At 67.5% G+C, this 57671-nt stretch carries 45 protein-coding genes (2 of these 45 cut by a window edge); 26 read left to right on the top strand and 19 right to left on the bottom strand.

Going from position 1 to position 57671, the window contains the following annotated elements:
* Window positions 1-197, bottom strand: the beginning of a protein-coding gene (locus tag ACFWFP_RS18965; protein WP_379296668.1) for a histone deacetylase. It extends 448 nt beyond the left edge of the window; 197 of the gene's 645 nt are visible here — the first part of the coding sequence; it begins with the start codon at window positions 195-197; the stop codon falls past the left edge of the window.
* A gap of 102 nt (window positions 198-299) precedes the next feature.
* Here ACFWFP_RS18965 and ACFWFP_RS18970 point away from each other — a divergent pair, with 102 nt between their 5' ends.
* Window positions 300-911, top strand: a complete 612-nt coding sequence (locus ACFWFP_RS18970) for a DUF6636 domain-containing protein (protein ID WP_379296670.1) — start codon at window positions 300-302, stop codon at window positions 909-911.
* Between the two features lie 46 nt (window positions 912-957).
* Here the strand turns inward: ACFWFP_RS18970 and ACFWFP_RS18975 are convergent, their stop codons facing one another.
* From ACFWFP_RS18975 to ACFWFP_RS19025, 11 genes are all read right to left on the bottom strand, one after another.
* Window positions 958-3213, bottom strand: a complete 2256-nt coding sequence (locus ACFWFP_RS18975; protein ID WP_379296672.1) for a heavy metal translocating P-type ATPase — start codon at window positions 3211-3213, stop codon at window positions 958-960.
* Between the two features lie 61 nt (window positions 3214-3274).
* On the bottom strand, window positions 3275-4213 hold the full coding sequence (locus ACFWFP_RS18980) for a hypothetical protein (protein ID WP_379296674.1): 939 nt from the start codon (window positions 4211-4213) through the stop codon (window positions 3275-3277).
* A 74-nt stretch (window positions 4214-4287) separates the two neighbouring features.
* Window positions 4288-5703: an MFS transporter gene (locus tag ACFWFP_RS18985; protein ID WP_379296676.1), complete on the bottom strand. Its 1416-nt coding sequence runs from the start codon at window positions 5701-5703 to the stop codon at window positions 4288-4290.
* 123 nt (window positions 5704-5826) lie between these two features.
* Window positions 5827-6453 carry a sterol desaturase family protein gene (locus tag ACFWFP_RS18990; RefSeq protein ID WP_379296830.1) on the bottom strand — a complete coding sequence of 209 codons (627 nt, stop codon included), beginning with the start codon at window positions 6451-6453 and terminating at the stop codon, window positions 5827-5829.
* A 125-nt stretch (window positions 6454-6578) separates the two neighbouring features.
* Window positions 6579-7316, bottom strand: coding sequence for a FadR/GntR family transcriptional regulator (locus tag ACFWFP_RS18995; protein WP_379296678.1), 738 nt, complete (start codon window positions 7314-7316; stop codon window positions 6579-6581).
* Window positions 7317-7402: 86 nt separating this feature from the next.
* A complete protein-coding gene (locus ACFWFP_RS19000; RefSeq protein ID WP_379296680.1) occupies window positions 7403-8044 on the bottom strand; it encodes a hypothetical protein in 642 nt (213 codons plus the stop codon).
* Window positions 8041-9732 carry an ABC transporter family substrate-binding protein gene (locus ACFWFP_RS19005; RefSeq protein ID WP_379296682.1) on the bottom strand — a complete coding sequence of 564 codons (1692 nt, stop codon included), beginning with the start codon at window positions 9730-9732 and terminating at the stop codon, window positions 8041-8043. The genes ACFWFP_RS19000 and ACFWFP_RS19005 overlap by 4 nt, the downstream gene beginning before the upstream one ends.
* A complete protein-coding gene (locus ACFWFP_RS19010; RefSeq protein WP_379296684.1) occupies window positions 9729-11423 on the bottom strand; it encodes an ABC transporter family substrate-binding protein in 1695 nt (564 codons plus the stop codon). Before ACFWFP_RS19010 ends, ACFWFP_RS19005 begins: the two co-directional genes overlap by 4 nt.
* Before the next feature lie 31 nt (window positions 11424-11454).
* A complete protein-coding gene (locus tag ACFWFP_RS19015) occupies window positions 11455-13299 on the bottom strand; it encodes an ABC transporter ATP-binding protein (RefSeq protein WP_379296686.1) in 1845 nt (614 codons plus the stop codon).
* The gene (locus tag ACFWFP_RS19020) at window positions 13296-14264 is read right to left on the bottom strand and encodes an ABC transporter permease subunit (RefSeq protein ID WP_379296688.1); all 969 of its coding nucleotides are present in this window, start codon (window positions 14262-14264) and stop codon (window positions 13296-13298) included. The genes ACFWFP_RS19015 and ACFWFP_RS19020 overlap by 4 nt, the downstream gene beginning before the upstream one ends.
* On the bottom strand, window positions 14261-15238 hold the full coding sequence (locus tag ACFWFP_RS19025; protein WP_379296690.1) for an ABC transporter permease: 978 nt from the start codon (window positions 15236-15238) through the stop codon (window positions 14261-14263). Before ACFWFP_RS19025 ends, ACFWFP_RS19020 begins: the two co-directional genes overlap by 4 nt.
* Window positions 15239-15324: 86 nt before the next feature.
* Between ACFWFP_RS19025 and ACFWFP_RS19030 the strand changes: the two genes are divergently transcribed.
* Window positions 15325-16152, top strand: a complete 828-nt coding sequence (locus tag ACFWFP_RS19030) for an HAD family hydrolase (RefSeq protein WP_379296692.1) — start codon at window positions 15325-15327, stop codon at window positions 16150-16152.
* Between the two features lie 74 nt (window positions 16153-16226).
* Here the strand turns inward: ACFWFP_RS19030 and ACFWFP_RS19035 are convergent, their stop codons facing one another.
* Window positions 16227-18689: an N-acetylmuramoyl-L-alanine amidase gene (locus ACFWFP_RS19035; protein ID WP_379296694.1), complete on the bottom strand. Its 2463-nt coding sequence runs from the start codon at window positions 18687-18689 to the stop codon at window positions 16227-16229.
* Window positions 18690-18906: 217 nt separating this feature from the next.
* Between ACFWFP_RS19035 and ACFWFP_RS19040 the strand changes: the two genes are divergently transcribed.
* The gene (locus ACFWFP_RS19040) at window positions 18907-20379 is read left to right on the top strand and encodes a SpoIID/LytB domain-containing protein (RefSeq protein ID WP_379296696.1); all 1473 of its coding nucleotides are present in this window, start codon (window positions 18907-18909) and stop codon (window positions 20377-20379) included.
* Window positions 20380-20398: 19 nt separating this feature from the next.
* Here ACFWFP_RS19040 and ACFWFP_RS19045 read toward each other — a convergent pair whose 3' ends face one another.
* Window positions 20399-20899 (bottom strand): MarR family winged helix-turn-helix transcriptional regulator, encoded by a 501-nt coding sequence (locus tag ACFWFP_RS19045; RefSeq protein WP_379296698.1) that lies wholly within the window; start codon window positions 20897-20899, stop codon window positions 20399-20401.
* A 102-nt stretch (window positions 20900-21001) separates the two neighbouring features.
* On the opposite strand from ACFWFP_RS19045, the gene ACFWFP_RS19050 reads away from it, so the two are divergent.
* Entirely contained in the window at window positions 21002-22018 is a 1017-nt protein-coding gene (locus ACFWFP_RS19050) for an EamA family transporter (protein WP_379296700.1), read from the top strand.
* A gap of 12 nt (window positions 22019-22030) precedes the next feature.
* On the opposite strand, the gene ACFWFP_RS19055 is transcribed toward ACFWFP_RS19050, so the two are convergent.
* Window positions 22031-22657 carry a TetR/AcrR family transcriptional regulator gene (locus tag ACFWFP_RS19055; protein WP_379296702.1) on the bottom strand — a complete coding sequence of 209 codons (627 nt, stop codon included), beginning with the start codon at window positions 22655-22657 and terminating at the stop codon, window positions 22031-22033.
* Between the two features lie 105 nt (window positions 22658-22762).
* On the opposite strand from ACFWFP_RS19055, the gene ACFWFP_RS19060 reads away from it, so the two are divergent.
* From ACFWFP_RS19060 to ACFWFP_RS19160, 21 genes are all read left to right on the top strand, one after another.
* Complete coding sequence (locus ACFWFP_RS19060) at window positions 22763-23473, top strand: SDR family NAD(P)-dependent oxidoreductase (protein WP_379296704.1); 711 nt, start codon at window positions 22763-22765, stop codon at window positions 23471-23473.
* 55 nt (window positions 23474-23528) lie between these two features.
* Window positions 23529-24287 carry a MerR family transcriptional regulator gene (locus ACFWFP_RS19065; RefSeq protein WP_379296706.1) on the top strand — a complete coding sequence of 253 codons (759 nt, stop codon included), beginning with the start codon at window positions 23529-23531 and terminating at the stop codon, window positions 24285-24287.
* A gap of 31 nt (window positions 24288-24318) precedes the next feature.
* Entirely contained in the window at window positions 24319-24810 is a 492-nt protein-coding gene (locus ACFWFP_RS19070; protein WP_379296708.1) for a hypothetical protein, read from the top strand.
* A gap of 79 nt (window positions 24811-24889) precedes the next feature.
* Entirely contained in the window at window positions 24890-25435 is a 546-nt protein-coding gene (locus ACFWFP_RS19075) for a hypothetical protein (RefSeq protein WP_379296710.1), read from the top strand.
* Window positions 25436-25525: 90 nt separating this feature from the next.
* Window positions 25526-26191, top strand: a complete 666-nt coding sequence (locus ACFWFP_RS19080) for a hypothetical protein (protein ID WP_379296712.1) — start codon at window positions 25526-25528, stop codon at window positions 26189-26191.
* Between the two features lie 83 nt (window positions 26192-26274).
* Window positions 26275-26922 carry a hypothetical protein gene (locus ACFWFP_RS19085; RefSeq protein ID WP_379296713.1) on the top strand — a complete coding sequence of 216 codons (648 nt, stop codon included), beginning with the start codon at window positions 26275-26277 and terminating at the stop codon, window positions 26920-26922.
* A gap of 108 nt (window positions 26923-27030) precedes the next feature.
* Complete coding sequence (gene glf, locus ACFWFP_RS19090; RefSeq protein ID WP_379296715.1) at window positions 27031-28269, top strand: UDP-galactopyranose mutase; 1239 nt, start codon at window positions 27031-27033, stop codon at window positions 28267-28269.
* Window positions 28266-30191 (top strand): glycosyltransferase, encoded by a 1926-nt coding sequence (locus tag ACFWFP_RS19095; RefSeq protein WP_379296717.1) that lies wholly within the window; start codon window positions 28266-28268, stop codon window positions 30189-30191. Before glf ends, ACFWFP_RS19095 begins: the two co-directional genes overlap by 4 nt.
* A gap of 98 nt (window positions 30192-30289) precedes the next feature.
* On the top strand, window positions 30290-30778 hold the full coding sequence (locus tag ACFWFP_RS19100; protein WP_101468312.1) for a phosphatase PAP2 family protein: 489 nt from the start codon (window positions 30290-30292) through the stop codon (window positions 30776-30778).
* 26 nt (window positions 30779-30804) lie between these two features.
* Window positions 30805-31737: a decaprenyl-phosphate phosphoribosyltransferase gene (locus tag ACFWFP_RS19105; protein ID WP_101464940.1), complete on the top strand. Its 933-nt coding sequence runs from the start codon at window positions 30805-30807 to the stop codon at window positions 31735-31737.
* Window positions 31738-31741: 4 nt separating this feature from the next.
* On the top strand, window positions 31742-33637 hold the full coding sequence (gene zomB / locus ACFWFP_RS19110) for a flagellar motor control protein ZomB (protein ID WP_379296832.1): 1896 nt from the start codon (window positions 31742-31744) through the stop codon (window positions 33635-33637).
* A gap of 187 nt (window positions 33638-33824) precedes the next feature.
* Window positions 33825-34895, top strand: a complete 1071-nt coding sequence (locus ACFWFP_RS19115; RefSeq protein WP_379296719.1) for an alpha/beta hydrolase — start codon at window positions 33825-33827, stop codon at window positions 34893-34895.
* 301 nt (window positions 34896-35196) lie between these two features.
* On the top strand, window positions 35197-36258 hold the full coding sequence (locus ACFWFP_RS19120) for an alpha/beta hydrolase (RefSeq protein ID WP_379296721.1): 1062 nt from the start codon (window positions 35197-35199) through the stop codon (window positions 36256-36258).
* A gap of 245 nt (window positions 36259-36503) precedes the next feature.
* The gene (locus ACFWFP_RS19125) at window positions 36504-37508 is read left to right on the top strand and encodes an alpha/beta hydrolase (protein ID WP_378989495.1); all 1005 of its coding nucleotides are present in this window, start codon (window positions 36504-36506) and stop codon (window positions 37506-37508) included.
* Window positions 37509-37711: 203 nt separating this feature from the next.
* Complete coding sequence (locus ACFWFP_RS19130) at window positions 37712-39505, top strand: alpha/beta hydrolase-fold protein (protein ID WP_379296723.1); 1794 nt, start codon at window positions 37712-37714, stop codon at window positions 39503-39505.
* Between the two features lie 113 nt (window positions 39506-39618).
* Window positions 39619-40122 (top strand): DUF732 domain-containing protein, encoded by a 504-nt coding sequence (locus tag ACFWFP_RS19135; RefSeq protein ID WP_379296725.1) that lies wholly within the window; start codon window positions 39619-39621, stop codon window positions 40120-40122.
* A complete protein-coding gene (locus ACFWFP_RS19140) occupies window positions 40116-41108 on the top strand; it encodes a cutinase family protein (protein ID WP_379296834.1) in 993 nt (330 codons plus the stop codon). Before ACFWFP_RS19135 ends, ACFWFP_RS19140 begins: the two co-directional genes overlap by 7 nt.
* A 140-nt stretch (window positions 41109-41248) precedes the next feature.
* Window positions 41249-42268: an LLM class F420-dependent oxidoreductase gene (locus tag ACFWFP_RS19145; RefSeq protein ID WP_379296727.1), complete on the top strand. Its 1020-nt coding sequence runs from the start codon at window positions 41249-41251 to the stop codon at window positions 42266-42268.
* 181 nt (window positions 42269-42449) lie between these two features.
* Complete coding sequence (gene fadD32, locus ACFWFP_RS19150; RefSeq protein ID WP_379296729.1) at window positions 42450-44360, top strand: long-chain-fatty-acid--AMP ligase FadD32; 1911 nt, start codon at window positions 42450-42452, stop codon at window positions 44358-44360.
* A gap of 187 nt (window positions 44361-44547) precedes the next feature.
* Complete coding sequence (gene pks13, locus ACFWFP_RS19155; RefSeq protein ID WP_379296731.1) at window positions 44548-49716, top strand: polyketide synthase Pks13; 5169 nt, start codon at window positions 44548-44550, stop codon at window positions 49714-49716.
* 4 nt (window positions 49717-49720) lie between these two features.
* Entirely contained in the window at window positions 49721-51265 is a 1545-nt protein-coding gene (locus ACFWFP_RS19160) for an acyl-CoA carboxylase subunit beta (protein ID WP_379296733.1), read from the top strand.
* Between the two features lie 189 nt (window positions 51266-51454).
* Here the strand turns inward: ACFWFP_RS19160 and ACFWFP_RS19165 are convergent, their stop codons facing one another.
* On the bottom strand, window positions 51455-51976 hold the full coding sequence (locus ACFWFP_RS19165) for a hypothetical protein (RefSeq protein WP_379296735.1): 522 nt from the start codon (window positions 51974-51976) through the stop codon (window positions 51455-51457).
* Between the two features lie 170 nt (window positions 51977-52146).
* Entirely contained in the window at window positions 52147-52644 is a 498-nt protein-coding gene (locus ACFWFP_RS19170) for a peptidylprolyl isomerase (RefSeq protein WP_378661228.1), read from the bottom strand.
* Between the two features lie 78 nt (window positions 52645-52722).
* Here ACFWFP_RS19170 and ACFWFP_RS19175 point away from each other — a divergent pair, with 78 nt between their 5' ends.
* On the top strand, window positions 52723-56055 hold the full coding sequence (locus ACFWFP_RS19175; protein WP_379296737.1) for an arabinosyltransferase domain-containing protein: 3333 nt from the start codon (window positions 52723-52725) through the stop codon (window positions 56053-56055).
* Window positions 56056-56129: 74 nt separating this feature from the next.
* On the opposite strand, the gene ACFWFP_RS19180 is transcribed toward ACFWFP_RS19175, so the two are convergent.
* Both ACFWFP_RS19180 and ACFWFP_RS19185 read right to left on the bottom strand, forming a co-directional pair.
* The gene (locus tag ACFWFP_RS19180) at window positions 56130-56291 is read right to left on the bottom strand and encodes a hypothetical protein (protein WP_156677619.1); all 162 of its coding nucleotides are present in this window, start codon (window positions 56289-56291) and stop codon (window positions 56130-56132) included.
* A gap of 162 nt (window positions 56292-56453) precedes the next feature.
* A protein-coding gene (locus tag ACFWFP_RS19185) for an arabinosyltransferase domain-containing protein (RefSeq protein WP_379296739.1) crosses the window boundary here: on the bottom strand, window positions 56454-57671 show its end. 2175 nt of this gene lie beyond the right edge of the window; only the last 1218 of its 3393 coding nucleotides appear in the window; its start codon lies off the right edge, out of view; it ends in the stop codon at window positions 56454-56456.

Raw genomic sequence — 57671 nt, forward strand, 5'->3', positions numbered from 1 at the left:
ACCGGGCTCTGCCAGGCGAAATACAGGCTCCCCGGCAGGGTGAGCGCGGCGACGGCGGCCGGTGCGGACCGGTCACGGAACCCCGGATAGGTGTGGTCGGTGCCGGGCGGGGTGCCGCCCTCGCGGTAGTAGGCGAACCGCCGCGCGAGCATGTTGGACCCGTACGCGGCGTACCAGACGCGCTGAGCTGTCGTCACGGGCTCACCTCGGGTGGGTCACGGTTCATGAGCGAAGGAAACGAATCCGCTCCTGCTGTCGATTCTTCCTTCGAATGGGGTCGGACATCGAGGGGAGAGATCATGAGATCAGTAATCGCGGTGGCCGCGCTGGCGGTGCTCGCCGGTGGGCTCGCCGCGTGCGACGGTGCGTCCACGCAATCGCGCGTGCCGGTGACCACCCAGCCCGCGGATCAGGGCAACGCTTCGACCGTCGCGCCTGCCTCCAACGAGCCACCCACCGCGCCCGGCGCCGGCCCGAGTCCGGCCGACCTGCCCACCCGTGACGACGCCACCGTCGACGCCCGCGACTACCAGCAGCGCAACAACTTCTACTTCCAGTCGCCCACCGGCAACATCCTGTGCGGCTTCGTCGAAGAGGGCACCCTCGGCGTCGGCTGCCAGCTGGCCGATACACACGTGATCCCGCCCGAACTTCCCACCTGCGACAACTCCCCGGCCCGCAAAGTCGCCGCCCACATCTACGGCGGCACAGCGGAATTCCTGTGCACCAACCAGGGCTTCTTCGTCGGCGAGCCGGTGGACGGCACCAACAAGGGCGGCGGAAAGACCCTGAACTACGGCGACACCATCATCGTCCGCGGCGCCGCCTGCACCTCCACCCAACAGGGCGTCCGCTGCGACGCCGACGGTCACGGCTTCTTCATCTCGGCAGACCGGCAGTACCTGTTCTGACAAGGCGAGGTCCGTAGATCTACGGACCTCGCCTCTGGCCGCCGGTCTACCGCGCGGTCGACTCGAACCGGCGCAGCCGCAGGCTGTTGCTCACCACGAAGACCGAGCTGAACGCCATCGCGGCGCCTGCCAGCATCGGGTTGAGCAGGCCCGCCATGGCCAGGGGGATGGCGGCCACGTTGTAGGCGAAGGCCCAGAACAGGTTGCCCTTGATCGTGGCCAGGGTGCGCCGCGAGAGCCGGATCGCGTCGGCGGCGGCGCGGAGGTCGCCGCGGACGAGGGTGAGGTCGCTGGCCTCGATGGCGACGTCGGTGCCGGTGCCCATCGACAGGCCGAGGTCGGCCTGGGCCAGGGCGGCGGCGTCGTTGACGCCGTCACCGACCATGGCGACGACCTTGCCCTCGGCCTGTAGCCGCTTGACGGTGTTGACCTTGTCCTGCGGCAGCACCTCGGCGATGACCTCGTCGATGCCGACTTCGTCGCCGATGGTGCGGGCCGCGCGGGCATTGTCACCGGTGAGCAGGATCGGCGTCAGCCCGAGCTCACGGAACTGGGCGATGGCCTGCGCCGAGCTCGGCTTCACCGCGTCGGCGACCACCAGCACGCCGCGCGCCTTGCCGTCCCAGCCGATCGCGACCGCGGTCCTGCCTGCCGTTTCCGCTTCCGCCAGTGCGGTTTCCAGCGTCTCGTCGAGCGGCTGTGACCAGTCGGCCAGCAGTCGCGCCCGGCCGACGATCACCGCGTGCCCGTCGACCACGCCCTGCACACCGAGGCCTTCGAGATTGGCGAAGCCCTCCACCGCCGGCAACGTGCCGAACTCGTCCCGTGCGCCCTTGGCGATCGCCTGTGCGATCGGGTGCTCCGACGAATCCTCCAGCGCACCAGCGATTTCCAGGACCTTGCTCCCCAGTTCACCCTCGGCGGGGATCACGTCGAGCAGCGTCATCTTGCCGGTGGTGACGGTGCCGGTCTTGTCCAGCACAATGGTGTCGACCTCGCGGGTCGATTCGAGCACCTCGGGTCCCTTGATCAGGATGCCCAGTTGCGCGCCGCGTCCGGTGCCGACCATCAGCGCGGTCGGGGTGGCCAGGCCGAGGGCGCAGGGGCAGGCGATGATCAGCACCGCCACGCCGGCCGTGAAGGCCGCGGCGATGGAACCGCCGGTGCCGAGCCAGAATCCGAGGGTGGCGACGGCGAGCGCGATGACGATCGGCACGAAGATGCCGGAGATCCTGTCGGCCAGCCGCTGAGCCTGCGCCTTGCCGGTCTGCGCGTCCTCGACGAGCTGTGCCATCTGGGCGAGCTGGGTGTCGGCGCCGATCCTGGTGGCGCGTACGACGAGTCGTCCGCCGACGTTCACGGTGGCACCGGTGACGCCATCGTCGACGCCGACCTCCACCGGCACCGACTCGCCGGTGAGCATGGACGCGTCGACCGCCGATGTGCCCTCGGTGATCACACCGTCGGTGGCGATCTTCTCGCCCGGCCGCACGATGAACTCGTCACCGACGACCAACTGCTCCACCGGAATGCGCGTCTCGACGCCGCCGCGAAGAATCGCGACATCCTTCGCGCCGAGCTCGAGCAGGGCCCTCAGCGCAGCGCCCGCCCGGCGCTTGGACCGTGCCTCGAAATACCTTCCGGCCAGGATGAACGTGGTCACGCCCGCCGCGGCTTCGAGGTAGATGCTGCCGGTGCCGTCCATCCGCGCGATGGTGAGCTCGAACGGGTGCTTCATTCCCGGCGTGCCCGCCGTGCCCCAGAACAGCGCGTACAGCGACCAGCCGAAGGCGGCGAGCGTGCCCATCGACACCAGGGTGTCCATGGTGGCGGTGCCGTGCTTCAGGTTGGTCCACGCGGCGGTGTGGAAGGGCAGCGCGCCCCAGATCACGACCGGTGCGGCCAGTGTGAGCGAGAGCCACTGCCAGTTGGTGAACTGCAGCGCCGGGATCATCGCCATCGCGATCACCGGCACGGCGAGCAGTGCCGACACGATCAGCCGGGTGCGCAGCGAGGCCGTCGGGTCCGCTTCGGCGGCCGGCGATTCGCCGGTCTCGGGCTTCTTCGGCGCGGGGAGCGCCGCGGTGTAGCCGGCCTGCTCGACGGTGGCGATCAGCGCCTCGGGGGAGACGTCACCGGTGAAGTCGACGCGCGCCTTCTCGGTCGCGTAGTTGACCGTGGCGGTGACCCCGTCGAGCTTGTTGAGCTTCTTCTCGATCCGGTTCGCGCAGGAAGCGCAGGTCATGCCACCGATCACCAGTTCTACCTGGCCGGTGCCCGGTGGGTGTGTCACGGCGGTCATGGGGTGCTCCTTCGTTCCTGATGCAATTCTTGCTGAGCGATCACGGGTGAACCAGGTGGGGTCAGTGGCCGTGGCCGGGGGTGCCGTGGTCGGCGGGCGCGCTGGTCGGGGCGGGGTTGCTCGCACCGGTGGCGTTCGGGGTGGCGACTCGCACCGTGAACTCGGCGGTGCGCACCACGCCCTGGTGCTGGAAGTCGAGGAACAGGCGATAGTCGCCGGCGCTCGGTGCGTTCACGATGAAGTCGATGCCGGGTCCGGCGGGGGTGACTCCGTCGCCGGGCCTGCCCTCGGGATGAACGTGCAGGTAGGCGAGGTCGGCGGCGCGCAGGGCTACCAGGTGACCGTAGGCCCCGAGGTAGGGCTGCAGGTCGGTGACCGGGGTGCCGTTGCGGCTGACCGACAGCGTCACCTTCGACGCGGTGCCGGGGGCGACCGTGCCGTTCAGCGCGACCGTGTACTCACCGACCTGCGCGGTGGCGGCGGGGGCGGGCAGTGCCTGCACGTCGTAGTTGCCCGCGACCCGCAGATCGGCGCCGAGCGTCAGGTTCGACCCGCCCTCGGGGGTGAAGTCGGCGTAGACGCGGTAGTCGCCGCCCCGGCTGAGGTTCAGCGGGACTGTCCAGGTTCCGGCCGGATCAAGGACCGGGTGGACGTGCTGGAAGCCCGCCATGTCGCGCCGGACCACGATCAGGTGCAGGTCTTTGTCGTGGCTGTTCACGTACTTCGTGACCGGTGCGCCGTTCGCGTCGAGGATGCGAAAACTTGTCGGCGACTGCGGTGCGGTGGTGGTGTTCGGCTTGTCCAAGGCGAGCGTGTAGCCCTGGTCGGTGGCGAGCAGCCCGCCGGGTAGATCGGCGGACGGTGCCGCCGCGGTCGAGTGCTCGCCGTGCCCGGCCGGTTCGGAGGGTTGCGGGCCGATCAGGGCGCCCGCGGCCAGAGCGATCCCGAAGACCGCCGCGAGGCCGAGGGTGAATCCGGCGAATTTGCCTGGTGCGTTCATCGGGATGCTCCGTTCCGGTTCAGTCTGCGAGGTGGCGGCTGTCGGTAATTACCATACCCCCCTAGGGTACTTTGTCAAACAGTCGCGTCGACCCTGTCCGCGACCGGGGTCCGCATGGTCGCGGCGGTGATGCCCGCGCCCGCCAGTGCCAGCACGCCTGCCCCCAGGAAGGCCGCGGAGTAGCCATCGGTCAGCGCCGAGACGTCACCGAGCTCGCTCGTGCCGAACGCGGCGGCCACCGCCGTCATCGCGGCCAAACCGAGCGCGGAACCCACCTGGTAACTGACGTTGACGATGCCCGAGGCCAGCCCGCCTTCCTCGGGTCGGGCCGCCGAGATGGCGGTGCCGAGCGAGGGAATGAAGGCCAGCGACATACCCCCGGCGGCTATCAGGGAGGCCGGCAGCACGTCGATCCAGAAGTTGCCGGTCGGCCGCACCAGCGACATGACCCCGAGGCCGAGACCCAGCACGATCAGACCGGTGACGATCATCGGCTTCGCGCCGAATCGCCGCATCGCCCTCGGGGCGAGCACCACCATGCCGAGCATGATCAGCGTGGTCATCGGCAGCAGCGCCGCACCCGAGGGGAACGCGCTGTACCCGAGCACCTGTTGCAGGTACAGGTTGAGGAAGAACCACATCGGCACCCACGCGGCGGCCAGCGCGAACTGGGCGAAGTTGGCGGCGGCCAGGTTCGGTGCGCGGAAGATGTTCAGCCGCATGAGTGGTTCGCTACGCCGGGACTGGATGGCGACGAAGCCCGCCAGCAGCGCGGCGGCCAGTGCCAGCACACTCCAGGTCTCACCCGAAGCCCAACCGACCTCCGGCGCCTGCACGATCGCGTACACCGCGGCGGCCAAGCCGGCTGTCACAGTGACAGATCCGGCGATATCGATGGATCCCTTCCGCGCCGGAGCGGCGGGCATCAGTAGCGGCACGGCGATCAGCGCGAGCACCGCGATCGGAACATTGATGTAGAAAACCCAAGGCCAGCTGATGTATTCGGTGATCACGCCACCCAGAAACACGCCCGCGGTACCACCGGCGGGCGCGGCCGCGCCGTACACGGCGAGCGCCTTGGTGAGCTCCTGCGGCGATCCGCCGAACAGCATCATCAGCAACGTGAGTGCCGAGGGCGCGATCAGCGCCGCACCACCACCTTGGATCGCCCGACCGGCCAGCTCGGCACCGACAGTGCCTGCCGCGCCGGCGATGACGGAGCCGGCACCGAGTACCACCCAGCCCGCGGCGAATACCCGGCGAGCGCCGAGCAGATCGGAGAGCCTGCCGCCGAGCAGCAGTAGACCGCCGAAGGCGACCACATAGGCGTTGAACACCCACGTCAGATTGCCCGGCGTGAATCCGAGCTCGGCCTGCATCTTCGGCAGCGCGATCCCGATGATCGAGGTGTCCATGATGACCATGAACTGCGCGGCGGCGATCACCGCCAGCGCCCACCACTTCCGGGTGGATTGCGATTGCGTAGTCACGACTTTCGTCCTTTCGAGCGGAGTGATCTCGTGCTCGGTACCATACCCCCCTAGGGTATTAAGGTGCAAGCAAAAACCCGGCTCGCGTGATGATGCGAGCCGGGTTTGAGTGCTGCTTCGGATCTAGGCGGCGTGGAGGTTTCGCGCCGTGGGAGAGGTCGGTGTCGTGGCCGGGTCGGGGGCGGTGCCGAGGAGGCGGTCGGCGGTGCCGGAGGTGGTCACGGTGAACCAGTAGTGCTCGTTCTTGTAGTGGTGGTGGCGGTGGTTGCGCCAAATCGCGCGGTACAGGGCATGTTTCGGCTTGTAGTCGGTGTGGATCAGGTAGTGCGTCCACTCGTAGAGCAGGCCCAGGGTGGTGATGGTCAGCAAGTAGGTGAGGCCGAGGCCGGTGCGGGGGAAGGCCAGTAGGGCGATCGCGACCAGGGCGACGATCGTCACTAGCAGCGACTTCGGCGGGATGAAGATCAGCGGGATGTCGCGCGGGTCGACGTGGTGCTCGCGGTGTTTGCGGGCCAGCTCGCTGTCGAGGGTCAGCGGGCCGAGGTGCCGTGGACGCCAGTGCAGCACGGTGACGTGGATGATCCACTCGACGAGCGGGAACGCGGCCAGAATCACCACGGGAACAAGGGCGTCGGTGAGGTGCCAGTCGCCGATGACGATGCGGGTACTCGCGGCGACCACGAAGACCGCGGCGATCATCCAGGGCGACGGATGCCGGAGGAATTCGCGAGCCGCCTCGCTCAGGGGCATGCTGCGCCGGATCGCCCGCGGCGAGCCGCGGTCGGGGGTTCGGTGGGGTTCGGTCGCACGGGTTTCTTCGGAGTCGCGCGACGTCGTTGTCGGACGGTGATCGGTCATGTCATTCCTCGGGTGGATCATGCCCCGTCGAGGGCATGGATCAGGGCGGTGGTCGCCGGCTCGAGCAGTGCTCGGGCGGTGTCGGCGGCCCGTTCCGGCTCGCCCGCGGCGATCGCGGCGGCCAGGTCTCGATAGGCGACGCCATTGCCCACCTCAGCGGACATGATCGGCGCCAGCGCGGCCAGGGCGGGTTCGTAGGCGGCGCGCAGCATGGAATACATCAGCCGGAAGGCGATCGAGTCGGCGAGGTCGAGGATGTGGTCCCAGAATTCGAGGGCGATCCGCTGCTGGGTGAGCGGATCCGATTCGGCGACAAGGGAATCGACGGATTTGCCCAACAGTGCCAATTCGCTCTCGACGCGCGGCTCGGCCGCACCGCGCGATCGAACCCGCGCCGCGGCGAGCTCGGCGATCTTCGGCCCGTTGTGCATCCGCGCCTCCAGAATGCTGCGCGCGACCGCGGGATCGATGGAATCCCCTCGAAGCAGCAGTCGCGGCAGCACTTCCAGCCCGGCGCTGCGCCGATAGTCGAGCACAGTCGTCGCCTCACCTTGCCGAACGGCGACCAGCCCCGCCGCGGCCAACCGCTGCAACGCCTCGCGCACCGCGGGCCGCGACACCCCCAGCGCCTCGGCCAACTGCCGCTCGCTCGGCAGCGTGCTGCCGGCTGCCAACTCTCCGCCCAGCACCTCGGCGGCGATCTGCTCGAACACATCACCGGAAACCGAGCGCTTCACCACGGGAGTCCATGCCATACCCCCGATACTGCGCCTTCAGAGGTAAGAGGTCAAGTGGTCAGACCAGTCCGGTCAAAGGAGAGCAGCCATGACTGCCTGGTGACCTAGCTGGGGTCGGAGCCCCGAATGGCGGAAAGCCACGTGAAGGTGGCGGCGGCGACCGTGGTGGTGGCGACGAACGCGCCGAGCCCGCCGTTCATGACATACACCCACAGCAGGCCGACCAGGGGAGCGCCGACCGCCTGCTGAACGTCGAGGATCAGGCGGCGGGCGATCCCGAACGCGGGTGGATCTGTGGCGCGGGACGGATTGTCGACGAGCTTGCCCGACGGCTCGGTGGTGCGAACACGACCAGAGGGAGAGAAACGGGTGTCGCCCGCAAGGATGGATCGGCCGGTCAGCTCCAGGTCGGTCGGGGTGAGTGTCGACAGCGCCGGTTCATAGAAGACCGGCTGCCACACCATCCGATCACCACTGCTCAGCTCCAGCCACGACCGGCTGACCAGCCGATACTGCTGCCGAACCCGCCTACCGCGCACGGTCCCTGTGGCAACCAGCCCGGTCGGGAAAACCCCGAAGGCAAGTCCGCCCTGATACGCGGTGTAGGCGAGTACGGCGAGCGCGACCACGGCGAGCCCACTCAGCTGATCGATATCGGCGAACGGCACCCACGCGGCGATCACCGCGAGGGTGCCGCCCGTGACGAGCAGCGGATAGGTGAGTGCGCGCGCCGGTCCCGAACTCACTTCAGGAAGCCGACCTTGGTGTAGTCGGCCGAGGCGAGGCCGAACGCGCCGAAGTTCGCCAGATTCGCGCGGGTCGCCACGGCTCCCGCGGACTGCACCAGCGGCAGCGAGAATCCCTCTTCGAAGATCATTCGGTCGGCCTTGTTGGCCAATTCGATCGCCTTCTGTGGATCGAGTTCCGCGATGGTCTCCTCGATGAGCGCGTTGAGCTCAGGGGAACCGATGCTGCCGTAGTTGCTCAGCTTGTTCGCCGGATCGTAGGCGTAGATCTGGGGCAGCGCACCGAGCGGGAAAATGCTCTTCTGCCACGCGAATTGGGCGATATCGAAGTTGCCGGGATCGATGATGTCGGTGAAAAAGGCTGTACCCGGATAGGTTTCGATAAGCACCTTCACCCCGATCTCCGCCAGGTTCTGCTGGGTGATCGTGGCGACCTGGACCTGTACATCGTTCTGGGCCATCACATCGCGGATCACCAGCTGACGGCCGTCCTTCTCGCGGACGTCGCCGTTGAGTTTCCAGCCCAGCTCGTCGAGCATGCGGGCGGCCGCGGCCGGGTCGAAGGACACCGACTCGGCGTTGTCCTGGAAACCCGTCTGGCCGACCAGGTACAGGTGGTTGTTCAGCGGCTTCGGGTCGGTGACCAGACCGTTCTGAATAGCGGTGGCGATCGCCTGCCGATTGATGCCCTTGGAGATCGCGATGCGCAGTTTCGGATCCGCGAGCAGGGCACCGGGCGCGCCGTTGAAAGTCGTGTGCATGAACCGATTTGCCGGGGCCCGGCGCACCTGGATGCCGGGTGTATTCGTCGCGGTCTTGATCTCGTCGATGGTGCTCAACGGATCGACGGCGTCGAGTTCGTTGTTCTGCAGCGCGCTGAGCTGGGCAGCGCTGTCGAGGATGCTGTAGGTGACAGTGGTGAGTTTGGGAGTCTCACCCCACCATCTCGGGTTGCGGCTGAGCACGATCCGCTGCTGGGCGCGGTCGATAGAGGTGACCATGAACGGTCCCGACGACAGCGGCATCTCGTTGCGATAGAAGTCGTCGAAGGTTTGCGGTGTGGCAGTGCTCTGCTGGGGATAGAGGGGATTGAACAGCCCCTTCCACTCCGCGTAGTGCTCGGCGAAGGTCACGATCGCCTGCCTGTCGTCGACGCCGCGCTCGACCTTCTCGACGCTGCTGTAGGCCTGGGTCGCCGAGACCTTGAAAGCCGGGTCACGACCGCTCAGCGCACCGACCTGGGACCGCAGGTCGTTCCAGGTGATCGGAGAGCCGTCGGACCACACCGCTTTCGGGTTGATCGTGTATTCGATCGTTTGCGGGTTGGTGTTCGTGAGCTCGATAGAGGTGAAGTAATTGGTATCGGTGGTGAGATTTCCGGCGGCGTCGGCGGTGATCGCTCCCGGAATGGTCCAGCCGGTCAGCTCGCTCACATAGCCGTCCGAATCGACATGGCTGCTGTTGAATATCGCGGGGAATCCGGGAATGGCCAGCCGAAGATTGCCGCCGTCCTGCACGGCATCGCGTGGCTGCGGATTGATGTCATTGACCGAGCCGATCGTGCTCGAACCCGATTGCACGTCCGAACCGGATCCACAACCGCCGAGCACCAACGTCAAGGCGAAAACAGGCACCGCGACGCGGAGACCGGCCCGGCGTAAACGCCTGGCGTGAGTTTCAGTGGTCATTTCGTGAATCCGATCTTTGTGTAGTCGTATGTTGCCAATCCAGGGGAGCCGATGTTGGCGAGGGTGGTGCGGGCGCCGAAGCTGCCGTCGGACTGCATCAGGGGGAGGGAGTGGCCTTCTTCGAATACCTCGCGGTCGACCTGGTTCGCGAGGTCGATGGACTTCTGGGGGTCCAGTTCGGTGAGGGTTTGTTCGATGAGGGCGTTGAGTTCGGGGGAGCCGATGCGGCCGTAGTTGGACTGGAGGTCGGTGGGGTCGTAGTAGTAGATCTGGCGGATGCTGCTCAGCGGGAAGGGGTCGCCCTCGTAGACGTACTGGGCGGCGTCGAAGTCGCCGGGCTGGATGACGTCGGTGAAAAGACCGGCGGCGGGCTTGGTGTCGATGTCGAGTTGCACGCCGATGGCAGCCAGGTTCTGCTGGATGATCTGGGCGATCTGGACCCAGGTCGGGTCGTTGTACATGACGTCACGGATCACCAGTTTGCGGCCGCCCTTCTCGCGCACCTCACCGTTGAGCTTCCAGCCCAGGTCGTCGAGTTGCTGGGCCGCGGCAGCGGGGTCGAAACCGAGACTGTTGTCCTGGTAGCCCTTTTGGCCCTGGAGGAAAATGTGGTTGTTCAGCGGTTTCGGGTCCTCGACCAGCCCGTTCTGCATGGCGTTGACGATCCCCTGGCGATCTATGGCCTTCGAGATGGCCACGCGCACGCCCTCTTCGGCCAGGATCGAGCCGGGTGCGCCGTTGAAAGTGATGTGGCGCCAGCGATTACCGGGCGCACGGCGCACCACGAGTCCCTCGGTGCCGCGCACCGTCTTCACGTCGTCGAGGGTGGTCAGGCGAATGAGGTCGAGTTCGTTGTTCTGCAACGCCTGGACCCACGATGTCGCGTCGAGCACGCTGTAGGTGATGGTGTCGAGAACGGGCTTGTCGCCCCACCATCTGGGGTTGCGGCCCAGGGTGATTCGGCCCTGGCCGCGGTCGGTGGCGCTGACGACGAACGGGCCCGCGGTGAGAGTGATCGCCTCGGCGAGACCGGTGTTGAAGGCCTCGGGCGTGCTGGTCACCGACTTCGGATAGAGGGCGGAGTTACCGGAGAACTGGCCGCGCCAGTCGGCGTAGGGCTTGCTGAAGGTGAGGACGGCCTGCTGGTCGTCGGCACCTCGCTCCACCCTGTCGACGAATTCGAAACCGTTGGTGATCGCGATCAGATAGCTCTTGTCGCGTCCGCTCAGCGCGTGTGCCTGGGCGGCCAGATCCTCCCAGGTGATCGGCGACCCGTCCGACCAGACCGCTTGCGGGTTGATCGAATACGTCACCTGCATCGGATCGGTGCCGGTCAGCTGGATATCGGTGAAGAAATCGGTGTCGATGCTGAGCTGACCCGCCGCGTCGATCTCGAAGGACCGCGGCAGCATCGCGCGCACGATGTAACCGATCTCGCCGTTGTTGCCGTCATTGGACAGGATGTTCCAGTTGGCGGGATAGTCGGTGGTCGCCAAGCGCAGATTGCCGCCCTCGCGCAGCTCGTCGACGCTCTTGGGATTGATGTCGCTGGTCGACCCGATCGCATCACTCAACCCGGTCGCCGACTCGTCGCCGCCCGCACAGCCCGCCACGATCATCCCGGCCGCCACCACCACGGCAGCACATCGCAGTCGGGCCCTGCGGCCTGCTCGCATTCGACGGGTTCTCATGACGCCTCCTCTTTCGGCTGGACCGACGTTCTCAGCCGCTGACGACGGGTTCCGGTACGGCCGCGATGAGCGAGCGCGTGTATTCGTGCTGAGGATCGGCGAAGATCTGCTCGGCCGGACCGGATTCGACGATCTTGCCCTGCAGCATCACCGCGATGTCGTGGGCGAGGTTGCGCACCACCGACAGGTCGTGGGAGACGAACAGGTAGGACAATCCGTGCTCGGCCTGTAGGTCGCGCAGCAGGTTGAGGACGCCGGCCTGGATCGACACGTCCAGCGACGAGACGGGTTCGTCGAGGACCAGCAACTGGGTGTCGAGGGCCAGTGCGCGGGCGATGCTGATGCGCTGCTTCTGGCCGCCGGAGAAGTCCGAGGGGTAGCGATCGGCGTGCTCGGGACGTAATCCGACCTGCCGCAACAACTCCGGCACCCGCCGGTTCACCTCGTCGCGAGACCGGCCGTCGATGCGCAGTGGCTCGGCGAGGACGTCGAAGATCGGCAGACGCGGGTCGAGGGAGGAGCTGGGGTCCTGGAAGACGATCTGCATCTTGCGGCGGATCTCGCGGGTGCGGGCCTTGGTGAGGGTGGCGACGTCGTTGCCGAGCACCTCGATGCTGCCCGACTGCGGGGGCGCCAGGTCCATGATCTGCGACAGGGTGGTCGACTTGCCCGAACCGGATTCGCCGACCAGCGCGAGGGTGCGGCCCGCGCGCACGGCGAAACTGATGCCGTCGACCGCGCGGACCTCGCCGGTGCGGCGGCGCAGCAGCACACCGGAGGTGAGGGGGAAGGTTTTCACCAGGTCGGTCACGCGCAGGACGATGTCGTCGTCGGTGCGGTCGGGGTACGCCGGGGCCGGGATCTCCTTGCGGTAGGACTCGAAGAGCTGGTGCGTGCCGACCTCGGCGGTGCGGATGCAGGCGACCGAGTGACCGGGGCTCACCTTCTCCAGCGGCGGTTCGGCGGCGGTGCAGTCGCCGATCGAGACCGGGCACCGTGGCGCGAACGAGCAACCCGGCGGCAGGGCGTGCATGGCGGGTGGGGCGCCGAGGATCGGGATCAGCGGCGTGCGTGGCGGGCCGTCCATGCGCGGGATGGAGCCGAGCAGTCCGACGGTGTAGGGCATACGCGGCGCGGTGAAAAGCTCGGTGACCGGCGCGGTTTCGACGATCTTGCCCGCATACATCACGGCCACACGGTCGGCGACGGTGGCCGCGATGCCCATGTCGTGGGTGATCATGATGACGCCCGCGCCGGTGATATCGCGCGCCTCGCGCAGCAACGCGAGGATCTGGGCCTGCACCGTCACGTCGAGCGCGGTGGTCGGTTCGTCGCAGATGATCAGTGCGGGATCGTTGGCGATGGCCATCGCGATCACCACGCGCTGGCGCATACCACCGGAGAATTCGTGCGGGAACGCCCTGGAACGGGCCCTGGCATCGGCGATGCCGACGAGTTCGAGCAGTTCGATGGCCCGCTCGCCCGCTTCCTTGCGGCTCATCTCGCCGTGCGCGAGCAGGGCTTCCGCGATCTGGTCACCGATCCGGTACACCGGCGTCAGCGCGGAGAGCGGATCCTGGAAGACCATGCTGATCGAGGAACCGCGCAGCTTCGACATCTGCTTGTCGCCGAGGCCGAGCAGTTCGCGACCGCGCAGGCGCACCGATCCCTGCACCCGGGCCTGGTCGGGCAGCAGACCGATCACCGCGAGCGAGGACACCGATTTTCCCGAACCGGACTCGCCGACGATGGCGAGCACCTCGCCGTCGGCGACGGTGTAGTTCACCCCGCGCACCGCCTCGACGCGGCCTTCCTCGCCGGGGAACGAGACCCGCAGATCGGTGACCTCGAGCAGGGGTGCGGTCGACGCGGTCATCGCTTCTCGGCTTTCCTCAACTCCACCTGCGCCTGATCCTTGTGCTCGGCGACCTCCTTGCGTGACTTGCGCGCCCCGCGGGCGCCGGGGTCGAACGCGTCACGCAGGCCGTCGCCGACCAGGTTGGCGGACAACACGATCGTGATCAGCAGGCCACCGGCGAACAGGAACAGCCACGGGTAGGTGAGCGCCGATTTGGTGCCCGCCGCGATCAGCGAACCCAGCGACACATCCGGTGGCTGCACGCCGAAACCGAGGAAGCTCAAACCGGTTTCGGCGCTGATCGCCGCACCGACGGCCAGCGTGGTGTCGATGATCAGGATCGAGGCGATGTTCGGGATGATGTGACTGAGGATCACGGTGCGGGTCGGCGCGCCCATATACCGCGCGGCGCGCACGAATTCACGGTCGCGCAAGCTCAGGGTGAGGCCCCGGATGATGCGAGCGGCGATCATCCAGCCGAAGACGCTCAGCAGCACGATCAGGATCACGATCGATCCGGAGCCCTTGGTGCGCGGCGCGAACAGCGCGATGATGATGAAACTGGGGACCACCAGCAGCAGATCGACGAACCACATGATCGCGCGGTCGGTCCAGCCGCCGAGCAGCCCGGCCACCGCGCCCGCTGTCGCGGCGATCACGCTGGAAAAGATCGCCACGCAGAAGCCGATGATCAGCGACTTCTGTAGCCCGCGCATGGTCTGGGCGAGGACGTCCTGACCGATCTGGGTGGTGCCGAACGGGTGCTCGAGGCTCGGCGGTTTCAGCAGCGCCTTGTAGTCCATCTGCTGGTAGTCCCACGGCAGCAGCGGTGGCAGCACGAAACTGGCCACGAACATCAGCACCAGGATCACCGCGCCGACCACGGCGGGCTTGTTGCGCAGAAAACGTCGCCAGACCAGTTTGCGGCGACCGGCCGCGGCGACCTCGGGCGCGCCGACGGCGATGAGTTCGGTTTCGGTCATGAGATACGCACCCTCGGGTCGAGCAGGGCCAGGACGACGTCGGAGAGCAACCCCGACACCAGCACCACCAGGCCGGCGAACGCCGTCACCGTCACCACCACATAGAGGTCCTGGGAATTGATCGAATCGATCAGCCATTCGCCGACACCGTGCCAGCCGAAGATCTTTTCGACGAAGGTGGCGCCGGTGATCAAGGCGCCCAGACTGTAGGCGAACAACGTCGCCATCGGGATCAGCGCGGTGCGCAGGCCGTGTTTGTAGAGCGCGTGATTGCGGGTCAGGCCCTTGGCTCTCGCTGTTCGGATGAAATCGCTGCCGAGCACATCGAGCATGGCGTTGCGCTGGTAGCGGCTGTATCCGGCCATGGCGACGAGCGCCAGCGCCAAGGTGGGCAGCACCAAATGCTGTGCGCGGTCGAGCATCTGGTTCCAGAACCCGTTGACCTGCGTGGCGGAGGTCTCGCCGGTGTACAGGAAGATCTGCGTCCCGGTCATCGTATTGATCTGCAGTGCACCGTATTTCAGCAGCGTCGCCAGCAAGAAGATCGGTGTCGAGATGATCAGCAGCGACAGCACCGTCGAGAAGTAGTCGCTGAACTTGTACTGCCGGATCGCGCCCGCCGCACCGATCAGCACGCCGAGCACGGTGCCGATGACCGAACCGAGGATCAGCAGCCGCAGACTCACCGCCACCCGCCTGCCCAGTTCCTCGCTCACCGGCTGCCCGGCCAGGGTGGTCCCGAAATCCCCTTGCACGACGCCGCCCAGCCAGGTGAGATAGCGCTGTGGGATCGGCTCGTCGAGATGCAACTGGTCGGCCTTCGCGTCGATCACCGACTGCGGCGGGCGCGGGTTGCGCTGCTCGAGACTCTCGAGCGGGTTGAACGTGAGTGACGCGAGGCTGAAAGTCAGAAATGATGCCAGCAGAAGGAGCACAACGTAGTTGAGTGTGCGCCGCAACAAGAAGCCGGTCATCAGTCCCCTCTGGATCGGGTGATCAGGCCCTGATCATAGGGACAGTCCGGCGTCCCCGTGTGGCGACGTGCGGCAGGATAGATGGGATGACGCACCTGCACCCGAAACCGCTGCTGGTGGCCAGCGATGTCGACGGCACCCTGATCGACGACTCCGACAAGATCTCGGCACGCACCAAGGCGGCCGTCGGGGCCCTCGTCGCCGACGGTGCCACCTTCGTGCTCGCCACCGGCCGCCCGCCGCGCTGGATCGACCCGGTCGTCAGCGAACTCGGGTACGCACCGCTGGCGATCTGCGGAAACGGTGCGGTCATCTACGACAGCGCGACCGATCGGGTGCTGTCGAGCCACACCCTCGATGTCGAGACCCTGAGCTGGCTGGCCGACATCGCCGAGCGCGCGTTGCCCGGTTGCGGCCTGGCCACCGAGCGGGTCGGGGCCAGCGCGCACGACGCCGTGACCCCGCAGTTCGTCAGCTCGCCGACCTACGAACACGCCTGGCTCAACCCCGACGACACCGTCGTCTCGCACGCCGAGGTGATCGACTCACCCGCGATCAAAATGCTCATCCGGCTCAGTTCGGCCCGCAGTTCCGACATGCGCGCGGCGCTGGCTCCGCTGATCGGCGACCGCGCCGAGATCACCTACTCCACCGAGAGCGGACTGATCGAGCTGGCGGTGCCGCGGGTGACGAAGGCGTCCGGGCTGGCCGAGGTCGCACGCCGGATCGGCGCCGAACATTCGTCGATCGTGGCCTTCGGCGACATGCCCAACGATGTACCGATGCTGGCGATGGCCGGGCACGGCGTCGCGATGGGCAACGCCCATCCGGAGGCTCGGGCGGCCGCCGACGAGGTGACCGGCAGCAATATCGACCACGGTGTGGCGATGGTCTTGGAACGTTGGTGGTACTAGCTCCAGCGCTCCAATAAACGGCCGGTGCCCCTCGTGCGGAGGGTGCACCGGCCGTTCTTCGCCGTGACCGGGGGTTAGCCGATCGGGGCGGGTTCGGGGGCCGGCGGGTCTGCCGGGACCTGTTCGGCGGGGGCCTGGTGCGCGGGTGCCGGTTCGGCAGGCGGGGCCTGCGGTTCGGCGGGGGGCTGCGGGTCGGTCGGGGCCGGCGCCGGAATCGCCAATCCGAGGGTCGGGGCGGTGGGGCCCTGACCCGGCTTCGGCTGACCGTTCATTTCCTGCTTGTAGGTCTCGTCGTAGGTCTTCCAGAACGTCGTGACGATGCCCGTGAGTTCGTTGAGCACCAGCGAACCGTGCTGGAAATCGGTGCGAAGACCGTTCGGGACGAGGTAGGAACTCGCGGTCGGCAGGCCGAGTACGCCCGAATCGGCGCCCAGGCTCAGATACCGGTCGAGAATCGCGCCGACCACCTCGAACACCTGGCCGCCCTCGCCCGAATAGACGAAACCGTTGGCGAACTTCGCGTACTGGCGGCCCTGCGCGCCCGAGATCAGGTCCGACTGCGGTGCCCCGAGCGGACCGTCGACCCCACCCTTGGCGACCCAGTGCTTGGCGATCGCGTTGTCGGCGGACAGGCCGAGGAACTTGTCCACCATCGCGCCCAGTTCGGCCATATTGCCCTGCGGCGCACGGGCTTGCTGGCTCGGCGGACGATTCACCGTCGGCGGCGAGGTGTAGGTGCCGGAATTGCCCGCCGCGATCCCGCGAATGCGATCCATCAGGTCGTAGGCGGCGTCGCCGGGGCAGTCGGTGTTGCCGACGTCGCGATGCGCGAACACCACCGGCAGGTCGACGGCTTCGTCGTACGCGTACGGCGTGAACTCGGTGCCCTCGGAGTACATCGTGGTCATACCCTTGGGATTGATCCCGGCGAGCTTGGCCCGCCAGCCGATGAACTTGCCGATCGCGTTGATCGACTCGTTGCTCGGTTCCTCGGTCTCGTAGTTGCCCATCAGCGCCACACCCACGGTGTTCTCGTTGAAACCGCCCGCGTGCGCGCCCTGGACCGCGCGGTCGAGGCCACCGTAGCGACCCTCGAAGATCTGGCCGTACTGGTCGACCAACGCGTTGTAGCCGACGTCGCACCAACCCAGCGTCTCGGCGTGATAGGCGTAGATCGCGCGGACGATGCCCGCGGACTCGGAGCGGCTGTAGTCGTTGCGACCGGCCGTGTGGTGCACGGTGATGCCGCCGACGCCGTCGTCGTAGGTGGGTTCCTGGCAGCGGATCGACTCGTCGGCACCCCACTGCGCGCGGGTGATGACCTTCGGTCCGCCACCGGGCAGCGCCGCGGCGACGTCGTTGAGCGCGGCATCGATCGCGGCCCGCCCCGGATTGATCAGGACGGCCTTGAGCGCGGCCTCGGTGAGGTGGGCCGGGTCGTGGTCCGGGCCCGCGGTGGGCTTGCGGGTGACCAGCATCTGCACCGCGGTGGTCTCGCCGACGTAGATCGGTTCGGTGCCGGTGGGCGCGTCGGCCGGGGTCTGATCGGTGGCCCTGGTGTCGACCGGATCGGCGTTGTACCAGGGGCCCCAGTTGCCGTCGAGCTGGCGAGCCCGCAGCTTGGTGGTGGTGTTCGCCATGTCGCGGGCGGTGACGGCGACCATGCTGAACGGCGTGTCCTGGGTGAGCTCCTTGACCTGCGCGCCCACCTGGTCGATGACGTCCGCGCCGACCGCGCCCGGTGCGAGGGCCGGGGTGTCGGGGGTGGTGCCGGGTTCGAGGTTTTCCGGGTCGGCGATGAATGCGGCTCCGCCGGAACGGCTCTGGGAGACGGGGGCGCCGGTCGCGGGTGCGGCCGGAGGCTGGGGGGCGGGCACCGGTGCGGCTGACGTCGGCGTAGCGCCGACGGGAGCGCCCGGAGCTGGTTGCGCTGGTACCGGAGCAGCCTGCGCTTGGTCCGGAGCGGGCGCGGCCGGAGCCGCGGGGGCCTGGGTAGCTGCTCCTTCCGGCGCCGGAGCTGCCGGAGCGGGCGCGCCCGGGACCGGGGTTTGGGCTCGGGGTGTCGCGGCCGGAGGAGCCGGCGGCGCGGTCGGGACCGATGTGCTCGGGACCGGCGGGCGCGCGGGCGGCGTCGCGGCACCGGGCGCCGCGGCACCCGGTGTGGCCTGCTGCGTCGGGGTCGGCTGCGGCTTCGTCGGCAGCTGCGGCAGCGGGATCTCGGTGGGCAGCGCCACGCCCGGGGGCATCGGCAATCCCGGGGGGATCGGGATCGAGCTCGGCAGCTGCAACATGCGCAGGTCCGAGAGGTGCAGGTCGGGCAGATCGAGGCCGGTCAGGTCACGCAGCGGGACCGTGATCTCGGGAACCGCGGCCAGCGCGACCTCGGCCAGCTGCGTCGGCACGGCCGCGACCTGGGAATCGTTCGCGCTGCGGTAATCGGTCGAGTCGCTGAGGGCGAACGCGCCGATCGGTGCGGCGACAACAAGGGTCGTGACGACCGGGAGCACGTAGGAACGTTTCGGCTTTCGGTATCGCACGTGCGACTCCTATCAGGGTCGAGCTCGTGTTTTTCCGCGCATGTGATGCTTGCTTCCTCTAACCTCACGCATCACACTAGTTAACATACGTCACACATCTCAACCTCTACTCGAGACTTATGTGATTGCTCGAATGTAGCCCTCGGATCCCGCCAGGCGACGACGACATGCCGACGCGAGCTCCGCCGGTCGAACCGCGAAACCGTGGGAGCGCAGTATGAGAGCGGACACCAAGATCACCCGCAGTACCGGCCGTGGCACCCGTCGCCGGGCCGTGCCGATGATCCGAACCGTCCCGCTGCCGGTGCTGGTCAGCACGACTGTGCTGGCGATGACCGGGGCGATCGGCCTGTGGCAGATCCTGCCGGGACAGATCACGCCGACCGTCGGCGCCGGACACGGTCGCGGCATGAGCCAGGTCGGGGCCTTCGACAACGCGCGGGCGGGCTGGACGGCCGAGGAGATTCTCGGCCACTACTACCCCGGGGCTGATCTCGGGCAAATCGGCCCGACAACGATCGGTGTCCGCCTCCAGGCGCAAGACGACGCCACCCTCGACACCTTCGCCGCCGCCGGCGCGCAGGTCGCCGGTCGCACGATCGGACCCGGCGACGCGGCCCATCTCACGCCGTTGCCCGACGGCGGGGCGAACGTGGTGGTGACCGCGGGCTGCGACGGTGAAGTGTTGTGGCAGGACGCGACCGACGATCCGTTCGTGTATCCGGTCGGCGCCGGTGCGGGCAGACCCGCCGACGAACATCTGACCCTCTGCGGCGGCACCGCCTATCGCGGCGCACTCGGAGTGGCGCTCGAAGGCGAGTCCTTCCGCACCGTCAACCAGGTGGACCTCGACGATTACCTCGCCGGTGTCCTGCCCGCGGAGATGCAGGCCAACTGGGCAGACCAGGGCGCTTTCGAAGCCTTACGCGCACAAGCGATCGCGGCCCGCTCCTACGCGCTCGCCGAGAGTCGTTACGCCTACGCGCAGACCTGCGACACCACCGACTGCCAGGCCTATCCCGGGACGGTGAAGGAGGATTCGCGCACCACCGACGCCGTCGCCGCCACCACGGGCACGGTGTTGCTGCGTGACGGGCAGATCCTGCGCTCGGAATACTCGGCCGCCCCGGACGGCGGTAGGCCCGCCGACATCCAGACCTTCGAAGTCGGACCGGCGCCCGACGAACTCGTCGAGTCCGTCCCCGCCCCGGCGGTTCCCGAGACACCGGCACAGCCGGATCTGACCATCGAGGCACTGGCGGGTGAGTCGGTGATCGACACCGAGTATCGGCGGATCGGCGGTGCGGGCAGCGCGGTGGGTGAGCCGATCGGTCCGGAAATGCTGCTGCCGCAACGGGCAGGCACGTATCGGCTGTACACGAATGGCGTGATCGTCGCGACGGAGACGCTCGGCGCGCAGGTCGTCGACTTCTCCACGCTGCTCCAGCTCGTTCCGGACGCGGGTGATCAGTTGCCCTCGACCGCATCGGGTAGGCCCAGGCTGAAGATGCCGGAAGGCAGTGTCCCCCAGATCGTTTCACCCGGTGATCCGCAGGGTGTGCAGTTCCCTTCGGTTGCCGAGGTGAGGGGCGAGCCGGTACACGGTCCGGTGAATCCCGCTGCTCCCGGCGCTCTGCACGGCGGATCGCAGGGCTCAGCCGGCGCACCCGGGGTTCACGACGGGGAGTAGGCGCTCGGCCTGCGCCGGTTCAGTCGAGCGTGGTGTCGTCCAGCGCGACGGCCAGGGTCCGCAACAGGTCGGCGAGCTGCTCGCGGTCCGCGGCGCCGAGGGCGGCGAGCAGGCGCTGCTCGTTGGCCACGTGCAGCGGCAGTAGCCGGTCGACGAGTTCGCGGCCCTCGGCGGTGAGCTGCACGAAGACCGAGCGGCGATCGTCGGGGGAGGGGACGCGCCGGACCAGGTTCTTCGCGGCCAGGCGGTCGATGCGATTGGTGATGGCCCCCGAGGTGACCATGGCGGCGCGGTTGAGCGCGCCCGCGGTGAGCCCGGTCTCGCCGCCGGAGCGGCGCAGCGTGGCCAGCACGTCGAACTCCCAGAATTCCAGGCCGTGACCGGCGAAGAAGCGTTTCAGATCCTGTTCGAGAACGCGCGAGAGCCGGGTGATCCGGCCGACGATCGCCATCGGTGACACGTCGACATCCGGGCGTTCGATGTTCCAGTGCTCGGTGATCAGGTCGACCGCGTCGCGCATCCCTTTTCCTCTCGATTGAAACTCTTAACGTTCATCTACTTGACGCAGAGATACCTTGCCGAGTAGATATTTCAATGTTGAGATTATCAATCAGGAGTGAACATGACGACCGCAACCCGCCCCACCGGTTACGCGGGCACCCTCGCGCTCACGGCTCTCACCCCGATCGTGTGGGGCTCCACCTACGCGGTGACCACCGAATTCCTGCCCCCGGACCGGCCGCTGTTCACCGCGCTCCTGCGCGCGCTCCCCGCCGGATTGATCTTGCTGGCGCTCACCAGGGTGCTGCCGCACGGCAGGTGGCTGGGCCGGGCCGCGGTACTGGGCGTGCTCAATATCGGCGCGTTCTTCCCGCTGCTGTTCCTGGCCGCGTACCGGCTGCCGGGCGGTGTCGCCGGGGTGCTCGGCGCGGTGGCGCCGATGTTCGCGCTCGGACTCGCCGCGGTGCTGCTGGCCGAAGCGCCGACGCGGCGCAAGGTGATCGCGGGCGTCGTCGGGGTGCTCGGCGTCTCGCTGGTCGTGCTGCGCGGCACCGTCGAACTCGATCTCCTCGGCGTGGTCGCCGGGCTCGCCGGTGCGGCCTCGATGGGCGCGGGAACCGTGCTCACCAAGAAGTGGGGGCGTCCCGACGGTGTCGGCCCACTGGCGATGACCGGTTGGCAGCTCACCGCGGGCGGGCTGTTCATCGTGCCGCTGGCCCTGCTGATCGAAGGCGCGCCGCCCGCGCTCGACGCGGAGGCCGTCGGCGGCTACCTGTACCTGGGCGTCATCGGCACCGCGCTGGCCTACTGGCTGTGGGTTCGCGGAATCTCGCGGGTACCGGCGACTTCGGTGTCGTTCCTCGGACTGCTGAGTCCGGTATCGGCCGCGGTCATCGGCTGGATCGCATTGGGTCAGGCGCTGACCGCTCTGCAGATCGTCGGCCTCGGTATCGCGCTCGCGGCCACCGTCGTCGGGCAGCTGCCGTCCAAGCCCGTAGCCGGCCCCGTCGGAGATGTTGCGGGAGAACAGGTGTCGCCTGTCGGTGCGGTGCCCGATCCGGCCGAACGGCGCAGCGACGCCGAGCCGACCGTGAACTCGGGTGCGCCGGAGTTGGTTTCGGTGCCGGTACGAGTTTGAGCGCTGTTTCGGTCAGCCGCGCATCGCCTGCATCAACTGGTCCTCGGTGAGGGCCGGAACCGGCAAGGGGTGCGCGGCTTTCGCGCGTAGGCCGTCGAAGATGAGGGCGAGATTGCGCCGCCAGAGGTCGGGGGCGACGGTGCTGGTGGCGGCGAGAACGCTGATGTGGGACCAGGTGATGAAGGCGATGTCCTCGAGGGTCCAGTCCGGGCGAAGGGCGCCGGCCTCCTGGGCGCGCACGATGATGCGGCGCATGAGGCTGTGGCCGTATTCGCGTGCGCGCTCGACGGCGGCGCTGGGGGGATTTCGCAGGGCGAGGTCGCCGAGAATGCGGTCGGACGCCTGGAGTTCGCAGATCTTCTCGACCAGAAAGACGAACGACTCCCACGGGTCGGTGAGTTCGAGTGCCTGTTCGGCGACCCGGCCGCCCGCTTCCAGCCGGTCGGCGACCGCGGCGGCGATCAGTGCGTCGCGGGTGGGGAAGCGGTTGTAGAGGGTGCCGATCGCGACGCCGGCGTGGGCGGCGATGTCTTTGAGCGGAGCGTCGAGGCCGCGTTCCTCGAAGATCTCGCGGGCTGCCGTCACCAGCGCGACGCGGTTGCGCTCGGCGTCGCTGCGCAACGGCTTGTCCTCGGGCATCCGCTGATCCTACAAATCCGGTCGCCGAAATATCTTGAGCATGGGTTCAACTTAGTGCTACGTTCGCCCGGTAACTTGAACCAACACTCAACTTAGGAGTATCTGATGAGTACACTCGCGATCTTCGGCTACGGACCAGGACTCGGCGCCGGGACGGCACGGCACTTCGGCCGCAACGGTTTTCGGATCGCGGTGATCGGACGCGACCCGGTCGAACGCGCCGCGGCCCTGCGCGCGGAGGGGATCGACGCCGAAGCGTTCATCGCCGACGTCACCGATTCCGCGCAGGTGCTCGACGTGATCGACCGGGTCGAGGCGAAGCTGGGACCGATCGACGTCGCGCTGCATTCGGCGGCCGCCGATATGTCGGTGCGCAGCGCCACGACCATCGACGTCGACCTGCCGTCCCTCGCGCTGCCGATCGCGCTCAAGGTGCACTCGCCGATCCTTCTCACCCGCGCCCTGCTGCCCGCGATGATCGCCCGCGGCAGCGGCACACTGCTGTTCACCTCCGGCGCCTCCGAGGAGTATTTGCAGCCCTACCTGGCAAATGTCGGCGTCGCGCTGGGGGCGCAGCGCGCCTACGTGCGGCAGCTGGCACGCGAAGTGGAAGGTACCGGCGTCTACGTCGGGCTGTTCGCCATCGGCTCGCTCATCGAGAACAGCGCGGTCCAGTCGGTGATCGACGCCGACCCCGGCCTCATACCCGCCGGGCTGGTGCTGCCGCGGATCGGCAATGCCGAGCTCGGCGCGCGGTTGTGGCAGATGTACACCGAGCGCGACACGGTGGAGGTCGAGGTCGGCTTCGCCTCTTGACCTTGACGTAGCGTCAACTTGCAAAGTGGAGGTACCGACGAGAAAGGAGCAGGTCATGGTGGGTGAATGGTCCATTCAGGACCTCGCGAAGGCCGCGGGAACCACCAGTCGTACGTTGCGGCACTACGGGCAGCTCGGGCTGCTGGAGCCGAGCCGGATCGGGGCCAACGGCTATCGCTACTACGACCAGACCTCTCTTGTTCGGCTGCAGCGAATTCTGCTGCTGCGCGAACTCGGCCTCGGCCTCCGGGTGATCGCCGAGGTCCTCGCCGGGGAACAGGACACCGCCGGTGCGCTGCGCACACATCTGGAACTGCTGCGACAGCTTCAGGATCGGGTGGCGCGGCAGATCGAATCGGTGTCGACCACTTTGCACAAGACGGAAAGAGGTGAACCACTCATGGCCGCAGAGGTTTTCGATGGTTTCGACCACACGCAGTACAAGGAAGAAGTCACCGAACGCTGGGGCAGACAAGCGTACGAGAGCGGTGATCGCTGGTGGCGTTCGCTGACCGACGCCGGGAAGAAGGGCTTCCTGCAGACCCAGCTCGACATCGCCGCCGATTTCGGAAAGGCCTTCACCGCAGGACTTCCCGTGGAAGGCGACGTCGTCCAGGCGATCGTCACCCGGCATCGCGACTGGCTCGGCGTCGGCACGCAGGGCAAGCCGGTATCGAACGAATACCTGCTCGGCCTCGGCGAGATGTACGTCGCCGATCCTCGCTTCCGGCGCAACTACGACGTGCACGGCGAAGGCGTGGCCGAGTACATCCTCGAAGCCTTCCGGGCTTACGCCGCGGCTCATCCCGCCTGAGCGGTCGGCGGACGCACGATCGGGTAGTGAGGTGAGGATCGCTCACACAGTGCTCGATCGGGCGTTGCGCCGTATAACTGACGGCGACGTCGACGAATTAGCGGGGGCAGTGGTGGAACAGGTGCGGCCGGAGCGGCCTTCGCGTGCGGTGACCGCGCTGATCGCGGGCTGGCTCGGGGTGCTGGTCGGCGCGGCGGGAATCTTCGTCGGCACGGCGACCGCCGTCCTGCGGGCCTTCGGGCGCGAGATCGACCTCGACTACGTGGGCGCGGGGATCGTCGGCGGGCTCGGGGTGGTGTACCTGCTCGGGGCGGTGCTGCTGTTGCGCAGGCGGATGCTCGGCAGGCGAGTGCTGCTCACCATGGCGGCGGTGATGGCGGGGGCGACGTTGCTGGTCATCGTGCTCAACGGGGCCAGTCACGGCTGGCGGTTCGGGCCGCTGGACGCGTGGCTGGCGCTCAATGTGGTGATCCTCGCGCTCAGCTTGAGTGAGCCGACGCGGCGCTGGACCATCACGCGTTAGGCCGAAGCGGTGGCGGCCGGCTCGACGCGCGTGGTTGTCGAACTCGGTACGCCGCGGCTGATGGCGCTACGGTCGGGGGATGGTCGTGCTGGAGACGAAGTCGAAGAGCGGTGAGGTGGCGGCGATCGTCGCCGTGTGCCTCGCGGGGGTCGCCGCCGCGGCGAATCTGGTGGGCGCGGTGGTTCTCGTGCGGTCGTTCCTGAGTGATCCCGGCGAACTCGACGACTCGCTCACGCTGTTCGCCACGATCGGCGCACTGGTGTCGATGTTCGCGTTCGCTTACGGCGGCCTGCTGCTGGCGCGCAGGGACGACGCCGGGCGCTGGGTGATCGTGGTCGCCGCCGGGGCGCAGCTCGCCCTCGGGGTACTCGGCCTGCTCGCCACGGTCGTGAACTACGACTCCGAGTACGGAATCCACTGGTTCGCCGACGAACCCGTTGTCCGCTCGATGCTGATCGGCTTCGGCGGGATACCCGGCGCGGTGACGGCGATCGTGAATCACAGCTGGGCGGCGGCACTTTCGAGCACGGTGCTCGGTGGGCTCGTGCTGTCGGCCGCGGCGCTGCCGTGGACCGCGGCCTACACCCTCGCTCGCCCGGACGATGTTGTCGGACCGAACGTATAGTTTCAGCAGGTCAGCATTGCGGCGGAGGGTGCTGCGAGGCCGGGAACGAGATAGCGGCTACAGGTACAGCTCGGCAGGAGGGGGAACACCATGGGGTATCCGTACGGTCCACAGCAGGGCCAAGACCCGTACGCGGGGCAGGGGTACGCGCAACCCGGCTACGGGCCCGACCCGTACGGCGGTCAACCGGGTTATGCGCAGCCGTATGGCGCACCCGTCCAAAACGGTTATGGCGCACCGGTTTACGGTGCCGCTCCCTATCCGTACGCGCCTGGCTACGGTGAGCCGCGAGCGGGTGGCGGCACGGCGATCACCGCCGCGGTGATCTCGCTGCTGCTGTCACTGCTCGGACTGGCCGGCATCGGTATCGCCGCGGCGTTCCTGTTCAGCGAGGACACCGGGGGCGCCACGGGGGACGAGGTTCGATCCGCGGCGACTGTCAGCCTGCTGATCGGGGCCGCGGTGGGCCTGCTGTGGTTGCTCGGCGCGATTCTGCTGTTCCGCCGCAAGACCGCGGGCCGGGTGATCCTCATCCTGCTGTCCGGGGCCGGCTTGGTGTTCTGCGTGCTCTCGACCGCCATCCCCCTGCTGGCCGGCAACGGCGCCGCAGGGGAGGAGGCGACGTTCGTGCTGCTCGGCGGCGCTGTGAGCGGCGCGGTGCCGCTACTGATCTTCCTGCTGACTGTCGCCCCGTCCACCGGCCGCTGGATCCGGGCCGGGCGGCAGGGCGGTTATCAGCAATACCCGCAGTACTGACGGTCAGCGCGATATTTCGGCAGCAGCGGCAATGCTGACGCACGGAACGGCAGGTGTCAGAACCGCCGTCACGAGAGGATTCGATGGGGTACCCGCACGGCCCACAGCAGGGCTACGACCCTTACGCCGGGCAGCCTCGACCCGGCGCCATGCCATACGGCAGCCAGCCCGGCTACGGTGCGCAGCCGTACGCGGGGCCTGAATACAGCGTCGGCGCACAGGCTTCCGGCGCCGCTCCCTACCCGGGCTATGCGACGTCAGGACCCGGCGGGCCGCGCGCGAATGGCGGCACCGCGATCACCGCCGCCGTGATCGCGTTGCTGGTGTCGCTGGGTGGGCTGACCATCATGGGGATCGCCGCGGCGGTCATTCTCTTCAGCGAACCGAGCAGCGCGTCCGAAGACGAGTTCCGGTCGACGCTGACGATCGTCATCGTGATCGGAGCGCTGCCCGCGCTGCTGTTGCTGATCGGCGCGTATCTGCTGTTCCGGCGCAAGACCGCGGGGCGGGTGATCCTCATCCTCGTTTCCTCGCTCACCCTGCTCTACATCGTGTTCAACGCCGTCACCAGTCCGATGGATGTCGAAGGTCAGGAAATAGCCTTCGCGCTGCTCGGCGTGGTCATCATCGGCTCCGTACCTTTGGTAATCCTGCTCCTGGCCGCCGCCCCATCCACGGGTCGCTGGATCCGGGCCGGGCGGCCGGGTGGACACCCGCCGCACGGGTACTGACGGTGGCCTCGGGGGCCGGTCTCTCCGCAGGGATGGATCAGCCCTGGTCAAGGCGTGGTCGGAGACTCCGCCGGGACAAACTGTGGTCTTCCGATACGCTGGGCACCCGTGACCGCCGCATCGTCCTCGGGTAACTCCGTCAACGCAGATTCCAATGCCCCGGCAAACCAGTACGACCTGATCGTGGTCGGCTCCGGTTTCTTCGGGCTGACCGTCGCCGAGCGTGCAGCGAACGTGCTGGGCAAGCGGGTATTGGTGATCGACCGCCGCTACCACCTGGGTGGCAACGCCTACTCGGAACCCGAACCGGAAACCGGTATCGAGATCCACAAGTACGGCGCGCACCTGTTCCACACGTCGAACAAGAAGGTCTGGGACTACGTCACCCAGTTCACCGAGTTCACCGGGTACCAGCACCGGGTGTTCGGGCTGCACAAGGGCCAGGCGTACCCGCTGCCGATGGGCCTCGGCATGATCTCGCAGTTCTTCGGCCGCTACTTCACCCCCGAAGAGGCTCGCAAACTGATCGCCGAGCAGGCCGCCGAGGTCGAATCCGCCGATGCGCAGAACCTCGAGGAGAAGGCGATCTCGCTGATCGGCCGCCCGCTCTACGAGGCGTTCATCCGCGATTACACCGCCAAGCAGTGGCAGACCGACCCGAAGGAACTGCCCGCGGGCAATATCACCCGCCTGCCCGTGCGCTACACCTTCGACAACCGCTACTTCAACGACACCTACGAGGGTCTGCCCAAGCAGGGCTACACGAAGTGGCTGGAGAACATGGCCGCCTCCGACCTCATCGAGGTCAGGGTGAACACCGACTGGTTCGACGTGCGGGACGAGATCGTCGCCGCCAACCCGGACGCCCCGGTCGTCTACACCGGCCCGCTGGACCACTACTTCGACTACGCCGAGGGCGAATTGGGCTGGCGCACCATCGACTTCGAGACCGAAGTCCTCGAGACCGGCGACTACCAGGGCACCAGCGTCATGAACTACAACGACGCCGACGTACCGTTCACCCGCATCATCGAGCCGCGCCACTTCCACCCCGAGCGCGACTACCCGACCGACAAGACGGTCATCATGCGTGAGTTCTCCCGCTTCGCGCAGACCGGCGACGAGCCGTACTACCCGATCAACACCCCCGAGGACCGCGCCAAGCTGCTGGCCTACCGCGAGCGGGCCAAGCAGGAGACCGCCGAGAAGAAGGTGCTGTTCGGCGGCCGGCTGGGCACCTACCAGTACCTGGACATGCACATGGCGATCGGTTCGGCGCTGAGCATGTTCGAGAACGTGCTGCGTCCGCACCTGGAATCCGGTGCGCAGCTGGTGGACGAGGCATGACCAAAGCCATGCTCGAAGACGTGACCACCGAAACTCGCGCCATCTCGCTGCTGCAGCGGGTCATCCTGCCGCGGCCGGGCGAGCCCCTCGACGTGCGGACCCTCTACCTGGAGGAGTCCACCACCAACGCCCGTCGCGCGCACGCCACCAGCCGCACCGCGCTGTCGATCGGCGCGGAGTCGGAGGTGTCGTTCTGCACCTACTTCAACGCGCTGCCCGCCAGCTACTGGCGTCGCTGGAGCGTGCTGAAGTCGGTGGTCCTTCGCCTGGAACTGGCCGGGCACGGCCGCGCCGACGTCTACCGGTCCAAGGCCGACGGTTCGCGTATTCACGTGCAGGGCAAGGAGTTCGCCGTCGCGCAGGGCGCGGACTCGGTGGTCGTGGAGTTCGAAACCGATCTCGGCCCGTTCGAAGACGGTGGCTGGATCTGGTTCGACATCACCACCGACACGGCCGTCACGCTGCTGTCCGGCGGTTGGTACGCACCGCAGGAAGCGCCCGGTACGGGCTCCATCGCGGTCGGTATGCCGACGTTCAACCGACCCACCGACGCGGTGAAAACCCTTGGTGCCCTTGGCTCCGACCCCCTCGTGCTGGAGAAGATCGCCGCGGTGATCATCCCCGACCAGGGCACCCGCAAGGTGGTCGACGAGCCCGGATTCGCCGAAGCCGCAAGCGTTCTCGGCGATCGTCTCGCCATCCACGACCAGCCCAACCTCGGTGGTTCCGGCGGCTACAGCCGGGTCATGTACGAGGCGCTGAAGTCGACCGATGCCGAATTCATCGCCTACATGGACGACGACATCGAGATCGAGCCCGACTCGATCTTGCGCGCACTGGCCTTCTCGCGGTTCGCGAAGTCGCCGCTGCTGACCGGCGGGCAGATGCTCAACCTGCAGGAACGTTCACACCTGCACGTGATGGGCGAGGTCATCGACCGCGGCATCTTCATGTGGGGTGCGGCGCCCAACGTCGAATACGACCACGATTTCTCGAAGTACCCGCTCAAGGATCGCGACAATTCCAAGCTGCTGCACCGGCGCATCGACGTCGACTTCAACGGCTGGTGGACGTGCCTGATCCCGCGTCAGGTCGCCGAGGAGATCGGCCAGCCGCTGCCGCTGTTCCTGAAGTGGGACGACGCCGAATACGGCCTGCGCGCCCGCGACGCCGGCTACCCGACGGTGACCCTGCCCGGCGCGGCGGTCTGGCACATGGCCTGGTCCGACAAGGACGACGCCATCGACTGGCAGGCCTACTTCCACCTGCGCAACCGCCTCGTCGTCGCCTCGATGTACCTGCCCGGCGACGGCAAGCCGATGATCGTCAACACGATCAAGGCCACGCTGAAACACCTTCTCTGCCTCGAGTATTCAACGGTCGCCATCCAGAACGAGGCGATTCGCGACTTCCTGGCCGGTCCGGAGGGTCTGTTCGACCTGCTCCCGACCGCGCTGGGCAAGATCCACGGCATGCGCAAGCAGTTCCCGGACGCGGTCGTCGTGCCCTCGTCCACCGAACTCCCGCTGGCCAACCGCCACGGCGTCGGCGCGGTCGGCGAACCGGGCAACCCCATCGCGAAGGTCGCGCGCCTGGCCAAGGGCGTGGTGCACAACTTCCGCAAGGCCGATCCGGCCGCGTACGAGACGCCGCAGCTCAACGTGCCCACCCTGGACGCGCGCTGGTACCTGCTCTCGCAGGTCGACGGTGTCACCGTGACCACCGCTGACGGCCGTGGCGTCGTCTACCGCAAGCGCGACCCGCGCCAGGCCCGCGACCTGCTCAAGGAAGCCATGCGCCTGCGCAAGGAACTCACCGCCCGCTTCCCGGAGATGCAGCAGCGTTACCGGGCCGCGCACGCCGAGCTCACCAGCACGGCGGCGTGGGAGAAGACCTTCGGCCTGAACGGAACCGCGAAGTGACCGACACCGAACTGCCCGAGCTCGAGCTGGCCGAGGAAGGCTGCTGCGGCGGCTGCGATTGCAGCGGCGACTACGTAGAGGTCCCGGTCGAGGTCGCGATCCTCAACGCCGTGCAGGGCACCATCGGCAGCAACCCGGCCGTCGTCTCCGCCGCGCGCGGCATGTCGCACTTCGGTGAGCACGCGCTCGGCTGGGTCGGTATCGCCGCCGCGGGCTGGCTGGTCGACAAGCCGCGCCGCCGCCAGTGGGCCGGTGTCGCGGTGGGGGCGGTGGGCGCGCACGCCGCGTCCATCGTGATCAAGCGGATCGTCCGGCGTCCGCGCCCCAACGATCCGTCGGTGCAGGTCAACGTGTCGACGCCGAGCAAGTTGAGCTTCCCGTCCTCGCACGCCACGTCCACCACGGCCGCGGCGGTGTTGCTCGGACGGCTGACCGGGCTACCCTTGCCAGCGGTGATCGTCCCACCGATGCTGCTGTCCCGAGTTGTGCTCGGGGTGCATTACCCTTCCGACGTGATCGCCGGTTCCGCTTTGGGGGCCGCGTCGGCTGCCGCCGTGCTAGCCGCCGAAAAGAGACTCCGACAGTGACCGCAACTGAAAGAACTTTGGCCCAGATGAGCGAAGAACCGTCCGCCGCCGTCCTTGACGAGGGTGCTGTGAAGGGCCCGCCGAAGACGCTGCTCGGCGGTGTCATCAAGGCCATGCGCCCACGTCAGTGGGTCAAGAACGTCCTGGTGCTCGCCGCGCCGCTCGCCGTCGGACCGGAAGCGGTCGGCGACGCGGGCGTGCTGGTGCATGTCGCGATCGCGTTCATCGTGTTCTGCATGGCGGCCTCCGGCATCTACCTGGTCAACGATTCGCTCGACGTCGACGCCGACCGGGCGCACCCGACCAAGCGGTTCCGGCCGATCGCGGCGGGCGTCGTTCCTGTCAACCTGGCTTACGCGCTGGCGGCGGTGCTGCTGATCGGTTCGATCGCCGGCTCGTTCCTGGCTTCGTGGCACCTGGCCGTGGTGATGGCGATCTACATCGGCATCCAGCTGGCGTACTGCCTCGGGCTCAAGCACCAGGCCGTGCTCGATATCTGCATCGTGTCCTCGGGATTCCTGCTGCGCGCCGTGGCCGGTGGCGCGGCGGCCGGCATCGCGCTGTCGCAGTGGTTCCTGCTGATCATGGCGTTCGGCTCGCTGTTCATGGCCGCGGGCAAGCGTTACGCCGAACTGGCGATCGCGCTCGACACCGGCGCCAAGATCCGCAAGTCGCTCGAGTACTACACCCCGACCTATCTGCGCTTCATCTGGACGCTCGCGGCCACCGCGGTCGTGGTCTTCTACGGCCTCTGGGCTTTCCAGCAGGACTCGGCTCGAGACACCCAGTGGTACTCGATCTCGATGATCCCGTTTACCATCGCAATCCTGCGTTACGCGGTCGACGTCGATGGTGGCGAGGCCGGTGAACCCGAAGAGATCGCGTTGGGGGACCGCATCCTGCAGTTCCTCGCTATTGCCTGGATCGGAGCGGTAGGTGTCGCTGTCTATCTCACCTGACGAGATGTTGGTAGCGGAGCAGGATTCAACCGAATACGAGCCTCTACGCGACGAGGAGTCCGCGCGTAGAGACCTGCGTAGGTCGGTTCTGTCCCGCGCCACCTTCGTCGGTGGGATCGTGCTCACCGCCGTGCTGTTCACGGTGGGTGCGTGGCAGCGGCGCTGGATCGCCGATGACGGTCTGATCGTGCTGCGCACGATCCGCAACCTGCTCGCGGGCAACGGCCCGGTCTTCAATGCCGACGAGCGGGTCGAGGCGAACACCAGCACCGCGTGGACCTACGTGGTCTGGTTCTTCTCCTGGCTCACCCAGGCCCGCCTCGAGTACGTGGTGCTCGGGGTGGCGCTGGTGGTCTCGGTGCTCGCGGTGGTGTTCGCGATGCTCGGCACCGCGCGGCTGTGGGGTGGAACCAGCGGTCGGCTGCTGATTCCGGCCGGTGTGCTGGTCTACATCGCGCTGCCGCCCGCGCGTGACTACGCGACCTCCGGGCTGGAGAGCGGCCTGGTGATCTGCTGGGTCGGGCTGCTGTGGTGGCTGATGATCCGCTGGAGTCAGGCCGCCGTCGTCCGGGTGCCGAGCCTGTTGGGCCTGGTGTTCCTGGCCGGGCTGGCGCCGCTGGTTCGTCCCGAGGCCACGCTGATCGGCGTGCTCGCGCTCGGGATGATCTTCCTGGCGCCGATGCCCGAGTTCCGGTTCGGGCCGACCGCGCTGCGTGCGCTGGTCGTGTTCGTCGCCGGGATCGTGCCGGTGGGGTACCAGATCTGGCGGATGGGCTACTACGGCCTGCCTTACCCGAACACCGCGGTCGCCAAGGACGCCGGCGGTGCCAAATGGGGTCAGGGCCTCACCTACCTGTGGGACATGGTCGGCCCGTACTACCTGTGGATTCCGCTGCTCGTGCTGCTGATCGCCGGTGTGGTCGCGGGGATCGCGCGTGGCTTCGCGCTGCCGCGGTTCTCGGTGGCGGGTCTGCGTGCGTGGCTGCGTTCGCCGAGCGCGGTCGTGGTGATGGTGCTCGGCAGCGGTCTGCTGCTCACCGTGTACGCGGTGCGCGTCGGCGGTGACTTCATGCACGGGCGGATGCTGCTCACCCAGCTGTTCCTGCTGCTGTTGCCGGTGGCCGTTGTGCCGATCCCGCTGCGATGGCGCACGAGCGACTGGTCGGTCGTCGTGCTGTTGGCCGCGCTGCTCGGCACGGCGGGCTGGTCGATGTTCGCGGCGAGCACGACCGCCATCACGACCGGCACCAAGATCCGCTCCTCCGGCATCGTCGACGAGCGCATCTACTACGTCCTCAACACCGGCCGCGACCACCCGATCCTGGCCGAGGACTACCTCGACTACCCGCGCATGCGGGCCATGGTCAACGACATCGCCGCCAATCCCAACGGCGGCCTGCTGCTGAACTCGCCCTCGTACACGTTCTGGTACCTCGACCCGCCTCCGCAGCCGATCCCCGAGGGCGGCGCCGGGCACACGGTCTACTTCCTGAACCTGGGCATGACGAGCATGAACGTGCCCCTCGATGTGCGCGTGATCGACCCGATGGGCCTGGCGTACCCGCTGGCCGCACACTCGGACCGGCTCGCCGACGGCCGCATCGGCCACGACAAGAGCCTCTACCCGGACTGGGTGGTGGTCGACTCGGGGATGGTCGACATCCACCCGTGGATGCCCTGGTACATGGACGAGGAATGGGTCACCCAGGCCCGCACGGCCATGTCGTGCCCGCAGACCCAGGCGCTGATGATCTCCACCCGCGATCCGATGACGTTCGACCGTTTCAAGCACAACCTGCGCAATGCGCTGACGTTCTCGAAGTACCGCATCGACCGGGTGCCGAAGTACGAAATCCAGCGGTGTGGACTCGTGGACCCCTTCCCGGAACCGCCCCGCTGAAACCCTCCGGCCAGGGTTTTCACAGTGGCGTTCGCCGCTAAATCACTTTTCGGTAACGCCAGGCTATCGATGTAGCGATATGGTCTCTGAAGAACGGCCCGTCGGCGCACTGGTGTGCCGGTAACTAGTCGGCGGTCATTGCAACCGCGGTTCCGCGCGAATCGCATGAGGAAAGGCCCATAACAGAATGCGTGGCGGACGTCTCAGAGCCCGGGGAGCCGGCTGGCTCAAACGATCGGTGCTTCTCTCCCTGGCTGTCGTGTTGCCGATCGGTGCCGCGGTGGCAGGCCCGACCGGTACCGCGTCGGCGGCCTTCGACCCCACGGGTTTCGACTTCTGGGTCGACTCGGAGATGGGCCCGATCAAGTCGCGTATCTTCCGCGCGGCCGATGGCAACACCAATCGGGTCGTGTACGCGCTCGACGGTATGCGGGCGGGCGACGACCTCAGCGGCTGGGAAAAAGACACCAATGTCGCCCGCGCGCTGATGAACGCCAACATCAACGTCGTGATGCCGGTCGGCGGCCAGTCCAGCTTCTACGCCGACTGGAACGCGCCGAGCAGCTTCTTCGGCCTCGACGCCGGTTCGGGTGGTAGCTCCACCGGTTCGGCGGCGACCGGTTCGGCGATGACCGGTTCGTCGGTCGCGCCCACCCAGGTGGCAGGCAAGAAGAACACCTACAAGTGGGAAACCTTCCTCACGAGCCACCTGCGCAACGCGCTGTCGGCGCGCTTGGGTTTCAACCCCAACAACAACGGCGTGTTCGGTCTGTCGATGGGCGGCTCCGCCGCGCTGACGCTGGCCGCCTACCACCCCGATCAGTTCAGCTTCGCGGGCTCGTTCTCCGGGTACCTGAACATCTCGGCGCCCGGTATGCGGGAAGCCATGCGCGTGGCGATGGTCTCGGCCGGCGCCTTCAACATCGACGCGATGGCGCCGCCGTGGGGCCAGCAGTGGTTCCACATGGACCCGTTCGTCTTCGCCCCGCGCCTGGTCGGCAACGGCACCCGCATCTGGGTCTCCGCGGCCAGCGGTATCCCCGGCGCCGGTGACGTGTCCAACCCGATGGAAATCGTCCAGGGCGTCCCGCTGGAGCTGCTCGCGATGGTGAACAGCCGCGCGTTCCAGGTCCGGATGGCCACCCTCGGCGGCGGCAACGCCCACTTCGACTTCCCGATCACCGGCGTGCACAACTGGCGCAACTGGGAGACCGAAGTCAACCGCATGATCCCGGATCTGTCCGCGAACATCGGCTAGTCACTCCAGCTCGACCCGAAAACCGTCCGGTGCCTCGTCAGCGCCGGGCGGTTTTCCTCGTTTTCGTCACGATCCGAGCCACAGGCGGTGACGAATCATGTGCGACAGATCACCGGGAGTTGTGCTCTGGGTCACTTTCCAGCAACATGTAGACCATTCGTCACCGATTTATTCACAGTGAGCATGCGTCGAGGTTGAATCGTCCGTTTTGCCCTGGATTGGTTTCTCTCGACGTCCGATGTGGCATCCGACTGCGTAGCTCGGAATTTGCGCGTTCGGTCTGCGAGAAAGGTCTAGTCGAATGCGAACACTGCGCCGCGAGCGTAGGCCCGTGAAGACCGCCGCCCCTGGCTCGTGGGCTCGGCGATGGGCCGCGGGCGTATCCATGGCTCTGCTCGTTCCGATCGCGACGGCCGTCACCGGAGGAATCTCCCCCGCCTCGGCCGGCTTCAACGGCAATGCCTTCGATTTCTGGGTCGACTCCGGGATGGGCCCGATCAAGTCGCGCGTGCTGCGCGCCGCCGACGGCAACACCCACCGCGTCGTCTATGTCCTCGACGGCATGCGCGCACCGGAGAATCTCAACGGCTGGGAGATCGAAACCGATATCCCCAACGCACTCGCCGCGGCGAATATCAATGTGGTGATGCCCGTCGGCGGTATGTCGAGCTTCTACGCCGACTGGAACGCGCCCAGCGATTTCTTCGGCATTGCCGGAAACGGCGCGCCGACCTCGGGCTCCGGCGCGGGCAACGCGCTGTCCGGCGGACCGGGCAAGAGCTACCGCTACCAGTGGGAGTCGTTCCTCACCGGCGAACTGCGCAACGCTCTCGCCGACCGCCTCGGTTTCAACCGCTTCCGCAACGGCGTGTTCGGCCTGTCGATGGGTGGCTCGGCCGCGCTGACGCTGGCCGCCTACCACCCGGACCAGTTCTCCTTCGCCGGCGCGTATTCGGGGTACCTGAACATCTCGGCCCCCGGCATGCGCGAGGCCATCCGGCTCGCGATGCTCGACGCGGGCGGCTACAACGTGGACTCCATGGCACCGCCGTGGGGCCCACAGTGGCTGCGGATGGATCCGTTCGTGTTCGCCCCCAACTTGGTGGGCAACAACACCCGGCTGTGGATAGCGGCGGGATCGGGCTTGCCGACCAGTACCGACGGCCCGAACATGGGCACCGTCAACGGGATGGCGCTGGAAGCCCTGGCGCTGGCCAACACTCGGGCTTTCGAAGTCAGGATGGCGACGCTCGGCGCCCGTAACGTCACCTACTCTTTCCCGGCCTTCGGCATCCATGCCTGGAACAACTGGAATGACGAAGCACTGCGAATGATTCCGGATTTGTCCGCCAACATCGGGTGAACATCACTAACCGGCACCGCGAAATACGCGGTGCCGGTTGTCTGTCCGGACCACCGGAAATCCAGCCGCGCCTGCCACGAATGTCCCTGCCCTTGCGGTTGATTCGCGGGTCGAATATCCTCCAGCGAGCGTAAGTGTGACCAGATCGTTGTTTCATCCGTCTGATCGACCGTGCTGTCGGGGCCGCGTCGAGGACGGCAGACGAGCCTGGCATGCCATAACAGCAGAAAGAGAGCGGAATTCACATGCGTTTCGGCAAGGCCGTCGCGCCGGCATCTCGTGGTTGGCGTAATCGAATTCTAGCTGTCGGCGCTGCAGCCCTTGTGCTGCCGATCGCCGCGGGAGCGGCCCCGACCGCGCTTGCCGCACCGTCGGTGTCGGCACCCGTGCTGCGCGCACCGGCCGGTGGCTACGAAGAACTCATGGTGCCCTCGAAGATGGGCCCGGTGAAGGTCCAGGTGCAGTGGGCGCGCAACGGCGGCAACGCCGCGCTCTACCTGCTCGACGGTCTTCGCGCCCGTGACGACCGCAACGCCTGGTCGTTCGAGACCAACGCGATGCAGCAGTTCAGCAACGACAACGTCACCCTGGTGATGCCGGTCGGTGGCCAGTCCAGCTGGTACGCCGACTGGACCGCGGCCAGCAACACCAACGGCCAGAAGACCACCTACAAGTGGGAGACCTTCCTGACCGAAGAGCTCCCCGCCTTCCTCGAGGGCTACGGCGTGTCCCGCTCGAACAACGCGGTGCTCGGCCTGTCGATGTCGGGTCCGGCCGCGCTGCGTCTCGCCGCGCTGAACCGCGATCAGTTCAAGCACGCGTCCTCGCTCTCGGGCCCGCTGAACTGGGGCGCCCCCGGCATGCGTGAGGCCATCCGCGTGATGATGCTCGACGCGGGCCGGTTCAACGTCGACGCCATGGCCGCGCCGTGGAGCTCGGCGTGGCTGCGGATGGACCCGATGGTGTTCGCCCCCGAGCTGCGCGGCCTGCCGCTGTTCATCTCCTCGGCCAACGGCCTGCCCGCCCAGCACGACAAGCCGGCCGGTCTCGGCGGTGCCTACAACACCGCCAACGCGATGGGCATCGAGGCCATCTCGTTCGTGAGCACGCTCGCGTTCCAGCGTCGCCTCAACACCCTCGGCATCAACGCCGTCTACGACGTCGGCGCCGCCGGTACTCACTCGTGGAAGTACTGGGAAGACGAGCTGTGGAAGGCGCGTCCGCACATCCTGAATGCGCTGGGCGCCTAGTAGTTTCCGCTCAGCAACACCTCGAAGACCGGCTCACCCCCAGGGTGGGCCGGTCTTTTTGCTGTGCCTACGGCTCGCGTGTCCTCCCCAGTTATCGCTCATTACTGCGGTACAACCGACGGTGATGCTGTGTCCCAATTCCGGGATGAGGAGGATCGCGTGTGATGAAACATCGTGTCTCGGTTCATAGTGTTTCAGCGCCGATGCGGCGAATCCTCGGCATCGCGGCCTTGGCGGCGGCGCTGCTCGCGCCTACTGTCACCGTGCCCGCGCAGGCGCAGCCCGCGGTGTCGGCGGTGCAGCGGGTGGACTGGCTCTCGGATCGGCGGGTGGCGCTGTGGGTGTACTCGGCCGCGATGAAGACCCCGATCCAGGTGCAGATGCTGTTGGCGCGGGACTGGAATGCGCGTCCCGACGCGAAGTTCCCGATGATGCTCATGCTCGACGGCCTGCGCGCGCAGGACGACGAGAACGGCTGGACCAAGGATGCCGACGCCGAGGGCTTCTACGCCGACAAGAACGTCAACGTGGTGCTGCCGGTGGGTGGTCAGTCGAGCTGGTACTCCGACTGGCTCGCGCCCGACAACGGCTTCACCTACAAATGGGAGACCTTCCTGACCAAGGAACTCCCGCCGATCCTGGAACGTGATTGGCGAACCACGAATGTGCGTGGCGTACAGGGACTTTCGATGGGCGGAACGGCGGCGATGAACCTCGCTGGCCGCAATCCGGGGCTGATGAAATACGTGGCCTCGTACTCGGGCCTGCTCACCACGACCACACTCGGGATGCCGCAGGCGATCACCTTCGCCAACAAGGACGCGGGCGGTTTCGACGCGGGCGCGATGTGGGGCCCGCCCGGCGGCCCCGAGTGGGAGGCGCACGACCCGTACCTGCTGGCCGACAAGCTCGAGGGCGTGAGCATGTACGTCTCCAGCGGCAGCGGCCTGGCCGGCTCGCACGATCAGCTCGGCGAGGTGCCGTTGATGAGCGAGAACTGGGCGGGCACCGGCCTGGAGATCCTCTCGCGCCTGTCGACCCAGAATTTCGTCGCCAAGCTGGAGAAGCTGGCGATCCCGGTGCAGGCGAACTACCGGCCCGCGGGCACGCATACCTGGCCCTACTGGGATTTCGAGATGCGCCAGTCGTGGTCGCAGGCCGCCGCGGCGCTCGGAACCGATCCCGGCGGTGCCACCTGCACGCTGGGCGGGGCGATCGCCGGGGTCGCGCAGGCGGCGAACTGGCTGGGCAACTGCCTCACCGCCGAATACCCGGCGGGCACCGGAATGGTGCAGGACTTCCCGAACGGCCGGGTGTTCCATTCCGCCGCGGCGGGCACGCACGCGGTGGCCGGGCGGATCGGCGGCACCTATGCCGGTATCGGTGGCGCGTCCTCACCGCTCGGCATGCCCACCGGCGACGAGCACGGCCTGCCCGACGGGCGTGGGCGCATGCAGACCTTCGAAGGCGGCTCGATCTACTGGACCCCGCAGACCGGCGCGCAGGTGATGCGCGGCGCGTTCCTCGAGGAGTGGGGCAAGCAGGGTTTCGAAGGTGGTCCGGCCGGTTATCCGGTGGCCGCCGAGGCGCGTACACCCAGCCGTGACGGCTCGGTACAGGCCTTCGAACACGGTCCGATGTTCTACAGCCCGGCCACCGGCGCACACCGGGTACAGGGCTTCATCCTGGACAAGTACAGCCAGCTCGGCTTCGAGAACAGCCCGCTCGGTTTCCCGGTCGCCGGGGAGGCGCCGCTGAAGGATCTCGGCCGCTACAGCCGGTTCGAGGGCGGCAACATCTATTGGAGCCCGCTCTCGGGCGCCTGGTCGGTGCGCAACGGCGCGCTCGCCGAGGCCTGGGGCGCGCAGGGGTTCGAGAACGGCAGGCTCGGGTACCCGGTGAGCGACGAGTTCACAGTTCCCGGCGGAATCCAGCAGAACTTTCAGACCGGGTTCATCGTGGTGCGGGACGGCAAATCCGAGGTTCACGGGGTGTGATCTCGGGCTGAGAACTCTCTGAGCTTCGCCGAGCGGTGCCCGGCGGGGCCGACTGTCCGGCTAGCCTGGTCTGCGACCGCTTCCCTGACGAACGATCGAGGAAAGACATCTTCATGCATCGGATCCCTGGCACGGTAGCCGGAACGGTCGCGGCCCTGGCTGCCGTCGCCCTGTTGTCCGCCTGCGGCGGCAACGACTCGACCGCGTCGCAGACGCCCACCCTGTCCACCAGCGCGGCCGCGAAGTCGACGACGACGCCGCCCGTGGTCATCGAACCGCCGGCCGAGGCCCCGTCGAGCACCGCGCCGGAGCCCAGTGCGCCCGCCGAGGAGCCGACACCGCTCCCGCAGACCAGCGCCGCCGCGCCCGCCACCGGCAAGGACAAGGCGTTCCTCGACGAGCTGGCGAAGAACGGGATCACCCCGGGCGACCAGACGACCGCGCTGACCACCGCGACCTACATCTGCTCCACCAAGGGCACCGGTGCCAGTGACGCCGACGTCGCCACCTTCGTCGCCGCGATGGCGGGCACCGACCCGGCCTTCGACGCGTCGAAGATGGACGTCAACAAGGCAGCACAGATCTACATCGCTGCCGCGAACTCCACCTACTGCTAGTGACGCCCCGACCGACGCGACGCTCCCGCGGGTTCTGGCCCGCGGGGTGCTTCACCGTGCTGGCGCTGCTCGTGCTGGCGATCATCGTCATCGTGCTGCTCTGGTACCTGCTCGCGGGCCGGTTGAAGGAGCCGGGGCCGACGCCGCCCGGACCGCCGCCGCCGACGTCCCAGTCGGCCGATTGCCCCGATGTGATGCTGCTCTCGATTCCCGGCACCTGGGAGTCGTCGAGCGCCGACGATCCGTACAACCCGCAAGCGAACCCGATCTCGTTGATGCTCAGCGTCTCCGGGCCGCTGCGCGCGCAGTTCCCGGACAACCGGCTCGAGGTGTACACGGTTCCGTACGTGGCCCAGTTCTCGAACCCGATCGCGTTCCCGCCCGACGGCCAGGCTTCCTACAACAACAGCCGCACCGAAGGCACCGCGCGCGCTACCGACGTGCTGGCCCAGCGCCACCGGGAATGCCCATTGACGAACTTCGTCATCTCGGGCTTCTCCCAGGGTGCGGTGATCGCCGGTGACGTGGCCGCTCAGATCGGCGCGGGCAACGGCCCGATCCCGGAGGCCAACGTGCTCGGCGTGACAGTGATCGCCGACGGTCGCCGCACCGCGACCGGTCCCGGGCAGCCCACCGAGATCGGGGACCCGCCGCCCGCAGGCGAGGGCGCCGAGGTGGCGCTCAAGGGCGTCAACGTGCCCGGCATCAGCATGACCGGTCCGCGGCCCGGCGGTTTCGGCACGCTGGCGCCGAAGGTGAACTCGATCTGCGCGCCCGGCGACATGATCTGCGACGCGCCGCGCCAGGCGCTCAATCCGGCCAACGCGCTGGGCAGTCTCGCGGCGCTGATTCGCTCGGCGGGCAATCCGGTGCACGCGCTGTACGCCTCGAACACGGTGGACGGCAACGGCACCACGGCCACGCAATGGACGGTGAATTGGGCGGCCGGGCTCATCGAGAACGCGCCACATCCGCCCCATTCCTGACGGAGTTGTCACAGTCACAGTGGGGGCGTGATTGCCATGGATCATGCCTCGCTGTGACATCCGCACGCCGGATCGCTCACACGCTGTAAAGTGCGCTGGGAATTGCGCCCGAGTACACACCAGCCAGGAGCGAAGAGTTCATGACCGAAGCTGCCGCACCCGTCGGTGAGTTGACCGCGCTGGGTACGCCGCTGCGTCCGTTCCGCTTCGGAGCGGCCGGAGAGGGCAACAAGCAGGAAGGTGGCGCGCGCAAGTTCGTTCAGACGGCGCAGGAAGCCGAAGAGATGGGTTACGACACCTTCTTCGTTCCTGATCACCTGGGCGATCAGGTCGGCCCGATCGCCGCGCTGGGCGCACTCACCCAAGCCACCTCCAAGATCCGCCTCGGCACCTCGGTGCTGGCCAACGGTTTACGCCATCCGGTCGTGGTCGCCAAGGAATTGGCCACCCTCGACGTCCTGTCCAAGGGGCGCCTCGAGGTCGGCGTCGGCGCGGGCTGGATCAAGGAAGAGTTCGACAACGCCGGCATCGCGTTCGAGCGTCCCGGCATCCGGCTGGAGAAGCTCGACGAGTCGCTGACCATCCTGGACACGCTGCTGCGCGGTCAGGAGTGCAATTTCGAGGGCAAGCACTATCAGGTGCGTGGCATCAAGGGCACGCCGCGCCCCCGGCAGGGCCCGCGCCCGCCGCTGTGTACCGGTGGCGGCGGTCCGAAGATGCTGGCGCTGGCGGCCAAGCACGCCGACATCGTCTCGGTCGTTCCGCAGACCACGAAGAACGGCAAGGGTCTGCTCTCGGGCATCACGCTCGAGAAGACGATCGAGAAGGTCAATATCGTCAAGGCCGCTGCCGGTGACCGGTTCGCCGATATCGAACTGAACTGGGCCATCACCGCCATCGTCATCACCGACGACCGGGAGAAGACCGCCGAGATGGCGCTGCGCGCGATCGAACGCGGCCTGCACCCCGACCTCGAAGTCGACGTCGAACTGACCGTCGAGGAGATTCTGAGCTCGCCCTACATCGCGATCGGCACGTTCGAGGAAATCGCCGAACAGGTCAAGCGTGTGCGCCAACTCACTTCGATGTCGTATGTGGGCATCTTCCCCACCCAGATGGACGCTTTCGCGCCTGTCATTCCGCTGCTGCGGGAGGACTGAGCGGGGGTTCTCTGTAACATGACTCTGGTTTGAGAACATCTAGCCGATAGCGGTCACCGCGCAGACCGCTCGAAAATCCGCAGGCTGTCGACGCACGTTCGTGTGAGCTCGACTGCCGGTGGCGATATAGCGAGTCGAGGCCGCAGAGCTTGTCATCGCGTCCTCGCAAGGAGAAGAAGGAATGGAAGAGACTTTCGACGACTACCTGGACGAAACCGGGAATATCAACATTCCCGAGGGTCGGACCCTGGTCGATCACGTCGAGAAGCACACCCGTAACGATGCGAATACGCTCGCGTACCGCTACATCGACTATTCGCGGGAACGCGACGGCGAGGTGCACGAGCTGACCTGGCAGGAGTTCGGAGTACGGCTGCGCGCGGTGGCTGCTCGCCTGCAACAGGTGACCAACCCGGGCGACCGGGTCGCGATTCTCGCGCCGCAGGGCCTGGATTACGTGATCTCCTTCTTCGCGGCGATCTACGCGGGCACCATCTCGGTGCCGCTGTTCGATCCCGACGAGCCGGGTCACACCGACCGCCTGCACGCCGTCCTCGGTGACTGTGAGCCCTCGGCGATCCTCACCGCGACCTCCTCGGCCGCCGGTGTGCGCCAGTTCTTCCGCTCGCTGCCCGCCGCGCAGCGCCCGCGCATCATCGCCGTCGACGCCATCCCGGACACCCTCGGTGACTCCTGGGTGCGCCCCGACACCGCGATCGACGACATCGCCTACCTGCAGTACACCTCGGGTTCCACCCGGGTACCGGCCGGTGTGGAGATCACCCACCGCGCGGTCGGCACCAACCTGCTGCAGATGATCAACTCGCTGAACATGAACGAGAACTCGCGCGGTGTCACCTGGCTCCCGCTGTTCCACGACATGGGCCTGCTCACGGTGATCCTGCCCGCGGTCGGCGGCAAGTTCATCACCATCATGTCGCCGAGCGCGTTCGTGCGCCGTCCGTCGCGCTGGATCAACGAGCTGGCCGCGGTCTCCGACGGTGCCGGCACGTTCGCGGCCGCGCCGAACTTCGCGTTCGAGCACGCCGCGGCGCGTGGTGTGCCCAAGGCGGGCGAGTCGCTCGACCTGTCGAACGTGATCGGCCTGATCAACGGGTCCGAGCCGGTGACGGTCTCCTCGATGAAGAAGTTCAACGAGGCGTTCGCGCCGTACGGTCTGCCCAAGACCGCGATCAAGCCCTGCTACGGCATGGCGGAGGCCACGCTGTTCGTCTCGGCCACCCGTGCCGAGGACGAGGCCAAGTACGTCTACGTCGATCGCAACGAGCTCAACGCGGGCCGCATGGTGCGCGTCGACCAGTCCGACGAGACCGCCATCGCGCAGGTGTCGTGTGGTTACGTCGGGCTGTCGCAGTGGGCCGCGATCATCGATCCCGAATCGGCGGACACCGCGCAGGGTCGCGAGCTGCCCGACGGTCAGGTCGGCGAGATCTGGCTGCACGGCAACAACATGGGCATCGGTTACTGGGGTCGCCCCGCCGAGTCCACCAAGGCGTTCCGCAACAAGGTCACCGAGCCCGTCGAGGGTGGGCACACCGACGGCACCGATCCCGATGCCGACTGGATGCGCACCGGCGACTTCGGCGTGTACTTCGAGGGCGAGCTCTACATCACCGGTCGCGTCAAGGACCTGGTGATCGTCGACGGACGCAACCACTACCCGCAGGATCTGGAGTTCTCCGCGCAGGAGGCATCCAAGTCGCTGCGGCCCGGTTTCGTCGCGGCCTTCGCGGTGCCTGCCAACCAGCTGCCCGCCGAGGTCTTCGCCGCCGACAGCCATTCCGGCCTGAAGTTCGACGTCGACGACGCGTCGGAGCAGCTGGTGGTCGTGGCCGAACGTGGCCCCGGCGCCGGTAAGGCCGACCCGGCCCCGATCGCCGACGCGGTGCGTGCCGCGGTCTCGATGCGTCACGGTGTGACCGCTCGTGACATCCTGCTGGTGCCCGCGGGTTCCATCCCGCGTACGTCCAGCGGCAAGATCGCCCGGCGCGCCTGCAAGGCCGCCTACCTCGAGGGAACGCTGCGCGGTGGTTACACCCAGCAGGCTTTCCCCGATGCACCGGAAGAGTAATTGGCTCGACACGGAGACGACGCCCGGCGTGCCCTGCGCATGCCGGGCGTCGAGTTCCACGGCGCGCCCTGCACACAGACAGGTAGCTTGAGGACTGATGGTTCATAACGATGGCTCCCAGAACAGTGATCGTCCCAGGACGACCGCTTCCGGTGACAACGATGGCGCCCAGAATGAAGACCGTGCGATGACTCCCTCCGGTGACAACGCGACCCCACCGACGAGCGGTGAGCTTTCGGTAGCCGAGCTGCGCGAATGGCTGCGCCGCTGGGTCGCCGACGCGACCGGGCAGTCGGTCGACGCGATCACCGTCGACCGGCCGATGGAGGAGTTCGGGCTCGCCTCGCGCGATGCGCTCGCCCTCGGTGGTGACATCGAGGACCTCACCGGTGTGGTGCTGACCCCGACGGTGGTCTACCAGCACCCGACGATCGCCTCGCTGGCCGAGGTCATCGTGCACGGTGAGCCGGAGCCGCCTGCCGAGGACTCCTCGGAGTACACCGCCGCGTTCGCGCCGTCCGAGGCGCACGATGTCGCGGTGGTCGGCCTGTCCACGCGTCTGCCGGGTGCGGGCACCACGCCCGAGTCGACCTGGGAGTTCATCATCGGGCGCGGTGACGCGATCCGTGAGCTGCCCGAAGGTCGCTGGTCGGAGTTCCTGGCCGATCCGTCGGTGGCCAAGTCCATCGACCAGGCCAACACTCTCGGCGGCTACCTGGACCAGGACGTCATCAAGGGCTTCGACGCCGAGTTCTTCGCGATGTCGCCGATCGAGGTCGAGCAGGTCGACCCGCAGCAGCGCCTGATGATGGAGCTCACCTGGGAAGCGCTCGAGCACGCGCGCATCCCGGCCAGTGACCTCAAGGGCGGTCAGGTCGGCGTGTTCGTCGGCTCGTCCACCAACGATTTCCAGATGGTCGCCTCGCTCGGTCTCGGCGACACCGATCCCGATGCGCCTGCCTCCTCGCGCGGATACGCGCTGCTCGGCGGCTCGACCGGCATCATCGCCAACCGCGTCTCCTACTTCTACGACTTCCGTGGCCCGTCGGTCACCGTCGACACCGCCTGCTCGTCGACCATCGTGGCCGTGCACCAGGCCGTGCGCGCGCTGCGCACCGGTGAGGCCGAGGTGGCGCTCGCCGGTGGCGTGAACATGATCCTGGCCCCGGTCATCACCCTCGGTTTCGACCAGAACGGCGCCGTCGCCAAGGACGGGCACATCAAGGCGTTCTCCTCCGACGCCGACGGCATGGTCCGCTCCGAAGGCGCGGGCATGGTCGTGCTCAAGCGCCTGGCCGACGCCGAGCGTGACGGCGACAACATCCTGGGCGTCATCAAGGGTTCCGCGGTGAATTCCGACGGCCGCTCCAACGGCCTGTTCGCGCCCAACCCCGACGCACAGGCCGATGTTCTGCGCGCCGCCTACCGCGACGCGGGCATCGTCCCCAACACCGTCGACTACATCGAGGCGCACGGCACCGGCACCCCCATCGGCGATCCGATCGAAGCCGAGGCGCTGGCCCGCGTGATCGGTCGCGGCCGTGACGCCGACAAGCCCGCCCTGCTCGGTTCGGCCAAGACCAACTTCGGTCACCTCGAATCGGGCGCGGGCGTGGCGAGTCTCGCGAAGGTGCTGATGTCGTTCCAGCACAACGTGATTCCGCCGAGCATCAACTACGCGGGCCCGAGTCCGTACATCCCGTTCGAGCAGGCCAATCTCAAGGTCGTCGACGAAGCGACCGAGTACCCGCGCTACAGCGGCGTCGCGACCGTCGGCATCTCCGGCTTCGGATTCGGTGGCACCAACGCGCACGTGGTGCTGCAGGAGTACGTGCCGACGGCCCCGGTCGTCGAGGACGTCACCCCGGAGCAGGTCGCCGCCGAGGAGATCGAGGGCGAGGAGACCACCGATGTGGTCGCCGAGGCCGTCGCGATCACCGAGGCCGCTGTCGAGCCGGTACCGCCGTTCGTCGAATGGGACGGCGAGCGCGACGAGCCGCTGCCCGTGGTCCTGGCCGTTTCGGCCTACCTGCCCTCGCGTCGCAAGCGCGCCGCCGCCGAGCTGGCCGACTGGCTGGAAGGCGCGGGCAAGGATGTGCCGCTGACCGATGTCGCCCGCTCGCTGGCCAAGCGCAGCCACCAGCGTTCGCGCGGTGTGGTGGTGGCCAAGACCCGCGAAGAGGCCGTCGCCGGCCTGCGCGCCATCGCCGAGGGCAAGCCGGGCGCCGGTGTGTTCACCGCCGATGCGCCCGCGTCCAACGGTCCGATCTGGGTGTTCTCCGGGTTCGGCTCCCAGCATCGCAAGATGGCCAAGCAGCTCTACGGTGAGAACGCGATCTTCCGCAAGACCGTCGACGAGGTCGACGAGCTGGTGCAGGACGAGGCGGGCTACTCGATCCGCGAGATGTTCCTCGACGACGAGCAGGACTACGACGTCGGCACCTGCCAGGTCGGCATCTTCACCATCCAGCTCGGCCTCGCCGCGTTGCTGCGCGCCCACGGCGCGCAACCGTCCGCGGTGGTCGGTCATTCGATGGGTGAGGTGGCCGGCTCCTACATTGCCGGTGGCCTGTCGATCGAAGACGCGGTGCGCGTGATCTGCGCCCGCTCGCGCCTGATGGGCGAAGGCGAGCAGATGCTCACCGACGACGAAGTGCGCAATATGGCACTGGTCGAACTCAGCGCCCACGATGTGGCGCAGCTGCTGCCGAAGTACCCCGATGTGGAGTGCGCGGTGTACGCCGCGCCGACCAACACCGTCATCGGCGGACCGCGTGACCAGGTCGAGCAGATCGTCGCCGAGGTCGAGGCGATGGGCAAGTTCGCCCGCATCCTGCCGACCCGCGGTGCGGGCCACACCTCCCAGATGGATCCGCTGCTGGGCGAACTCGCCGCCGAGCTGGCGGGCATCGAGCCGACCTCGTTGAAGGTGGGCCTGTACTCGACGGTGCACGAGGGCCTGTACTTCAAGCCCGGTTCCGATCCGATCCACGACGAGCCCTACTGGGTGAAGAACCTGCGCCACAGCGTGTGGTTCACCAACGCGGTGAAGGCCGCCGTCGACTCCGGGCACACCACGTTCCTCGAACTGGCGCCCAATTCCGTTGCGCTGATGCAGGTTCTGGGCACCACGTTCGCGGCGGGGGTGCACGACGCGCAGCTCATTCCCACGCTCAAGCGCAAGGAAGACGAGTCCGCCGGTGTGATCGGCGCCCTCGCCCAGCTCTACGTGCACGGCCATGCTGTGAACCTGAGTTCGCTGCTGCCCGAAGGCGATTACGCCGATGTGCCGCGCACCGCGTTCGTGCGCAAGGAGTACTGGCCCAAGGTGTCGATCTCCTCGGGCGGCGGGAGCACCCGGGTGCCCGGCGCGCACGTGGCGATGCCGGACGGCCGCCACGCCTGGGAGATCCAGGCGTCCTCGGTGAGTGACCTCGCGGTGCTGGTGACATCCGCTGCCGCACAGGTCTTTTCCACTGTCTCGGTCTCTGTTTCACATGCGCATGCCGCGCTGCCCACCGCGGGCACGCTGACCACCACGCTGACTCCCCACCTCGGTGGTGCGTCGGTCCAGGTGCACGCCAAGTCCGGCGCCGGGTTCTCCCTGCTGTTCGACGCGGTCGTCACCTCCGGTGCTCCGTTGCCCGAACCGGTTGCCGCCGTTGCGGTTCCGGCTGCGGCAGCAGAGCCCACCGCCGCCGAGATCGCCATCGCCACCGGCGACCGCTGGAGCGCCGACAGCGGCGAGACCATCGAGCAGCGGCTGTGCGTCATCGTCGCCGAATCGATGGGTTACGCCGTCGAGGACCTCCCGATGGAGATCCCGCTGATGGAGCTCGGCCTCGATTCGCTGATGGCCATGCGCATCAAGAACCGCGTCGAATACGAATTCGACATCCCGCAGCTGCAGATCTCCGCGGTGCGCGACGCCAGCCTCCACGAGGTGTCGAAGGTGCTGCGCTACGCGATCGAGCATCGCGACGAGGTCGCGGCGATGGCGGAGAAGCAGGCTGCCGCCAAGGCCGCCGGTGAAGATGTCGAGCTGGGTGTCGACGCCAACTTCGTCGAGGCGGCTCGGGCCGCGATCGCCGCGGGTGAGGATCCGTTGGCGGTGGCGAAGAAGGCCGAAGCCGAGCTGTCGCCGGAAGCTGCTGCTGCTCCGGTGGCTGCCGCCGACGTAGTGACTGCGGGCGAGCCGGCTTCGGAGCAGACTGCTGCCGAGCCGGTGGTTGCCGATATCGACTACTTCGCCGATGCCGCCGCCGGTGACGAGGACAACGTTCCGCCACGTGACGCGCCTGAGCGCCTGACCTACGCCACCTGGGCCGTCGTCACCGGTGCTTCGCCCGGTGGCATCTTCAACACTCTGCCGATCCTCGAGGAGGAGGTCGCCGAGAAGATGGCGGCCCGCCTCACCGAGCGAGTCGGTGCCGAGATCACCGTCGACGACGTGCTCGACTGCGAAACCATCGAGCAGCTCGCCGATGTCGTGCGCAACCTGCAAGACAGCGGTGCCGACGTGGAGGGCTTCATTCGCCCGCTGCGTGCCCGTCCCGAGGGTTCCGACACCGTCCCGCTGTTCGTCTTCCACCCCGCCGGTGGCAACACCCTGGTCTACGAGCCGCTGATGAAGCGACTGCCCGCCGACACCCCGGTCTACGGCTTCGAACGGGTCGAGGGTTCTATCGAAGACCGTGCGCGCGAGTACCTTCCGGAGCTGCGCAAGATCCAGGGCAACGGTCCGTACGTGCTGTACGGCTGGTCGCTGGGTGCTGTGCTGGCCATGCAGGTCGGCCAGCTGCTGCGCGAGGAAGGTGCCGACGTGCGCCACGTCGGCCTGATCGACCTCGCGATGACGGTCGAGGGCGAGGACAACAGCCCCGAGGAGCGCGTGCGTCGCCTCGAGCGGTACCAGGCCTTCGCCAAGAAGACCTACAACGTTCCCAGCACCCTCGACCGGGAGCAGATCGAGGAACTGGCGGCGGTGTCCGATGCCGAGCAGTTCTCGATGATCAGCGACCTGATCAAGCTCTCCGGTGCGAAGATCCCCGGCGGTGTGCTCGAGCACCAGCGCACGTCGTGGCTTGAGAACCGGGCCCTGCTCGCAGTGGAGCCCCGGCAGTACGACGGTGATGTGGTGCTCTACCTGGCCGATCGTTACCACGACGGCGCGATCGAGCTCGAGCCCCGCTTCGCTGATCGTCGGCCGAACGGCGGCTGGGACGAGTACGTTCCGAACCTGGAGGTCGTCCACATCCCGGGCGACCACCTGCAGATTGTCGACGAACCGCGGATCGGCCAGATCGGTGCCGACCTCGCCGCCAAGCTGGCCGCGATTTCCGCTGAGGGAGAATAAGTAAGTGAGCACGACCGCCGAAAAGCTTGCCGATCTACACGAGCGGCTCGAGCTCGCCAAAGAGCCCGCTGGCGAGAAGGGCATCGCGAAGCGGGCGCACAAGGGCATCCCCAGCGCCCGCGACCGGATCAACCAGCTGCTCGATCCCGGCACCTTCGTCGAGATCGGCGCGCTGGTGCGCAAGCCCGGCGACCCGACCGCCCTCTACGGTGACGGTGTCGTCGTCGGCCACGGCAAGGTCGAGGGTCGGCCGGTGGCGGTGTTCTCCCATGATCAGACCGTGTACGGCGGTTCGGTCGGTGAGGCGTTCGGTCGCAAGCTGTGCGGGCTGATGCAGTACGCGTCGAAGGTCGGCATCCCGCTGGTCGGCATCAACGATTCCGGTGGCGCGCGGGTGCAGGAAGCGATCAGCTCGCTGGCCTGGTACGCCTGGATGGCGACCAACCTCGAGCCGCTCTCCGGCATGGTTCCGCTGGTGTCGGTGATCCTCGGTAACTGCGCCGGTGGCGCGGTGTACGAGCCGATCTGCACCGATGTGGTGGTCGCGACCGAGTCCGCGCACATGTTCGTCACCGGCCCGAAGATCATCAAAGAGGTCACCGGCGAGGACGTGAGCCTCGAGGAGCTGGGCGGTGCGCGCACGCAGGCGCAGTACGGCAACATCCACCACGTCGCCAAGGACGAGGAAGCGGCCTTCACCTGGGTGCGCGAGTACCTGGGCTACATGCCGAGCAGCTGCCAGGAACTGCCGCCGGTGGTGAACCCCGGTCTGGAACCGGAGATCACCGACTCCGACCGCGAGCTGAACACGTTCATGCCGGATTCCGACAACGCCGGCTACGACATGTACGACATCCTGCTGCGCATCTTCGACGACGGTGAGTTCAAGGAGATCAGCGCCGACACCGGCCAGAACATCATCACCGGTTACGCCCGCATCGACGGCCGCACCGTCGGCGTCGTCGCCAACCAGCCGATGGCCGCGGCGGGCGCGCTCGACGCCCGTGCCTCCGACAAGGCCTCGCACTTCGTCCGCCTGTGCGACGCCTTCGAGATCCCACTGGTCTTCGTGGTGGACACCCCCGGCTTCCTGCCCGGCGTGGAACAGGAAAAGGTCGGCGTCATCAAGCGTGGTGGCCGCTTCCTGTTCTCCTACGTCGAGGCCTCGGTCCCCAAGATCACCCTGGTGGTCCGTAAGTCCTACGGCGGCGGCTACGCGGTGATGGGCTCCAAGCAGCTCGGCGCCGACATCAACCTCGCCTGGCCCACGGCCCGCATCGCCGTCATGGGCGCCGAGGGCGCCGTCAGCCTCCTCGGCGCCGCCCAGATCGCCGCCGCCCCTGAAGACCAGCGCGACGCGATCCGCCAGAACCTGATCAACTTCTACAACGAAAACGTCGCCACCCCGTGGGTTGCCGCCGAACGAGGCTTCATCGACGCCATCATCGAACCGGCCAACACCCGCCTCGAACTCCGCCGAGCCCTGAAACTGCTCCAGGACAAGAAGATCCAGCGCAACCCGCGCAAGCACCACGTGTTGCCGCTGTAACCAGAACCCCGAAAGGGCCGCCCCGGACACCGTCCGAGGCGGCCCTTTCGCGTATGCGTGGATCAGATCTTGCCGAGATCGATCTCCATGGGGGAAGAGCGCCGACACCTCGACTGGGGGATTCGCGTTCGCAACGAATCCGGATCGGCGTATGGCGGCGGGCAGTTTTCGTCAGCGCTTGCTGACCCGTTACCGCCGGTAGTTCGGGTGTGGGTTGTACCCGGCGCCCGGGTGCGGCGCCTGCGGTTGATTCTGGGCGTGCGGCGCGTAGGCGGGTGCGCCGTAGCCGGGAGCTCCCTGCGGCCACTGGCCCTGGGCTTGTGGCGCGCCATACGGAGCAGGTGCGGCCTGTTGCCACTGCGGCTGCCCATTGGGTGCGGGCATCGGCCCACCGACGGGCGGGTAGCCCTGCGGTGCGGTGGCGGCGCGGCGGGCCCGGCGCGACCGGAGATTGCTTCGCAGCCAGAACGCGGAGCCGACGCTCATCAGCGCGCCGCCGCCGATCAGCATCCACCCGGTGCGCTCGTTCTGGGCTTGTTGCCCGGCGGCATCCCGCTCCACCGATGAGCCCTTGCTGCTCGTCACGCAGGTCTCGCCCGCCGACATGCTCTTGCCGCCGCAATCGGCGCCGCTGTTGAGTGTGGCGATTCCGCCGAAAACGAGGAAGGCGCCGAATACAACGCCCAGCACCGAGTAAAGAAGGTCTTTCACGTATTCCCCCAAGAACTTTGATCAGTCGAGACACCGTACCCCGTGCCCCGCGACACCTTCACGATCGCATCGGCGACGACTCGACAGCCGGAGTCGCATTCCGGGAGCCGATCGAAAAACGGGCCGCCACCGATGAATTCGGTGACGGCCCGGCACACTACGTCGAAGAATTAAGCGACGGTGGCGGATTCGATGATGACGTCGTCGACGGGGACGTCCTGGTGGGGGCCCGCGCTGCCGGTGGTGACGGCGGCGATCTTGTCGACTACCTCGGTGCCGTCGGTGACCTTGCCGAAGACGGCGTAGCCCCAGCCCTGGCCCTGGGGGGCGGTGTGGTTGAGGAAGGCGTTGTCGGAGATGTTGATGAAGAACTGGGCGGTGGCCGAGTGCGGGTCGTTGGTGCGGGCCATCGCCACGGTGTACTTGTCGTTCTTCAGGCCGTTGGTGGCCTCGTTCTGGATCGGCGCCTGGGTCGGCTTCTGCTTCAGGCCGGGTTCGAAGCCGCCGCCCTGCACCATGAAACCGGGGATGACGCGGTGGAACACGGTGCCGGCGTAATGGCCCGAGTTCACGTAGTTCACGAAGTTGGCGACCGTGTTCGGCGCGGCCTGGTCGTCCAACTCGAGCACGATCGGTCCGTAATTGGTTTCGAGATTCACCTTGGTCATGGAGTCGAGTCTAGGGAAGTACACCGCTGAGGCGTGCGACCCCTCACAAGTACCGGGGGACAGCTAGCATGTCGAACCGTGCCAGACGCCGCAACAGCTGTTCTCTCCAAGCCTCCTGCCGAACCGGTGGCCTCCGCGAAGGACTTCCGGACCGCGCGATGGATCGCGATGGTCGCCGGAATTCTCGGTGCCCTGTTCGCGGTGGCGACGCCGTTCCTGCCGGTCACTCAGACGACCGCGCAATTGAACTGGCCACAGAACGGTTCGCTCGGCAATGTGCAGGCGCCGCTGATGTCGCAGGTGCCGATCGATCTGAATGTGTCGATTCCGTGTAGTGCCGTGTCGACGCTGCCCGAGCAGGGCGGGATGCTGCTGGCGACCGCGCCCCCGCAGGGCGATCGGGCGGCCTTGGAGGCGCTGTTCGTGCGCGTCTCCGATACCGCGGTCGATGTGGTGGACCGCAACGCGGTGGTCGCGTCGGCGGAGCGGTCGGCGATGGACGGGTGCTCGGCGATCCTGATCAAGTCCGATCAGGACCGCACGACCGCGGAGTTCGTGGGGCTCACCAAGCAGGTCGAGCGGCCGATCGCCGGTCAGCCGGGTGCGGTGGAAACCGTGCAGGTGCCCGTGCAGGGGCAGCTCGCCGGTGACCTGCGGCCGCAGATCGTGGGCGTGTTCACCGATCTGAAGGGTGAGGTGCCGCAGGGTCTTTCACTCACCTCGACGATCGACACCCGTTTCTCGTCGAGCCCGTCGCTGATCAAGCTGGTCGCGATCGTCGCGGCTGTGCTGTGCACCCTGCTGGCGCTGGCCGCGCTCGGCCGTCTCGACGGTAGTGACGGGCGCGGGCACCGCCGGTTCCTGCCGCGCAACTGGCTCAAGCCCACCTGGGCCGACGGCGCCGTGATCGGCACGCTGCTGGTGTGGCATTTCGTCGGCGCCAACACCTCCGACGACGGCTACATCCTGTCGATGGTGCGCGTGGCCCCCGACGCGGGCTACATGGCCAACTACTTCCGCTGGTACGGCGTCCCCGAGGCCCCGTTCGGCTGGTACTACTACGTCATCCAGGTGTTCGCGGAGATCTCCACGGCCAGCCCGTGGGTGCGCGTGCCCGCGCTGATCTGCGCGATCCTGTGCTGGATGGTGATCAGCCGCGAGGTGGTGCCGCGCCTGGGCAATGCCGTGAAGCGCTCTCAGGTGGCGCTGTGGACCGGTGGACTGGTGTTCCTGGCGTTCTGGCTGCCGTTCGACAACGGCCTGCGCTCGGAGCCCATCGTCGCCCTGGGCGCACTGCTCACCTGGGTTTCCATCGAACGCGCCATCGCCACCGGTCGCCTGCTGCCCGCGGGCATCGCGGTGCTGATCGCCGCGTTCACCCTCGCCGCGGCGCCGACCGGCTTGATGTGTGTGGCCGCGCTGCTGGCCGGTATCCGGCCGCTGGTGCGGATCATCGTGCGCCGTCATCGCCAGTTCGGCACGCTCCCGCTGCTGGCTCCGATCGCCTCGGCGGGCGTGCTCGTGCTCACGGTGGTCTACGGCGACCAGACCTTCGCCGGCATCCAGGAAGCCAACCGGGTCCGGCAGGCCACCGGCCCGAACCTGGCCTGGTACGAGGACTACCTGCGCTACTACTACATGTTCGTCGAGACCGTCGACGGCTCGCTGGCCCGCCGGTTCGCCTTCCTGGTGATGCTGCTGTGCCTGTTCACGACGCTGCTGGTGCTGCTGCGCCGCCGTCAGGTGCCGGGGATCGCGTCGGGTCCGACGTGGCGGCTGATGGGGATCGTCTTCGGCACGATCTTCTTCATGATGTTCAACCCCACCAAGTGGACCCACCACTTCGGCGCCTACGCCGGTATCGCGGGTGGGCTCGCGGCGGTGACAGCGGTGGCGGTCTCGCAGAGCGCGCTGCGCTCACGCAAGAACCGGGCGATCTTCCTGGCCGGTTTGCTGTTCGTGCTGGCGCTGTCGTTCTCGGGCATCAACGGCTACTGGTACGTGTCCAGCTACGGCGTGCCGTGGTTCGACAAGACCATCTCGCTGCGCGGCGTCCACTCGAACACGGTGATGCTCATCCTGTTCGGCCTGGCCTTGGCCCTGGTGGGCTGGTACGCGCTGCGCGAGGACTATGTGAAGCCGGTGCCGTCGGCGAAGACCAAGCGCGGCAACAGGATTCGCAAGTTCGCCGCCATTCCGCTGACCATCGTGGTCGGCCTGATGGTGCTGTTCGAAGTGCTCTCGCTGGTCAAGGGCGCGACCCAGCAGTACCCCGGCTACTCGCTCGGCCGCTCCAACATCGACGCGCTGAGCAACAACTCGTGTGGCCTGGCCAACGACGTGCTGGTCGAACCCGATCCGAACGGCGGCAGGCTCGACCCCATCATCGACCCGGCCCGGCCGTTCACCGACCCCAACGACCCGCTCGCGGGCACCGGCTCGGTCGGGTTCACCCCCAACGGCGTCCCGGGCGACCTGTCGGCCGACGCGGTCGAGGTGAAGCCGGGCACCGGCAACACCAGCAACCAGTCGGTCGGCGCGGCCTTCGCCGAAGGCGAGAGCGCGGGCACCGGCGGTGGTGAGGGCGCGCTCGGCGTCAACGGCTCCACGGTGGCGCTGCCGTTCGGCCTCGACCCCGCGCAGACCCCGATTCTCGGCTCCTACCAGGAGGGCATGCAGCAGCCCGCCCACCTGGAATCGGCCTGGTACGGTCTGCCCGCCCGCTCGGACGACTCGCCGCTGGTCGTGATCAGCGCGGCCGGTCGCATCGCCTCCAAGGACGACTCCGGCTCCGACAAGTACGGTCAGGCGCTGTTCGTCGAATACGGCACCCGCAACCCCGACGGCAGTGTCACCACGCTCGGGGCCTACCAGCCGCGCGATATCGGTCCCGCCCCGTCGTGGCGCAACCTGCGCGTGCCGCTGGCCGACCTTCCGGCCGAGGTGAACGCGGTGCGCGTGATGGTCAACGACCCGATCCTGATCGGCGACCAGTGGCTGGCGTTCACCCCGCCGCGCGTGCCGAAGCTGCAGACCCTCGACACCTTCATCGGCCGGGACCAGCCGGTCCTGCTCGACTGGGCCGTCGGCCTGCAGTTCCCGTGCCAGCGCCCGTTCGCGCACAAGAACGGCGTGGCCGAGGTGCCGAACTACCGGATCCTGCCGGACCGCCCGCTGGCGATCTCCTCGACCGACACCTGGCAGGCGCAGGAGTTCGGTGGTCCGCTCGGCATGACGCAAATGCTGGCGGCCCGGGTCACCATCCCGACCTACCTGAAGGACGACTGGGCCCGCGACTGGGGCTCGCTGGAACGCTACGACCAGTACGCGCAGGCCACGCCCGCACAGCTGGCGACCGACACGGCCTCGCGCAACGGGCTGTGGAGCCCGGGACCGCTGCGGGTGTTCTGACCTCGGCCGGACAGTAAAAGGCGCGGATCACGTTTATGTGGTCCGCGCCTTTTCGGTTGGATGGGGGACAGGAGTCAGACGTTGAGCATGCGACGGTTCAGGTCGCGGCGTAATACCTCTTGTGAAGGCAGTCTTTCCAGTACCCGCATTACGGCCGGTCGTAGTTCTTGCTTCTCGTCGTTGCTGAGCAACTCGACGAGATCTCGTAGATCCATGTCATCGAAGGCTCCTGTCATACCCACCAGGGTACGTGCTCAAACGTGCAGGCACAGGACCTTTACGCTGTCATTTACAGGTGTTTCATCTAACCGAAACCCTAACGGACACTGAGGGTTTCGTTAGCGACATGGGCAAGTGCCCGGTCACTGCCCTTACGCTGCCAGAGTCTCTACGCCGTTCTACTGCGCCCGAATTGCCGGTTCTTTCGCTCGACCTGACTGATCGATCACAGTCACCCCGATCTTCGCGGGCGGCGCGGGCTGATACGGCGTGAACCGCTCCAGCGAGCCCCAGTCGCGACCGAGATCGTGGTCGAGATACGTGGGCACAGTCTCGGCCTTCAGGAGCAGATTTGTCCACCCCAGCGGGCCGCCGCCGATGTCGTCCTGCCAGGCGTTGGACGCGTCCGAGCCGACCCGGTCGGGCAGAATCCGCCACTGCGGAGCCTCCGCGACGCCGTCGTGGTGCTCGAACGGGCGCTGGCAGGGGAACGCGAGGCCGACGTGCCAGTCGAGCAGCACCGGGGCGGTCCGGCCGACCACCGAGTCCAGGGTGACCAGTTTCGGCAGTCGCGGCGGCGTCACCGCGAGCCACTGCTTGCCGGTGATGTCGTTGTCGGCGGCGACCAGGCGCACCGCGTTCACGCCGACGGGCAGCTGATCGATCGGCACGCGCAGGTTGCGCCACGACGGGGCCGGACCGATATCCATCGGCGCGACCGAGCCCGTCACCTCGACGGAACCGTCGGCGGCACGGGTGCCGTATTCCAGGCGCAGGTCCTGGCCGTAGTGCACGACGCCGTCGGTGTCGACGTAGCGGATCCGCCCGGCCGCGGTGACCACGAGGGCCTGATACGCGGGATCGTCGCGCACGCCGAGGTCGACGCGATACCACTGTGAGGTGAGCTTCGCCTGCTGCTGCACGCCGTCCTGGAAGGAGCCGAGGACCGGAGTGCGGGCGGGGTCGAGACCGAACGGCAGGGCGACGGTGCTGCCGTTGATGCCGGGTTCGGCGCTGGTGCCGCCGCCGGTGCCGGCGCCGGTGGTCTTGGTGGTCTTGTTGGCGGAATCGGTGTCGACCGAGTTGGCGCCGCCGACCACGGTCTCGTCGGCGTCGGCGGTGAGGTCGTCGGCCACGCCGTCCGGGGTGAAGCCGGTGGATTCGGCGTTCAGGCCGTCGGCGGGGGCGCCGGTGTAGGGGCTGAGCAGGGAATCGGCCGTATTCGATTCCACCAGAACATCATTGGCCAGGCCGCACGTATTACCTTGCAGCGAATTGAAATTCGACTTCGCGATGGAGTAGGCGGGGTACTGGGTGATGGCGCCCTTGGCCATCGACGCCACCTCGAACAGCACGAGCAACGCCGCCGCGATGGTGAGCGGCATGGTCGCGAACCG

Source organism: Nocardia sp. NPDC060249 (genome assembly GCF_042728755.1).
Classification (GTDB): domain Bacteria; phylum Actinomycetota; class Actinomycetes; order Mycobacteriales; family Mycobacteriaceae; genus Nocardia.

Coding starts and splice junctions, on each gene's coding strand:
- pks13 (WP_379296731.1), top strand. CDS start 44,548: ATGACTCCCTCCGGTGACAACGCGACCCCACCGACGAGCGGTGAGCTT.
- ACFWFP_RS19145 (WP_379296727.1), top strand. CDS start 41,249: ATGACCGAAGCTGCCGCACCCGTCGGTGAGTTGACCGCGCTGGGTACG.
- ACFWFP_RS19015 (WP_379296686.1), bottom strand. CDS start 13,299: ATGACCGCGTCGACCGCACCCCTGCTCGAGGTCACCGATCTGCGGGTC.
- ACFWFP_RS19130 (WP_379296723.1), top strand. CDS start 37,712: ATGCGGCGAATCCTCGGCATCGCGGCCTTGGCGGCGGCGCTGCTCGCG.
- fadD32 (WP_379296729.1), top strand. CDS start 42,450: ATGGAAGAGACTTTCGACGACTACCTGGACGAAACCGGGAATATCAAC.
- ACFWFP_RS19095 (WP_379296717.1), top strand. CDS start 28,266: ATGACCAAAGCCATGCTCGAAGACGTGACCACCGAAACTCGCGCCATC.
- ACFWFP_RS18980 (WP_379296674.1), bottom strand. CDS start 4,213: ATGAACGCACCAGGCAAATTCGCCGGATTCACCCTCGGCCTCGCGGCG.
- ACFWFP_RS19065 (WP_379296706.1), top strand. CDS start 23,529: ATGGTGGGTGAATGGTCCATTCAGGACCTCGCGAAGGCCGCGGGAACC.
- ACFWFP_RS18970 (WP_379296670.1), top strand. CDS start 300: ATGAGATCAGTAATCGCGGTGGCCGCGCTGGCGGTGCTCGCCGGTGGG.
- ACFWFP_RS19055 (WP_379296702.1), bottom strand. CDS start 22,657: ATGCCCGAGGACAAGCCGTTGCGCAGCGACGCCGAGCGCAACCGCGTC.
- ACFWFP_RS19020 (WP_379296688.1), bottom strand. CDS start 14,264: ATGACCGAAACCGAACTCATCGCCGTCGGCGCGCCCGAGGTCGCCGCG.
- zomB (WP_379296832.1), top strand. CDS start 31,742: ATGTTGGTAGCGGAGCAGGATTCAACCGAATACGAGCCTCTACGCGAC.
- ACFWFP_RS19105 (WP_101464940.1), top strand. CDS start 30,805: ATGAGCGAAGAACCGTCCGCCGCCGTCCTTGACGAGGGTGCTGTGAAG.
- ACFWFP_RS19030 (WP_379296692.1), top strand. CDS start 15,325: ATGACGCACCTGCACCCGAAACCGCTGCTGGTGGCCAGCGATGTCGAC.
- ACFWFP_RS19075 (WP_379296710.1), top strand. CDS start 24,890: ATGGTCGTGCTGGAGACGAAGTCGAAGAGCGGTGAGGTGGCGGCGATC.
- ACFWFP_RS19010 (WP_379296684.1), bottom strand. CDS start 11,423: ATGAGAACCCGTCGAATGCGAGCAGGCCGCAGGGCCCGACTGCGATGT.
- ACFWFP_RS19120 (WP_379296721.1), top strand. CDS start 35,197: ATGCGAACACTGCGCCGCGAGCGTAGGCCCGTGAAGACCGCCGCCCCT.
- ACFWFP_RS19040 (WP_379296696.1), top strand. CDS start 18,907: ATGAGAGCGGACACCAAGATCACCCGCAGTACCGGCCGTGGCACCCGT.
- ACFWFP_RS19135 (WP_379296725.1), top strand. CDS start 39,619: ATGCATCGGATCCCTGGCACGGTAGCCGGAACGGTCGCGGCCCTGGCT.
- ACFWFP_RS19025 (WP_379296690.1), bottom strand. CDS start 15,238: ATGACCGGCTTCTTGTTGCGGCGCACACTCAACTACGTTGTGCTCCTT.
- ACFWFP_RS19085 (WP_379296713.1), top strand. CDS start 26,275: ATGGGGTACCCGCACGGCCCACAGCAGGGCTACGACCCTTACGCCGGG.
- ACFWFP_RS19060 (WP_379296704.1), top strand. CDS start 22,763: ATGAGTACACTCGCGATCTTCGGCTACGGACCAGGACTCGGCGCCGGG.
- ACFWFP_RS18990 (WP_379296830.1), bottom strand. CDS start 6,453: ATGCCCCTGAGCGAGGCGGCTCGCGAATTCCTCCGGCATCCGTCGCCC.
- ACFWFP_RS19170 (WP_378661228.1), bottom strand. CDS start 52,644: ATGACCAAGGTGAATCTCGAAACCAATTACGGACCGATCGTGCTCGAG.
- ACFWFP_RS19045 (WP_379296698.1), bottom strand. CDS start 20,899: ATGCGCGACGCGGTCGACCTGATCACCGAGCACTGGAACATCGAACGC.
- ACFWFP_RS19115 (WP_379296719.1), top strand. CDS start 33,825: ATGCGTGGCGGACGTCTCAGAGCCCGGGGAGCCGGCTGGCTCAAACGA.
- ACFWFP_RS18995 (WP_379296678.1), bottom strand. CDS start 7,316: ATGGCATGGACTCCCGTGGTGAAGCGCTCGGTTTCCGGTGATGTGTTC.
- ACFWFP_RS19050 (WP_379296700.1), top strand. CDS start 21,002: ATGACGACCGCAACCCGCCCCACCGGTTACGCGGGCACCCTCGCGCTC.
- ACFWFP_RS18975 (WP_379296672.1), bottom strand. CDS start 3,213: ATGACCGCCGTGACACACCCACCGGGCACCGGCCAGGTAGAACTGGTG.
- ACFWFP_RS19080 (WP_379296712.1), top strand. CDS start 25,526: ATGGGGTATCCGTACGGTCCACAGCAGGGCCAAGACCCGTACGCGGGG.
- ACFWFP_RS19005 (WP_379296682.1), bottom strand. CDS start 9,732: ATGACCACTGAAACTCACGCCAGGCGTTTACGCCGGGCCGGTCTCCGC.
- ACFWFP_RS19180 (WP_156677619.1), bottom strand. CDS start 56,291: ATGACAGGAGCCTTCGATGACATGGATCTACGAGATCTCGTCGAGTTG.
- ACFWFP_RS19125 (WP_378989495.1), top strand. CDS start 36,504: ATGCGTTTCGGCAAGGCCGTCGCGCCGGCATCTCGTGGTTGGCGTAAT.